The sequence below is a fragment of the Pseudomonas monsensis genome, from assembly GCF_014268495.2.
Lineage (GTDB): Bacteria > Pseudomonadota > Gammaproteobacteria > Pseudomonadales > Pseudomonadaceae > Aquipseudomonas > Aquipseudomonas monsensis.
The window spans coordinates 4,494,252-4,542,500 of sequence record NZ_CP077087.1 but is presented as its reverse complement, the minus strand read 5'-3'; the positions used below and the strand labels follow the sequence as shown (position 1 = coordinate 4,542,500).

33 protein-coding genes and 2 rRNA genes (1 of these 35 cut by a window edge) are annotated in these 48,249 nt (G+C 59.3%); 21 read left to right on the top strand and 14 right to left on the bottom strand.

From position 1 onward, the window contains the following. The 3 genes from HV782_RS19925 to mrdA all read left to right on the top strand — a co-directional run. Positions 1-2,535: ribosomal RNA gene (locus tag HV782_RS19925) — 23S ribosomal RNA — on the top strand (it extends 359 nt beyond the left edge of the window). 150 nt (positions 2,536-2,685) lie between these two features. Further along, positions 2,686-2,801: ribosomal RNA gene (gene rrf, locus HV782_RS19920) — 5S ribosomal RNA — on the top strand. Positions 2,802-3,014: 213 nt separating this feature from the next. Further along, a complete protein-coding gene (gene mrdA, locus HV782_RS19915; RefSeq protein ID WP_186748441.1) occupies positions 3,015-4,907 on the top strand; it encodes a penicillin-binding protein 2 in 1,893 nt (630 codons plus the stop codon). Positions 4,908-4,930: 23 nt separating this feature from the next. On the opposite strand, the gene HV782_RS19910 is transcribed toward mrdA, so the two are convergent. The 3 genes from HV782_RS19910 to HV782_RS19900 all read right to left on the bottom strand — a co-directional run bounded on the left by HV782_RS19910 (position 4,931) and on the right by HV782_RS19900 (position 6,609). After that, positions 4,931-5,671: a hypothetical protein gene (locus HV782_RS19910; RefSeq protein WP_186748440.1), complete on the bottom strand. Its 741-nt coding sequence runs from the start codon at positions 5,669-5,671 to the stop codon at positions 4,931-4,933. 187 nt (positions 5,672-5,858) lie between these two features. Next, a complete protein-coding gene (locus HV782_RS19905) occupies positions 5,859-6,263 on the bottom strand; it encodes a lysozyme inhibitor LprI family protein (RefSeq protein WP_128614676.1) in 405 nt (134 codons plus the stop codon). A gap of 52 nt (positions 6,264-6,315) precedes the next feature. Then, positions 6,316-6,609, bottom strand: coding sequence for a hypothetical protein (locus tag HV782_RS19900; RefSeq protein WP_128614675.1), 294 nt, complete (start codon positions 6,607-6,609; stop codon positions 6,316-6,318). Positions 6,610-6,751: 142 nt separating this feature from the next. On the opposite strand from HV782_RS19900, the gene HV782_RS19895 reads away from it, so the two are divergent. Next, positions 6,752-7,240 (top strand): SRPBCC family protein, encoded by a 489-nt coding sequence (locus tag HV782_RS19895; RefSeq protein ID WP_123461903.1) that lies wholly within the window; start codon positions 6,752-6,754, stop codon positions 7,238-7,240. Between the two features lie 456 nt (positions 7,241-7,696). Here the strand turns inward: HV782_RS19895 and acnA are convergent, their stop codons facing one another. Beyond that, positions 7,697-10,438, bottom strand: a complete 2,742-nt coding sequence (gene acnA / locus HV782_RS19890; protein ID WP_123461905.1) for an aconitate hydratase AcnA — start codon at positions 10,436-10,438, stop codon at positions 7,697-7,699. Between the two features lie 222 nt (positions 10,439-10,660). Between acnA and rlmM the strand changes: the two genes are divergently transcribed. Both rlmM and tusA read left to right on the top strand, forming a co-directional pair. Then, positions 10,661-11,734 (top strand): 23S rRNA (cytidine(2498)-2'-O)-methyltransferase RlmM, encoded by a 1,074-nt coding sequence (rlmM, locus tag HV782_RS19885; protein ID WP_123461907.1) that lies wholly within the window; start codon positions 10,661-10,663, stop codon positions 11,732-11,734. A 194-nt stretch (positions 11,735-11,928) separates the two neighbouring features. After that, complete coding sequence (tusA, locus tag HV782_RS19880) at positions 11,929-12,180, top strand: sulfurtransferase TusA (RefSeq protein WP_123461909.1); 252 nt, start codon at positions 11,929-11,931, stop codon at positions 12,178-12,180. Positions 12,181-12,258: 78 nt separating this feature from the next. On the opposite strand, the gene HV782_RS19875 is transcribed toward tusA, so the two are convergent. Next, on the bottom strand, positions 12,259-13,668 hold the full coding sequence (locus HV782_RS19875) for an MATE family efflux transporter (protein ID WP_123461911.1): 1,410 nt from the start codon (positions 13,666-13,668) through the stop codon (positions 12,259-12,261). A 308-nt stretch (positions 13,669-13,976) separates the two neighbouring features. On the opposite strand from HV782_RS19875, the gene pdxB reads away from it, so the two are divergent. Continuing rightward, a complete protein-coding gene (gene pdxB, locus HV782_RS19870) occupies positions 13,977-15,119 on the top strand; it encodes a 4-phosphoerythronate dehydrogenase PdxB (RefSeq protein WP_186748439.1) in 1,143 nt (380 codons plus the stop codon). A gap of 182 nt (positions 15,120-15,301) precedes the next feature. Here the strand turns inward: pdxB and HV782_RS19865 are convergent, their stop codons facing one another. Next, positions 15,302-15,481: a PA1571 family protein gene (locus tag HV782_RS19865; protein ID WP_123461915.1), complete on the bottom strand. Its 180-nt coding sequence runs from the start codon at positions 15,479-15,481 to the stop codon at positions 15,302-15,304. 257 nt (positions 15,482-15,738) lie between these two features. Between HV782_RS19865 and HV782_RS19860 the strand changes: the two genes are divergently transcribed. Next, entirely contained in the window at positions 15,739-17,517 is a 1,779-nt protein-coding gene (locus HV782_RS19860; RefSeq protein ID WP_186748438.1) for an ABC transporter transmembrane domain-containing protein, read from the top strand. A gap of 108 nt (positions 17,518-17,625) precedes the next feature. On the opposite strand, the gene HV782_RS19855 is transcribed toward HV782_RS19860, so the two are convergent. Then, complete coding sequence (locus HV782_RS19855) at positions 17,626-19,554, bottom strand: transglycosylase SLT domain-containing protein (RefSeq protein WP_186748436.1); 1,929 nt, start codon at positions 19,552-19,554, stop codon at positions 17,626-17,628. A 214-nt stretch (positions 19,555-19,768) separates the two neighbouring features. On the opposite strand from HV782_RS19855, the gene HV782_RS19850 reads away from it, so the two are divergent. Further along, complete coding sequence (locus HV782_RS19850; protein ID WP_123461920.1) at positions 19,769-21,691, top strand: ATP-binding cassette domain-containing protein; 1,923 nt, start codon at positions 19,769-19,771, stop codon at positions 21,689-21,691. A 91-nt stretch (positions 21,692-21,782) separates the two neighbouring features. Here the strand turns inward: HV782_RS19850 and HV782_RS19845 are convergent, their stop codons facing one another. Then, entirely contained in the window at positions 21,783-22,220 is a 438-nt protein-coding gene (locus HV782_RS19845; RefSeq protein ID WP_123461922.1) for a universal stress protein, read from the bottom strand. 103 nt (positions 22,221-22,323) lie between these two features. On the opposite strand from HV782_RS19845, the gene HV782_RS19840 reads away from it, so the two are divergent. The 7 genes from HV782_RS19840 to HV782_RS19810 all read left to right on the top strand — a co-directional run bounded on the left by HV782_RS19840 (position 22,324) and on the right by HV782_RS19810 (position 30,731). Next, positions 22,324-22,761 carry a hypothetical protein gene (locus HV782_RS19840; RefSeq protein WP_123461924.1) on the top strand — a complete coding sequence of 146 codons (438 nt, stop codon included), beginning with the start codon at positions 22,324-22,326 and terminating at the stop codon, positions 22,759-22,761. A 529-nt stretch (positions 22,762-23,290) separates the two neighbouring features. Then, positions 23,291-25,438 (top strand): fatty acid oxidation complex subunit alpha FadB, encoded by a 2,148-nt coding sequence (gene fadB / locus HV782_RS19835; protein ID WP_123451295.1) that lies wholly within the window; start codon positions 23,291-23,293, stop codon positions 25,436-25,438. 29 nt (positions 25,439-25,467) lie between these two features. Next, the gene (gene fadA / locus HV782_RS19830) at positions 25,468-26,643 is read left to right on the top strand and encodes an acetyl-CoA C-acyltransferase FadA (protein WP_007910465.1); all 1,176 of its coding nucleotides are present in this window, start codon (positions 25,468-25,470) and stop codon (positions 26,641-26,643) included. Positions 26,644-26,741: 98 nt separating this feature from the next. Further along, complete coding sequence (locus HV782_RS19825; RefSeq protein WP_123461926.1) at positions 26,742-26,978, top strand: DUF1653 domain-containing protein; 237 nt, start codon at positions 26,742-26,744, stop codon at positions 26,976-26,978. A 114-nt stretch (positions 26,979-27,092) separates the two neighbouring features. Further along, positions 27,093-29,723, top strand: a complete 2,631-nt coding sequence (gene topA / locus HV782_RS19820; RefSeq protein ID WP_123461928.1) for a type I DNA topoisomerase — start codon at positions 27,093-27,095, stop codon at positions 29,721-29,723. A gap of 143 nt (positions 29,724-29,866) precedes the next feature. Then, complete coding sequence (locus tag HV782_RS19815) at positions 29,867-30,391, top strand: DUF6586 family protein (RefSeq protein WP_123461929.1); 525 nt, start codon at positions 29,867-29,869, stop codon at positions 30,389-30,391. Positions 30,392-30,497: 106 nt separating this feature from the next. Further along, positions 30,498-30,731, top strand: coding sequence for a hypothetical protein (locus tag HV782_RS19810; RefSeq protein WP_064392830.1), 234 nt, complete (start codon positions 30,498-30,500; stop codon positions 30,729-30,731). A 90-nt stretch (positions 30,732-30,821) separates the two neighbouring features. On the opposite strand, the gene sulA is transcribed toward HV782_RS19810, so the two are convergent. Then, positions 30,822-31,295: an SOS-induced cell division inhibitor SulA gene (gene sulA, locus HV782_RS19805; RefSeq protein ID WP_123461931.1), complete on the bottom strand. Its 474-nt coding sequence runs from the start codon at positions 31,293-31,295 to the stop codon at positions 30,822-30,824. 10 nt (positions 31,296-31,305) lie between these two features. Then, a complete protein-coding gene (gene lexA, locus HV782_RS19800) occupies positions 31,306-31,914 on the bottom strand; it encodes a transcriptional repressor LexA (RefSeq protein ID WP_003226590.1) in 609 nt (202 codons plus the stop codon). Positions 31,915-32,143: 229 nt separating this feature from the next. Here lexA and HV782_RS19795 point away from each other — a divergent pair, with 229 nt between their 5' ends. The 4 genes from HV782_RS19795 (at position 32,144) to HV782_RS19780 (ending at position 38,079) form a co-directional block, all read left to right on the top strand. Next, positions 32,144-32,851, top strand: coding sequence for a TetR/AcrR family transcriptional regulator (locus HV782_RS19795; RefSeq protein ID WP_186748435.1), 708 nt, complete (start codon positions 32,144-32,146; stop codon positions 32,849-32,851). Between the two features lie 170 nt (positions 32,852-33,021). After that, positions 33,022-34,020 (top strand): beta-N-acetylhexosaminidase, encoded by a 999-nt coding sequence (nagZ, locus tag HV782_RS19790; RefSeq protein ID WP_177490500.1) that lies wholly within the window; start codon positions 33,022-33,024, stop codon positions 34,018-34,020. 12 nt (positions 34,021-34,032) lie between these two features. Continuing rightward, a complete protein-coding gene (locus tag HV782_RS19785; protein WP_186748433.1) occupies positions 34,033-34,770 on the top strand; it encodes an S-methyl-5'-thioinosine phosphorylase in 738 nt (245 codons plus the stop codon). A 15-nt stretch (positions 34,771-34,785) separates the two neighbouring features. After that, a complete protein-coding gene (locus tag HV782_RS19780) occupies positions 34,786-38,079 on the top strand; it encodes a DEAD/DEAH box helicase (RefSeq protein ID WP_186748431.1) in 3,294 nt (1,097 codons plus the stop codon). A 74-nt stretch (positions 38,080-38,153) separates the two neighbouring features. Here HV782_RS19780 and HV782_RS19775 read toward each other — a convergent pair whose 3' ends face one another. The 3 genes from HV782_RS19775 to mfd are packed head-to-tail and all read right to left on the bottom strand — an operon-like array spanning position 38,154 to position 44,882. Continuing rightward, positions 38,154-40,844 (bottom strand): DEAD/DEAH box helicase, encoded by a 2,691-nt coding sequence (locus HV782_RS19775; protein WP_123461939.1) that lies wholly within the window; start codon positions 40,842-40,844, stop codon positions 38,154-38,156. An 11-nt stretch (positions 40,845-40,855) separates the two neighbouring features. Next, on the bottom strand, positions 40,856-41,422 hold the full coding sequence (locus HV782_RS19770; protein ID WP_186748429.1) for a CsiV family protein: 567 nt from the start codon (positions 41,420-41,422) through the stop codon (positions 40,856-40,858). A 10-nt stretch (positions 41,423-41,432) separates the two neighbouring features. Further along, positions 41,433-44,882: a transcription-repair coupling factor gene (gene mfd / locus HV782_RS19765; protein WP_123461943.1), complete on the bottom strand. Its 3,450-nt coding sequence runs from the start codon at positions 44,880-44,882 to the stop codon at positions 41,433-41,435. A gap of 354 nt (positions 44,883-45,236) precedes the next feature. On the opposite strand from mfd, the gene HV782_RS19760 reads away from it, so the two are divergent. Then, the gene (locus HV782_RS19760; RefSeq protein ID WP_123461946.1) at positions 45,237-46,700 is read left to right on the top strand and encodes a glyceraldehyde-3-phosphate dehydrogenase; all 1,464 of its coding nucleotides are present in this window, start codon (positions 45,237-45,239) and stop codon (positions 46,698-46,700) included. A gap of 186 nt (positions 46,701-46,886) precedes the next feature. Here the strand turns inward: HV782_RS19760 and HV782_RS19755 are convergent, their stop codons facing one another. Beyond that, the gene (locus tag HV782_RS19755; RefSeq protein WP_186748427.1) at positions 46,887-48,188 is read right to left on the bottom strand and encodes an MFS transporter; all 1,302 of its coding nucleotides are present in this window, start codon (positions 48,186-48,188) and stop codon (positions 46,887-46,889) included. Positions 48,189-48,249 lie beyond the last annotated feature (61 nt).

Below are 48,249 nucleotides of genomic sequence, written 5' to 3'. Positions count from 1 at the left end.
CGAGTAGGACGGAGCACGAGAAACTTTGTCTGAATATGGGGGGACCATCCTCCAAGGCTAAATACTACTGACTGACCGATAGTGAACTAGTACCGTGAGGGAAAGGCGAAAAGAACCCCGGAGAGGGGAGTGAAATAGATCCTGAAACCGTATGCGTACAAGCAGTGGGAGCAGACTTTGTTCTGTGACTGCGTACCTTTTGTATAATGGGTCAGCGACTTATTTTCAGTGGCGAGCTTAACCGAATAGGGGAGGCGTAGCGAAAGCGAGTCTTAATAGGGCGTCTAGTCGCTGGGAATAGACCCGAAACCGGGCGATCTATCCATGGGCAGGTTGAAGGTTAGGTAACACTGACTGGAGGACCGAACCGACTACCGTTGAAAAGTTAGCGGATGACCTGTGGATCGGAGTGAAAGGCTAATCAAGCTCGGAGATAGCTGGTTCTCCTCGAAAGCTATTTAGGTAGCGCCTCATGTATCACTGTAGGGGGTAGAGCACTGTTTCGGCTAGGGGGTCATCCCGACTTACCAAACCGATGCAAACTCCGAATACCTACAAGTGCCGAGCATGGGAGACACACGGCGGGTGCTAACGTCCGTCGTGAAAAGGGAAACAACCCAGACCGTCAGCTAAGGTCCCAAAGTTATGGTTAAGTGGGAAACGATGTGGGAAGGCTTAGACAGCTAGGAGGTTGGCTTAGAAGCAGCCACCCTTTAAAGAAAGCGTAATAGCTCACTAGTCGAGTCGGCCTGCGCGGAAGATGTAACGGGGCTCAAACCATACACCGAAGCTACGGGTATCATCTTCGGATGATGCGGTAGAGGAGCGTTCTGTAAGCCTGTGAAGGTGAGTTGAGAAGCTTGCTGGAGGTATCAGAAGTGCGAATGCTGACATGAGTAACGACAATGGGTGTGAAAAACACCCACGCCGAAAGACCAAGGTTTCCTGCGCAACGTTAATCGACGCAGGGTTAGTCGGTCCCTAAGGCGAGGCTGAAAAGCGTAGTCGATGGAAAACAGGTTAATATTCCTGTACTTCTGGTTATTGCGATGGAGGGACGGAGAAGGCTAGGCCAGCTTGGCGTTGGTTGTCCAAGTTTAAGGTGGTAGGCTGGAATCTTAGGTAAATCCGGGATTCTAAGGCCGAGAGCTGATGACGAGTTACCTTTCAGGTGACGAAGTGGTTGATGCCATGCTTCCAAGAAAAGCTTCTAAGCTTCAGATAACCAGGAACCGTACCCCAAACCGACACAGGTGGTTGGGTAGAGAATACCAAGGCGCTTGAGAGAACTCGGGTGAAGGAACTAGGCAAAATGGCACCGTAACTTCGGGAGAAGGTGCGCCGGTGAGGGTGAAGGACTTGCTCCGTAAGCTCATGCCGGTCGAAGATACCAGGCCGCTGCGACTGTTTATTAAAAACACAGCACTCTGCAAACACGAAAGTGGACGTATAGGGTGTGACGCCTGCCCGGTGCCGGAAGGTTAATTGATGGGGTTAGCTAACGCGAAGCTCTTGATCGAAGCCCCGGTAAACGGCGGCCGTAACTATAACGGTCCTAAGGTAGCGAAATTCCTTGTCGGGTAAGTTCCGACCTGCACGAATGGCGTAACGATGGCGGCGCTGTCTCCACCCGAGACTCAGTGAAATTGAAATCGCTGTGAAGATGCAGTGTATCCGCGGCTAGACGGAAAGACCCCGTGAACCTTTACTATAGCTTTGCACTGGACTTTGAATTTGCTTGTGTAGGATAGGTGGGAGGCTTTGAAGCGTGGACGCCAGTTCGCGTGGAGCCATCCTTGAAATACCACCCTGGCAACTTTGAGGTTCTAACTCAGGTCCGTTATCCGGATCGAGGACAGTGTATGGTGGGTAGTTTGACTGGGGCGGTCTCCTCCTAAAGAGTAACGGAGGAGTACGAAGGTGCGCTCAGACCGGTCGGAAATCGGTCGTAGAGTATAAAGGCAAAAGCGCGCTTGACTGCGAGACAGACACGTCGAGCAGGTACGAAAGTAGGTCTTAGTGATCCGGTGGTTCTGTATGGAAGGGCCATCGCTCAACGGATAAAAGGTACTCCGGGGATAACAGGCTGATACCGCCCAAGAGTTCATATCGACGGCGGTGTTTGGCACCTCGATGTCGGCTCATCACATCCTGGGGCTGAAGCCGGTCCCAAGGGTATGGCTGTTCGCCATTTAAAGTGGTACGCGAGCTGGGTTTAGAACGTCGTGAGACAGTTCGGTCCCTATCTGCCGTGGACGTTTGAGATTTGAGAGGGGCTGCTCCTAGTACGAGAGGACCGGAGTGGACGAACCTCTGGTGTTCCGGTTGTCACGCCAGTGGCATTGCCGGGTAGCTATGTTCGGGAAAGATAACCGCTGAAAGCATCTAAGCGGGAAACTTGCCTCAAGATGAGATCTCACTGGAACCTTGAGTTCCCTGAAGGGCCGTCGAAGACTACGACGTTGATAGGTTGGGTGTGTAAGCGCTGTGAGGCGTTGAGCTAACCAATACTAATTGCCCGTGAGGCTTGACCATATAACACCCAAGCAATTTGCGTCGAAGAGACCAGATTGCGGTGTGTGAAGACGAAACGAACCGAAAGTTCGCGCAACTCACAAGACACCTGTATCACATACCCGATTTGCTGAAGCGAGGCCAGATGGTCGCGAGTCAGTACCCGAATTTCTTGACGACCATAGAGCGTTGGAACCACCTGATCCCATCCCGAACTCAGAAGTGAAACGATGCATCGCCGATGGTAGTGTGGGGTTTCCCCATGTGAGAGTAGGTCATCGTCAAGATTAAATTCCGAAACCCCAATTGCGAAAGCAGTTGGGGTTTTGTTTTGCCCGCAGGAAAGTTTCAGGTCAGATCCAGCCGTCGCAAGAGCTGCCATTGGGAAAAATCGTTCTGAAGTGACCGGGTAGTTTTTGGTATGGTGCAGCTCGTTTTTTAACGGACTGATGTCATGCCCACGGATCGGCACTCATTTATGTAAAAGAGTCGCTGTAGAAATGCCTGAAGCCATCCCGATCAAGGACCACGAAAAAGAGACGCGTCTGGTCAACAAGCGGTTGATCGCCTGCGCCTTGTTCGTCTTCGCCATTAGCTGCGCCCTGGTGGTACGCCTTTACATCCTGCAAGTGGTGGAGTTCGACTACCACTCCACCATCTCAGAAAACAATCGTGTCCACGTCTTGCCCATCCCGCCGACACGCGGCCTGATCTACGACCGCAATGGTGTGCTGCTGGCCGACAACCGCCCCAGCTACAACCTGACGATCACCCGTGAACGCGCCACTGACGTCAATCGGGAGCTGGACGAGGTCATCAATCTGCTGCACCTGCCTGCCGAAGATCGCACGGTGTTCGACAAGGCCATGAAGCAGTCCCGCCATCCCTTCACGCCAGTAACACTGTTCTATGAGCTGACGGAAGAGCAGATCGCTGTGCTGGCGGTCAACGAATTCCGCCTGCCAGGACTCGACGTTGAACCGCAGTTCGTCCGCCATTATCCGCTCGGCGCCCATTTCGCCCATTCGATCGGTTACGTCGGCCGGATCAACGAAAAAGAATCCAAGGCCCTCGATTCGGTTGAATACCGCGGCACCCAGTCCATCGGTAAAACCGGTATTGAACGCTTCTATGAAGCTCAGCTGCACGGTCACGTTGGCTACGAAGAAGTGGAAACCAACGCCCAGGGGCGTGTGCTGCGGGTGCTCAAACACACTGATCCTGTGCCCGGCAAAAACATCGTTCTGAGCCTCGACGTCAAACTGCAGGAAGCCGCCGAAGCTGCTCTGGGCGATCGTCGTGGCTCCGTCGTCGCGCTCGACCCGTCCACGGGCGAAGTGCTCGCGATGGTCAGCAACCCGAGTTTCGACCCTAATCTGTTTGTCACGGGCATCAGTTCCAAGGAGTACTCGGCGCTGCGTGATTCCATCGACCGGCCGCTGTTCAACCGCGTATTGCGCGGCTTGTACGCGCCGGGCTCAACAATCAAGCCAGAGGTGGCAATCGCCGGTCTCGATGCGGGTGTGGTGACCCCACAGACCCGCGTCTTCGACCCGGGTTACTATCAGCTCCCGGATTTCGATCACAAGTACCGTAACTGGAACCACAGCGGCGATGGCTGGGTAGACATGGACGCCGCGATCATGCGCTCCAACGACACCTACTTCTACGATCTGGCGCACAAGCTCGGCATTGATCGCCTGCACGATTACATGGCCATGTTCGGCCTCGGTGAGAAAGTCTCGCTGGACATGTTCGAAGAGTCGCCAGGCCTGATGCCATCCCAAGCCTGGAAGCGCGCCACTCGACGCCAGGCCTGGTTCCCGGGTGAAACCGTGATCCTTGGCATCGGCCAGGGCTATATGCAGGTCACGCCGCTGCAACTGGCCCAGGCCACTGCGCTGATCGCCAACAAGGGCGTATGGAACCGGCCGCACCTGGCCAAGACCGTCGATGGTGTCGCACCGGTCGACGAGCATCCCATGCCGAACATCCTGCTCAAGGATCCGCGCGACTGGGAACAGGTCAACCACGGTATGCAAATGGTGATGCACGACGCCCGCGGCATCGCCCGTGCGGCCGCTGCAGGGGCGCAATACCGCATTGCCGGCAAGAGTGGTACTGCGCAGGTGGTGGCGATCAAACAGGGCGAGCGCTACAACCGCGAGAAGACCCTCGAACGCCATCGCGACAACGCCTTGTTCGTCGGCTTCGCCCCGGCCGAGCATCCGAAGATCGCGATCTCGGTCATGATCGAAAACGGTGAGGCCGGTGGTCGGGTTGCCGGCCCTGTCGTGCGGCAGATCATGGACGCCTGGCTACTTGATCAGGACGGCCATCTCAAGCCGCAGTACGCGGCGCCAACCAAGGCGCCGGGTGATCCGCATGTTTGACCGATAACGGCTGCGCGGGGCAATCAGACTTTTTCGTCGATTCTTTTGGCATTGATAGCGGCCTCGCGTGCGGCGACGATGGCGGCATCCGACGCCGGTGTCCCCAGTTCGCCTTTACGCCACAACTGATGAGAGAACAGGCCGTCGATGGCTTCAGCGCTCGGCGCTTTGCCCTTGGGTATAAACAGGGCCGCCAGATCAATGGTGTTGGCGAAGTTTTCTTTGGTCAGGTTGTACTTGCCCAAGAGGCTGCCTCCCCACCCGGCATCGGCCGCGACCAGTTCGATGGAAGTGCCGCGGTAGCTGTTCGCCGCGGTTTTGAGTGCGCCAGAGGCATTGAGCAGGGCGTTCAATTGCTCCATGTCTGAGGCGCTCAGCTCGCTATTGGAATTCAACGTCTTGAGGCTGCCATCGGTATCAACGGTAAAGCCGAATTTCTTGTTGGCCAGATCCGGAAAAGTGTTACTCAACGCCGACTTGAAGTCCTCGAACGCCAGCTTCAGCGATTCGTGGGCATTTCTATGCTGTTCGGCGATTTTCGGGAAGTCTGCAGCCTGGGGGCGGCCAAGCCAGACGTCGATCGCTTCGAGGGGCGGGCTGACAGTCTGGGCGTCATCACTGGGATGATAAACCGCCGCCGGATTGAGGTTGACTGCCGTCTTCTGCAGGTCTTCGCTGAGCGACTTTATGTTCAGCGGTTGTGCGGATTTGGTCAGTTCAGCGGCTGAAGGCTGAATAAAAGCAGAGTTTAAAGAGATCGCCATGTCGTCATTCCCTGATCGTTGGTTGTAAATCATTTATCGGCGATCTGAGGCTGTGCTTAAGTCATGTGGTGGCAGTAGGCGTTTCAGGATGTGTCATGGATCTATGCTGGTCGCTGTCGTCGCTGCAACGTGGTGGTCTTCACTCAATACTGGATTGAAAACCGCCACCAGCGAATCCACTACAACCTCAGGCCCCTGGTACCGGGCAACTCATATCCCCTTCCTCACACTTCAAATACTGCTTCAGCGCCTCGACCCGGACCTTGGTCACCGCCGTCAGGCAATTGCTGTAAACCCAGGGATAAACACTTCCGCCCGTTACACCCGACGATGAAAACTTGCACTCGGCATCGCGAAATCCGATCCACGCCCGCTGCGCGCTGACCAACAACTTCTTGCCCTCCGGGTTGTCCTTCAAGCGCCCGGTGATCTGCTGATACAGCGCATTCAATTCTTTGTCCGCTGCCTTGAAGTCCTGTCCGGCACACTGATTCATCGTCGCCTGATCGCTGGCATTGGCGCAGTCGACGGCGGCGTGGGCTAGGGGGGTGAACACCAGGGGCGACAGGGCCAGGAAAAAACGTGGGGACATAGGCGGGGCTCACTGTAGATGACGGGAATAACCGGCATTGTAGCGATCAGACTCAACTCCCGCTGTAACCGCGCAGGCGCATGCAGTCATTGGTCAGGTCGATCTGTTTCTCCGCCACCACAATTCCGTCACCCACTCCGGCGCCGACCGCCGCTTCCATGCTCTTGTCCGACGGCGTGCTGTTGTAACTGGCAGTCGCCGACTTGGCCTGATACTGGCACTCGGCTTTGTCGTGCTCCACTGTCGCCTGGGACGCGCCAGGCTTGCTCCAGTGGTCTACGGAACTGACGCAGGCTGACAGCGTCAGCAGTGATGCCCAGAGGGCGGCATAGTGCGGAGACTGCATGGTCTGCTCCAATGTCTGCCGGAATAACAGCTGAGTTTAGACGCAACGGTCAAAGGTCGAGCCCGGGCCGTTGACCGTTTGATACAACTTCAGGTTGGACATGTGGTCATACGAGCCTAGTGTTCAGAACAGGAGGTGACGTATGAAACCAGTACCCAATAGTTTCGAACGCAAAATCACTCTCAAGGCGCCACGGTCCCATGTCTGGCGTGCATTGGTCGATGCCGAGGCGTTTGGCCAGTGGTTTGGAGTGGCGCTGGAGGGCAGGCGGTTCATTGCCGGCGAATGGACGCAAGGGCAAGTCACGTATCCGGGTTATGAACATGTGTTGTGGAATGTGCTGATCGAGCGGGTCGAACCGCAGCAGTTGTTCTCGTTCCGCTGGCATCCGTATGCCGTGAATCCGAAGATCGACTATTCCCAGGAGCCGACCACACTGGTCAGGTTCGAACTGGAAGACTTCGAGAACGGCACGCTGCTCAAGGTGTCAGAGTCCGGCTTCGCGCACATTCCCGATGTCCGCCAGAAAGAGGCCTATTACATGGACAGCCGTGGCTGGGAGGAGCAGTTGAGCCGGCTCGAACAGTTTCTTGCCGAGAGCGCCCGGGCACGTGAGCGTGACGGCGGCTGAGGTTTTCCAGCCCTGGTTGAAACGCTGGGTTCTGGTGGTTTTTCGAAAATGACCAGCAGGCCCAAACGTCGCGGCCGCTGAAAGTCGCGCAGATAACCGCTGTCATGCTCGACGGCTGACAGGGCTAAGGGTTTTCGGAAGGGGGTCTATAGCGAATGTCTTACACGCACTGGTAGCTTTTACGACTATTGCCGATTGGATCCAGAGCGTAATCTACACCCATCAACTGAGACACAGGGAGTGTTTCAGGATCATGGATGATCGACCATTTGCAAGGATCGCTGCCGACAGGGAGTCGATAATGGTCTTGGGAAAAACCCGCTTCGGCGGGTTTTTTTTCGTCCATGGAAAAGTAAACCCCCTGTAAGAGTTGCCGAAGGCTGCAATCTTTTGATCTTGATCTCAAAACCAAATCTAAAGATCGCAGCCTTTGGCCGTTTCTACAGGGCGCGCGCGTTATGAGGCGATCAGTTGGCGCAGGACGTAATGCAGGATCCCGCCCGATTTAAAGTATTCAACCTCGTTCAAGGTATCGATCCGGCACAACACCTCGATCTTCTCCTGACGCCCGTCTTCACGGGTGATCACCAGCGGCAAATTCATCCGCGGTGTCAGCTCGACGCCGGTCAGGCCCTGAATCTCGAAGGTTTCCTTGCCAGTGAGATTGAGGCTCTTGCGGTTCTGATCGAGCTTGAACTGCAGCGGTAACACGCCCATGCCCACCAGGTTGGAACGATGGATGCGCTCGAAGCTTTCGGCGATTACCGCTTTGACGCCCAGCAGATTAGTGCCTTTGGCCGCCCAGTCGCGGCTGGAGCCGGTGCCGTATTCCTGACCGGCAATCACTACCAGTGGCGTGCCGTCGGCCTGATAACGCATGGCGGCGTCATAGATCGCCATCTTCTCGCCACTCGGGATGTACAGGGTGTTGCCACCTTCTTCGCCGCCGAGCATTTCGTTGCGGATGCGGATGTTGGCGAAGGTGCCGCGCATCATCACTTCATGGTTGCCACGGCGTGAACCGTAGGAGTTGAAGTCCCGTGGTTCCACACCTTTTTCGCGCAGATAACGCCCGGCCGGACTGTCAGCCTTGATGTTACCGGCAGGGGAGATGTGGTCGGTGGTCACTGAATCGCCGAGCAATGCCAGCACCTTCGCCGCTTTGACATCGCTGATCTCCGGCAACGGCCCGCCAATATCGTCGAAAAATGGCGGATGCTGGATGTACGTCGAATCGTCCTGCCAGACATAGGTCGCCGCTTGCGGCACTTCGATTGCTTGCCACTGTTCATCACCGGCAAACACTTCGGCGTATTCCTTGTGGAACATTGCGGTGTTGACCTGATTTACCGCAGCGGCGATTTCCTGGCTGCTCGGCCAGATGTCACGCAGGTACACCGGATTGCCTTGCTGATCGTTGCCCAGTGGCTCGCTGCTGATGTCGGTGCGTACGCTGCCGGCCAGGGCGTAAGCGACCACCAGCGGCGGCGACGCCAGCCAGTTGGTCTTGACCAGCGGATGCACCCGGCCTTCGAAGTTGCGGTTGCCGGACAGCACCGACGCCACGGTGAGATCGGCTTTCTGGATAGCTTTCTCGATCGGCTCCGGCAGCGGTCCGGAGTTGCCGATGCACGTGGTGCAGCCGTAGCCGACCAGCGAGAACCCGAGTTGATCGAGGTATTGCGTCAGCCCGGCGGCCTTGTAGTAGTCGGTGACCACTTTCGAGCCGGGCGCCAGCGAACTCTTCACCCACGGCTTGCGCGTCAGGCCCTTCTCTACGGCTTTTTTCGCCAGCAGACCGGCCGCCATCATCACGCTCGGGTTGGAGGTGTTGGTGCAGGAGGTGATCGCGGCGATCACTACCGCGCCGTTCTTCAGGCGATAGGTGTGGCCTTCGTATTCGTACTCGGTTTCGCCGACCAGATCGGCGTTGCCCACGGCCACGCCACCACCACCTTCGCTTTCCAGGCGACCTTCTTCCTTGCTGGTGGGTTTGAATTGCAGGTCCATGAAATCACTGAAGGCTTGTGCGACATTCGGCAACGAGACCCGGTCCTGCGGGCGTTTCGGCCCGGCCAGGCTGGCTTCGACGCTGCCCATGTCCAGCGCCAGGCTGTCGGTGAACACCGGTTCCTGACCGGGCAGGCGCCACAGGCCCTGGGCCTTGGTGTAGGCCTCGACCAGTTTCACCACTTCAGGCGGACGACCCGACAGGCGCAGGTATTCCAGGGTCACATCATCGACCGGGAAGAAGCCACAGGTGGCGCCGTATTCCGGGGCCATGTTAGCGATGGTCGCGCGGTCGGCCAGCGGCAGGTCGGCGAGGCCGTCACCGTAGAACTCGACGAATTTGCCGACCACGCCTTTTTTGCGCAGCATCTGCGTGACGGTCAGCACCAGGTCGGTGGCGGTGATGCCTTCCTTGAGCTTGCCGGTGAGTTTGAAGCCGATGACTTCCGGAATCAGCATCGACACCGGCTGCCCGAGCATCGCCGCTTCCGCCTCGATGCCGCCGACGCCCCAGCCGAGCACGCCGAGGCCATTGATCATGGTGGTGTGGGAGTCGGTGCCGACCAGGGTGTCGGGGAATGCGTAGGTGCGCCCGTCCTCATCCTTGGTCCACACCGTGCGCCCGAGGTATTCGAGGTTGACCTGGTGACAGATCCCGGTACCCGGCGGCACCACGCTGAAGTTGTCGAAGGCGCTTTGACCCCAGCGCAGGAACGCATAACGTTCGCCGTTACGCTGCATTTCAATGTCGACGTTCTGTTCAAACGCGCTGGCGCTGCCGAATTTGTCGACCATCACCGAGTGGTCGATCACCAGGTCCACCGGCGACAGCGGGTTGATCCGCTGCGGATCGCCGCCGGCCTTGGCCATCGCCGCACGCATCGCGGCGAGGTCGACTACGGCGGGTACGCCGGTAAAGTCTTGCATCAATACGCGGGCCGGGCGGTACTGGATCTCGCGGTCGGAGCGGCGCTCCTTGAGCCAGGCGGCAATCGCCTTGAGGTCGGCGCCGGTGACGGTTTTTTCATCTTCCCAGCGCAGCAGGTTTTCCAGCAGGACTTTCAGCGACATCGGCAACTGGTCGATATTGCCCAGGCTTTTCGCGGCATCCGGCAGACTGAAATAGTGGTAGGTCTTTTGGTCGATCTGCAGGGTTTTGAGGGTCTTCAGACTATCGAGGGACGGCATTACGATCACTCCTTTGAGTCCGCACGGCTACGGACGGAGGGGACGGGCAGAGCTATCAACGTAGCCCTGTTTTCAGTAGCTGGCTAATAACTGGACTCTATCAATAAGTCCAAGGTTCCGAACTCGGCTATCATGCGCCGGTTTTCGTGACAGGCTTTGCTTCATCGCAAGGCTTGAGCAGCGCGCAGGGGCCGAATGTCCGCCCTCTGCCCAGGAGTAAGAATGAACACCCTATTCATGCATTGCCGGCCAGGCTTCGAAGGCGAAGTCTGTTCGGAAATTTCCGACCTCGCCGCCCAGCTCAACGTGGCCGGTTACGCCAAGGCTAAAGCGGCCACTGCGTACGCCGAGTTCGTCTGCACCGAAGAAGACGGCGCCGAGCGCCTGATGCGCGGTCAGCGTTTTGCCGAGTTGATTTTCCCACGCCAGTGGGCGCGCGGACTTTTCATTGATCTGCCGGAAAACGACCGCATCAGCGTGATCCTCGCGCATATGGCCGATTTTCCGGTATTCGGCAGCCTGTGGCTGGAAGTCGTCGACACCAACGATGGCAAGGAGCTGTCGAACTTCTGCAAGAAATTCGAAGGTCCGCTGCGCAAGGCATTGACTGCTGCCGGCAAACTGGTGGAGGACGCCAGCAAGCCGCGTCTGTTGCTGACCTTCAAGAGTGGCCGCGAAGTGTTCCTCGGCATGGCTGATGCGGGTAACTCGGCGATGTGGCCAATGGGTATTCCACGCCTGAAGTTTCCCCGAGAAGCGCCCAGCCGTTCGACGTTGAAACTGGAAGAGGCCTGGCACCACTTCATTCCGCGGGATCAGTGGGAAGATCGCTTGCACAGTGACATGACCGGTGTGGATCTCGGCGCCGCGCCGGGCGGCTGGACCTGGCAACTGGTCAACCGCGGCATGCTGGTGACCGCCATTGATAACGGTCCGATGGCTGAAAGCCTGATGGACACTGGCCTGGTTCAGCACCTGATGGCCGATGGTTTCACCTTCAAGCCCAAGCAACCGGTGGACTGGATGGTCTGCGACATTGTCGAGAAGCCGGCACGTAACGCGGCGATGCTCGAAGAATGGATTGGCGAGGGCCATTGCCGCGAGGCGGTGGTCAACCTGAAGCTGCCGATGAAGCAGCGTTATGCCGAAGTGAAACGTTTGCTCGAGCGCATCGCCGATGGTTTCAAGGCCCGTGGGATCAAGGTCGATATCGGCTGCAAGCAGCTGTATCACGACCGCGAAGAAGTGACGTGCCACCTGCGCCGTCACGACATCAAGAAAGCCAAATCCCGCTGAAATATGTAACTGGCCGTTATGGCGAGTGACTTGCTCCCGCAGGGCTGCGAGGCGGCCCTGAATTCAGCATCCATGTTAGTTCCGGCGCACCGGGCAAAAAGGTTTTACGACGGCTACGCCGCCGAGCGGGAGCAAGCTCCCTCGCCACACGCTCGGCAATGCGCGACAATGCCGGCCAGTTTCAGGAGTGAATCATGAGTGAAATGATCGATACCCCGGTCGACGGCACCCTCGACGCCACCGGCCTCAATTGCCCGGAGCCGGTGATGATGCTGCACCAGCACATTCGCGATCTGGTGCCCGGCGGCCTGCTCAAGGTGATCGCCACCGATCCCTCGACCAAGCGCGACATTCCCAAGTTCTGCGTGTTTCTCGACCACGAGCTGGTCGAGCAGCACGAAGAGTCCGGTACCTATCTGTACTGGATCCGCAAGAAACACGCCTGAAACCCAGGCAGCGCACAAACAACTGTGGGAGCCAGCAGGCTGGCTCCCACATTTTTTGTTCCGGTGTAAAGAGAAGGCTCAGCCCAGCGAACGACTGATCCGGATACGCTTGCGCGCACTGCGGGTCAGACGGATCGACAACATCAGTGCCGCACAGCTCAAACCGACGATCAAACCTTGCCACAAACCACTCGGGCCCCGTGGCGCGCCGAGCCAGTCGGTCAAACCGAGGGCGTAACCCACCGGCAAACCGATACCCCAGTAGGCGAACAAGGTCAGGATCATCGTCACCCGCGTGTCCTGATAACCGCGCAGGGCGCCGGCGGCAGTGACCTGAATCGCGTCGGAAAACTGGAACAGCGCCGAGTACACGATCAGCATCGCCGCGATATGAATCACGGTCGGATCCGCGGTGTAGATCGCCGCAATCGGCTCGCGCAACAACAGCATCATGCTCGCCGACAGACAGGCGTACGCCAGCGCGGTGCCCATGCCGACGCCGGCGGCGAAACGTGCTTCCCGGGGCTCTTCACGACCGAGTGCCTGGCCGACGCGGACGGTCACCGCCATGCCGAGGGAATACGGAATCATGAACACCAGCGAGCTGACGTTCAGCGCAATCTGATGCCCGGCCACCACAGTGGCGCCGAGGCTTCCGATCAACAGCGCGATCACTGCGAAGATGCTCGACTCGGCAAACACCGCGATGCCGATCGGCAGACCGACCGCCAGCAGACGCTTGATCACTGCCCATTGTGGCCAGTCGAAGCGGCTGAAGATCTCGCTCGAACGATAGGCTGGGGCCCAGCGCTCGTAACCGGCCAGACCCAGCGCCATGACCCACATCACGATTGCCGTGGCCCAACCGCAGCCGACGCCGCCCATGGCCGGCACGCCGAAGTGGCCATAGATGAAGATGTAGTTCAGCGGAATGTTCAGTGCCAGACCGCATAGGCCCAGCACCATCGCCGGACGGGTGCGGCCGATGCCGTCACTGGTGCAGCGCAGCACGTGATAGATCGCAACCGCTGGCAGACCGCTGGCGATACCGTGCAGGTACTGCATGCACGGGCCGATCAATTCCGGATCGACCTTCATCAGGTGCAACACCGGCTCGGCGGCGACCAGCATCGACGTCGCGATCAGGCCGACCACCAGCGCCAGCCACAATGCCTGACGGACGATCGGGCCGATTTCGCTGTGGGTGCCGGCGCCGAACCGTTGGGCAACCTTGGGGGTGGTGGCCAGCAGGGTGCCAGTCATCAGCAGAAACACCGGGACCCAGATCGAGTTGCCCAGTGCCACCGCCGCCAGATCCCGTGGTCCGACGCGGCCGGCCATGACTGCATCGACGAAGCCCATGGCCGTGGTCGCCAGCTGCGCGATGATGATCGGCAGCGCCAGGGCGAGCAGGGTCTTGAACTCCAGGCGGATACGCGCGGGGCGGGTGAGGGAGACAGCGACAGGTTGGTCAGTTACGGAATTCACAGGCGAAGCGTCCAAAGGTGTTGATGCGCAAGGCGCCGCATTCTACGCCGCTGACACCTTGGTCAGGAAAAATCCTCTGTTGCGGATTTGTAATCAACAGACCCGTCAACTATGGCGAGGGCGCTTGCTCCCGCTGGGGACGAAGCGTCCCCGGGACTATCCAGTGCGGTAGCTCAGGGAAAACCCGAGGGCAGACTTTCCGTCCGCTGCACAGTCTGGCGCGAGCAAGCGCCCTCGCCACGATGCAGTCTGCACTGGCCCAACGGTGGATCTGCACCTAAACTGCCGATCCGCCAAAGGAGCCCGCCATGCTGATTGTTGCCGACGAAAATATCCCGCTGCTCGATGCCTTTTTTGCCGGTTTCGGCGAGATCCGCCGGGTGCCAGGCCGTTCCATCGACCGTGCGACGGTCGAGCAGGCCGACGTGCTGCTGGTGCGCTCGGTGACCCAGGTCAACCGGGCGTTGCTGGAAGGCAGCCGGGTGCGCTTTGTGGGCACGTGCACCATCGGCACCGATCACCTGGACCTCGATTATTTCGCCGAAGCGGGGATCACCTGGTCCAGTGCGCCGGGTTGCAACGCTCGGGGGGTGGTCGATTACGTGCTCGGCACTCTGATGACGCTCGCCGAAATCGAAGGCGTCGATCTGACGCAACGCACCTATGGCGTGGTCGGTGCCGGCGAGGTCGGTGGTCGGCTGATCAAAGTGCTCAAAGGCCTGGGCTGGAACGTGAAAGTCTGCGATCCACCACGGCAGGCGGCCGAGGGTGGCGATTACGTCAGTCTGGAGCAGATCCTTGAGCAGTGCGACGTGATCAGTCTGCATACCCCGTTGACCCGCAGCGGTGACGGCGCGACCTGGCACCTGCTCGATCAGGCGCGATTGCATCAGCTTAAACCCGGAGCCTGGCTGATCAATGCTGCGCGCGGTCCGGTGGTCGATAACGCTGCGTTGCGTAAAGTGCTGCTGGAGCGTGAAGACCTGCAAGCGGCGCTCGATGTCTGGGAGGCCGAACCCGAGGTCGATGTCGCGCTGGCCGAACTCTGCGTACTGGCCACGCCGCACATTGCCGGTTACAGCCTTGATGGCAAACAGCGCGGGACGGCGCAGATCTATCAGGCCTACTGCAATTTCATTGGCCAACCGGCGAGCATCCAGCTCAGTGACTTGCTGCCGGCGCCGTGGCTGTCGCAAGTCACCCTGCACGCCGACAGCGATCCGGCCTGGGCGCTGGCGATGTTGTGCCGTGGCGTGTACGACCCGCGCCGGGATGATGCGGATTTCCGCCGCAGCCTTGTAGGCAATGGCGCTGAGCAGCGTGCGGCCTTTGATGTGTTGCGCAAGCAGTATCCGGTGCGACGCGAGATTGAGGGGCTGAAGGTGCGGATCGAGGGGGATTCGCCAGTGTTGCAGCAGATTGTGGCAGCGCTTGGGGCGGTGGCTGTCTAGCGATCAAATCGGCTCTATCGCTGGCAAGCCAGCTCCCCCAGGTTCTCTGTGTTACTCAAGACTTGAACTAGCCACTGGACTTGTGGGCGCGGCCCTGCCCGCGATGGTCGCACCACACTTGGCAATTTGCGGGCAGAAAAAACCCGGCCAGAAAGGGGCCGGGTCGGAAGACGCTGGCTATATCACTTTTGTTCGGCAGGCTTGACCAATCGCTTCTCCAGTTCGCGGCAGGCGTCCTGGATCATGTCTTCAGTGATCGGTACTTCACGCCCCTCCTTGTCAATGATGGAGCAACCAAGAGGTTGGCCGGGCTTGGTGCGGATCACTTGAATCTTGTCATCGCTGCTGTGTTGCAAGGACATGGCCTGTCTCCTCATCAGGTTGTGCGCGTAGATTAAAACCGCCACGTGACCAGGCTGTGACAACTCCCTGGGGACTGTCAAAAGCGGCATCTCCACTCAAACAGAAATGACCGCTCGTCTCAACCGGCACTTTAGACCGATAGCAACTATGGCCTAGTCTTTGGGGGCATATTTAACCTGACTCATTGTGATTTACAGAGTTCCACCCCATAGAAGGTTTAGGCTAGCCCCTTTCATCAACACGGATGTGTACCTGAATGACCCCGAAGCTTTCTTCCCGGCACCGTCGCGCCCTGCGCCTGACCAGCCGATTCCTGGCCCCCTACCGTTGGCAGGTCATCGGTGCGCTGCTGGCGTTGATCGTCACCGCCGCTGTCACGTTGTCGATGGGGCAGGGGATCAAATTGCTGGTCGATCGGGGCTTCATGACCCAGTCGCCGCACCAGTTGAACCAGAGCATCGGCATTTTCATGTTGATGGTACTGGGCCTGGCAGTCGGCACGTTCGCGCGGTTTTACTGGGTGTCGTGGATTGGCGAGCGCTGTGTGGCGGATATCCGGCGTGAAGTGTTCAACCACCTGGTCTATCTGCACCCCGGCTTTTATGAGAACAACCGCAGTTCGGAGATCCAGTCACGCCTGACTGCCGACACCACACTGCTGCAGTCGGTGATCGGCTCCTCGCTGTCGATGTTCCTGCGTAACCTGCTGATGGTTATCGGCGGCGTCGTGTTGCTGTTCGTGACCAATGCAAAGCTCACCAGCATCGTGGTGATTGCCTTGCCGTTCGTGGTCGCACCGATCCTGATTTTCGGCCGGCGTGTACGCAATCTCTCGCGGCTGAGCCAGGACCGCGTCGCCGATATCGGCAGCTACGTTTCCGAAACCCTCGGCCAGATCAAGACCGTACAGGCCTACAACCATCAGGTGCAGGATGAGCAGCGTTTCGCGACAACCGTCGAGGACGCGTTCGACACCGCGCGTAAACGCATCTTTCAGCGTTCATGGATGATCACCGTGGTGATCGTGCTGGTGCTGGGCGCGGTGGCGGTGATGTTGTGGGTGGGCGGCATGGACGTAATTGCCGGGCGTATCACCGGTGGCGAACTGGCGGCGTTCGTCTTCTACAGCCTGATCGTCGGCAGTGCGATCGGCACCTTGAGCGAAGTCATCGGTGAACTGCAACGTGCGGCGGGTGCTGCCGAGCGCATCGCCGAACTGTTGAGTTCGCAGAACATCATCCGGCCCCCGACCACTGGACTGGTGACCTTGCCGGAACGAGTCAAGGGCGAACTGCAATTGCAGGATGTGCGTTTTTCCTACCCGTCGCGTCCGGAAAGCTACGCCGTCAATGGCTTGAATCTGACTATTCGCGCTGGCGAGACCTTGGCGCTAGTCGGGCCGTCCGGCGCCGGCAAGTCCACGGTTTACGATTTGCTGTTGCGCTTCTACGACCCGATTGAAGGGCGGATCCTGATCGACGGCGTGCCGCTGACCAGCCTTGACCCATTGGACCTGCGCCGCAATTTCGCCCTGGTCTCGCAATCGCCTGCGCTGTTTTTCGGCAGCGTCGAAGACAACATCCGTTACGGTTGCCCGGGCGCGACGCTGGAACAGGTCAAGGAAGCGGCGAAAATCGCCCACGCCCATGATTTCATCGAAAAGATGCCGCAGGGTTATCAGACGCATCTGGGCGACGCTGGCCTCGGCCTCTCTGGCGGCCAGCGTCAGCGTCTGGCGATCGCTCGGGCGTTGCTGGTCGATGCGCCGATCCTGCTGCTGGACGAAGCTACCAGCGCCCTCGATGCGCAAAGCGAACACCTGATTCAGGAAGCGCTGCCAAGCCTGATGCACAACCGCACCACGCTGGTGATCGCGCATCGTCTGGCTACCGTGAAAAACGCTGACCGGATCGCGGTGATGGACCAGGGAAAACTGGTGGCAATCGGCACCCATCAGGAGCTGATCGTCAGTAATCCGCTGTACGCGCGGTTGGCCGCGTTGCAGTTCAACGACGGCCACGCGATCGCCGTGTAGACGTTGTCGCAGGCGGCGATCTTTGATCTTGCTGCAAAAAAATGCCCGCATCCAAGTGCGGGCATTTTTTTGCAGCAAAAGATCACCGCCTGCGGCAGCGTCTACAGATCATTGGTCATCGAAATACCGCTCATGCCAATCCACCAGCGGCTGCGGCGAGTTGAGCTTCTGGCCGTAGATCACCGAATAAGACAGCACGTTCTGCACATACTGGCGGGTTTCGTCGAACGGGATGCTTTCCACCCAGACGTCGAAGCTCAGGTGGTCGGCGCCGCGCAGCCATTGGCGAACGCGGCCCGGGCCTGCGTTGTAGGCGGCGGAGGCGAGGACGCGGTTGCCGTTGAACTGGCTGTGCACCTGGCTCAGGTAAGCGGCGCCGAGCTGGATGTTCTTGTCCGGGTCGAGCACTTGCTGGGGCGAGGCCAGTGGGATGCTGAACTTGCGCGCGGTTTCCTTGGCGGTGCCGGGCATCAGTTGCATCAGGCCGCTGGCGCCGACGCCGGAGCGGGCGTCGTCCATGAACGCGCTTTCCTGACGGGTGATGGCGAACACCCAACTGGAATGCAGGCCGCGCACCTTGGCTTCGCGCACGAGGGTGTCACGGTGCGCCATCGGGAAACGGATATCGAGATCATCCCAGTATTGCGCCTGACTGATGGTGCGGATTGCCGGGAAGTACCATTTCAGGTCGTAGGCCAGTTTGGCCTGGGCGACCATTTCGTCGCGGTTGAAATGGCGGCTGACGTGGTACCACTCGCGGCGACCGTCGACGATCTGCCCGCGGGCATGGAATTCCAGGGCGCGTCGCACGCCGGGGGTGTTACGCACTTTGTTGATGGTCGCCTGGCTCAGTACCAGCGGCTTGTTCATCACCGAGTACGGCAGTTGCGAGCGGTCGGCGGCGAGGAAGCCGTAGAAGTCGCGTTCCTTGGCCAGATTCTTGTACAGCGTCTGCGCTTCCGGGTTCCGTGGCTGCGCCAATTCCAGACTGCGGGCCTGCCAATAGCGCCAGCGGTTGGTGGTGGCCAGATCCTGCGGCAGCCGGCGGGTCAACTGATAGGCGTCGTCCCAGCGGGCCAGACGCAGCAGCAGGCGCAGGCGCCATTCGGAAACGGTGTTGTCGCGCAGTTCCGGGTCGTACTTGGTCATCACGTCCAGCGCCCGGCTGTCGAAACGCCGAGCCAGCGTCAGGCCGATTTCCCGGGCGATCGCGACTTTCTCGTCACGGGAGAAGTGCATGCTGCTGGCGTAACCATCGAGCAGGGCCATGGCCTTGTCCGGATCCTGACGGGCGAGGCGACGCAGGCCGAGGCTGACCACGTCGGACATCGGCTCGTCGGCCGGGGTGAAGCGCGACGGCTGGTTGAGCAGTTCGGGCTTCTGTGCGACATCCACCAACACGCGACCGCGTGGGGCGAGGGTGGTCAGGCCGTTGACCAGACTGTTGGCCAACGGATAGTTACGCGCCTGGGCGGCCAGTTTGGTGCGCTCCCAGCGTTTCTGTTCGGTCAGTTGGCCATCGGCGGCCCAGATCCCGAACAGCCCGTCACAGGCCGCCGGTTGCGATTTGCCGGTCAGCCACAGTTTGTCGGCGTTGGCGTAACCTTCGGCCTTGTGGCCGCTGCTGATCTGGTTCTGCGCGTTGAGGCAGTCCAGTTCGGTAAAGTTCAGTTTAGGGTCGTAATACCTGGTGAAGGTCGCCCAGTCGCCGCGGTCGGCCAGCCAGCGCAACCAGCGCAGTTTCATCCAGTTGGCCTGCGGCAGGTCGCCGTGCTCGGCGAGGAATTTCTCGATCTCGGCGTTGCTCGCGGTCTTCAGACGTGCGGTCAACTCGTCGTAAGCCAGATACGGTTCCAGCGGATAATCGGCCAGGGCCTGGCTGTAACGGAAGTACGGGCCGGTGTCGCCCTTGGCCAGGGCGCGCTTGGCTTCATCGTAATACTGGCGTTGGGTGGACAGGTCCACCGCCTGGGCGGATTGAGCGGCAGCGGCGGTAAGTAGCAAACAGGACAAGACACTGAAAAGGCGACTGCGCATGAGACATCCGGGCAGAGAAATCATGACAAGCACCGGCCGCGGCCAGCACTGAATTGTCTGTAGCTTAGCCTTTTGCCAGCAACGGGCGAAAGCTTTGCGACCCATGCAGCACAAGTTCGCAACAAATGTTGTGCAGAGTGCTTCGACAGACAAATTGCCGGCCTGTTGAAGCCCTAAGTCAGGTAGAATGCGCGCCCGGTTTTTGGAGAAGCTCATGACCCTGCTCAAATTCAGCGATGTGTCCCTTGCATTCGGCGCGATGCCGTTGTTGGACAAGGTGTCCTGGCAGATCGCCCGTGGTGAGCGGGTGTGCATCATCGGCCGCAACGGCACTGGCAAGTCCAGCATGATGAAACTGGTCAAGGGCGACCAGAAGCCCGATGACGGCTCGGTGTGGCGTGCCCCCGGTCTGAAAATCGGCGAATTGCCGCAAGAATTGCCGGTGGCCGACGAGCGGACCGTGTTCGACGTGGTTGCCGAAGGCCTCGATGGCGTTGGCGCCTTGCTCGCCGAATACCATCACCTGAGCCAGAACATCGTCACCGATGCCGATCTGGACAAGCTGATGCACGTCCAGCACGACCTCGAAGCTCGTGACGGCTGGCGCTTGCAGACCCTGGTCGACAGCACCCTGAGCCGCCTGCAACTGCCGGCCGACAAGACCCTCGCCGAACTGTCCGGCGGCTGGCGTCGTCGCGTTCTGCTGGCGCAGGCGCTGGTGTCCGAGCCGGATCTGCTGTTGCTCGACGAACCCACCAACCACCTGGACATCGGTGCAATTGCCTGGCTCGAAGAAGCTCTGAAGGATTTCCAGGGTGCCGTGCTGTTCATCACGCACGACCGTTCTTTCCTGCAAAACCTCGCCACACGCATCCTCGAGCTGGACCGCGGCGGCCTGATCGACTGGAACGGCGACTACGCCAGCTTCCTGGTACATAAAGAAGCCGCGCTGGCTGCTGAAGAAACCGCCAACGCGCTGTTCGACAAGCGTCTGGCCCAGGAAGAAGTGTGGATCCGTCAAGGCATCAAGGCCCGTCGTACCCGTAACGAAGGCCGTGTCCGCGCCCTGAAAGCCCTGCGTGTTGAGCGCAGCGAGCGTCGCGAGCGCACCGGCAAGGCGAACATTCAGCTGGAAACCGCCGACAAGTCCGGCAAGCAAGTGATGGTGTTGGAAAATGTCAGCTTCCATCACCCGGACGGCCCGTTCCTGATCAAGGACTTCTCGATGGTCCTGCAGCGCGGCGACCGTATCGGTCTGCTCGGCGCCAACGGTACCGGCAAGACCACCTTGCTCAAGCTGATGCTAAACGGCCTGCAACCGACCAGCGGCACAGTGGAAGAGGGCACCCGGATCGACGTGGCCTACTTCGACCAGTTGCGCCATCAGCTGGATCTGGAAAAGACCGTGATCGACAACGTCGCCGAAGGTCGCGATTTTATCGACATCGACGGTCAGAGCCGCCACGTGCTGAGCTACCTCGGCGACTTCCTGTTCAGCCCGCAGCGTGCGCGCACACCGGTGAAGGCGCTGTCCGGTGGCGAGCGTGCGCGTTTGCTGTTGGCGAAGCTGTTCAGCAAGCCGGCGAACCTGCTGGTCCTCGACGAACCGACCAACGACCTCGATGTGGAAACCCTCGAGCTGCTCGAAGAAGTGCTGTTGACCTTCAACGGCACCGTGCTGATGGTCAGTCACGACCGGGCATTCCTCGACAACGTGGTCACCAGTACCCTGGTTTTCGAAGGTGAAGGCAAGGTACGTGAATACGTCGGTGGTTATCAGGACTGGATCCGTCAGGGCGGCTCGCCGCGCCTGCTGGGCGTGACCGAGAGCAAGTCGGGCAAGGCTGACCTGAATTCGGCGGTGGTTACCGCTGAGCCTGCTGTGGTTGCTGAGCCTGCCGCTGTCGCGCCGGCGGCCAAGAAGAAACTGAGCTACAAGCTGCAGCGCGAGCTGGAAGCGTTGCCGGGTGACATCGACGCCAAGGAACAGCAGATCGCTGCGGTCGAGGCTGAAATGGCCGAAGCTGGTTTCTATCAGCGTCCGCCGACCGAGACGGCCAAGGTAATTGCTTCGCTGGAGCAGTTGCAGGCTGAGCTGGATGCACTGGTGGAGCGTTGGGCCGAGCTGGATGCCTGACTGATCCGGTGACAAAAAAGCCCGGCCTCATTTGCGTGAGGCCGGGCTTTTCACATGCGGGTCGAGATTCAATAGGAGCGGGCCTGGTGTTTCAGCGTTTGACCAGGTGCACCGCCAGTACATCGCAAGGCGCGCCGTGCAGTACGTCATTGGCCGTGGAGCCAAGCAACAGCGCCAGGCCGTGACGGCCATGGCTGCCGACGACGATCAGGTCGCAATGGTTTTCCTTGGCGAAATGATGGATTTCCTGGCGTGGCTGACCATAGGTCAGGTGGCAATTGGCGCCCTCAAGCTCTGCGTATTTGGTTTTCAGGCGCTCGAGACGCTCCTTGGCCTGATCGAACTGCTGTTGTTGCAGTTGTGACAGATCCATCGGCACGTCGCCGCCGAACGCCATCGCCATTGGTTCGACGATATGTACCAGCGACAGCTTGGCGCCGTTGCTCGCCGACAGCTCTCGGGCGCGGTGAATCACAGGGTCGCACTCTTCGGTCAGATCTACGGCGACCAGGATATGGGAGTAGGGCATGAGGTGCTCCTCGTGAGGTTTCAATATTGTTAAGTATGGCTGGTTTCAAGCGCATTGGTTCCAAAGTGACACAATGCGCTCACCAAGAATTGGGAATAGAGATATGACGGTCTGGTTAGTGGTGTCAATCCTGCTGGTGGTATTAAGTCCGCTGGCCTGGTTGCGCCCTTCGCGTGTTCAAAGCGGTCGCATGGCCCTGCGCATGGAGGCGCGCCGCATTGGTCTGGCCATGCAACTGGCGCCTCAGGAATGGCCGCACTGGCTGGGGCAGGAGCCGCCCAATCCGTGCGCGCAATACCATCGGCCGCGCCGTGGCAATCAACCGGCATGCTGGGCTTACTGGCAGAAAGCGCCGGGGGTGTGGGTCAATCAGTGGCAGGAAGTCTGCGAAGACCGGGCGCTGCTTAATCATTTCGAAAAGTTGCCGGGCAACGTTTTCAAAGTCGAGGCCGACAAGCAGATGATCGCCTTGTATTGGGGCGAGAAGGGCGAAGCCACGGTCTTGCAGGATATCGACGCGACTCTGAAAGCGCTGGCGTGATGCGCGGAATTTTCGCACTGCAACGGTGTGAAGCGTCCGGCAGACGAGCAATAAAAAGCCCGACATGATTCGTCGGGCGGGTTTGGCCAGGCAGGCCGGAAATTCTTTTCGAGGCTGTATCGGGCAATCTCTGATCAGCACATCTCACTGTAGTCCAGCCAGCGTAGCCTTTTAAACAGGGTTCGTTGTGAATTAGGGCGAATTTTCTAACTATTGATTCTATGAATGGCTTCACATGCAGGCGTGTGTTGCACGTCTGCGTGGTACGGAAATGACCGCAAAGTCGCATTTGAACCCGTATTTTGGGCGATTGACAATTGTCGGAAATTCCGTGAAGGTGACGTACCCAAATCAAACGGGCGTATGAATTGAGCGTTTGTCTTACAGACTGCTCCTACAGAATCCCGACTATCGCGTTGGCGGGTGTGCCGGGTGGATTGGCGTTAGCATCGACGAAAAAGCGTCCTGCCGAGCCATTCGCCTGCGTCCGACGTGTACTGTTCAGCTTCCATATCGTGGAGATCAGTTGATGATTTACGAAGGTAAAGCCATCACGGTTAAAGCTCTTGAAAGTGGCATCGTCGAATTGAAATTCGACCTCAAGGGTGAGTCCGTCAACAAGTTCAACCGTCTAACCCTGAACGAACTGCGTCAGGCCGTAGACACCATCAAGGCAGATGCTTCGATCAAGGGCGTGATCGTCAGCAGTGGCAAGGACGTGTTCATCGTCGGCGCCGACATCACCGAATTTGTCGACAACTTCAAGCTGCCGGATGCCGAGCTGGTTGCTGGCAATCTCGAAGCCAACAAGATCTTCAGCGATTTCGAAGACCTCAACGTTCCTACCGTAGCGGCCATCAACGGCATCGCGCTGGGCGGCGGTCTGGAAATGTGCCTGGCGGCTGACTATCGCGTCATGTCGACCAAAGCCAAGATTGGTCTGCCGGAAGTCAAACTGGGCATCTACCCAGGCTTCGGTGGCACTGTGCGTCTGCCGCGTCTGATCGGTGTCGACAATGCCATCGAGTGGATTGCCGCCGGCAAGGAAAACCGCCCTGAAGACGCCCTGAAAGTCAGCGCCGTTGACGCCGTGGTTGCTCCAGAGAAGCTGCAGGAAGCTGCCCTTGAACTGATCAAGCGCGCCATCTCCGGCGAGTTCGACTTCAAGGCCAAGCGTCAGCCGAAACTTGAAAAACTCAAGTTGAACGCCATCGAACAAATGATGGCTTTCGAAACCGCCAAAGGTTTCGTCGCCGGTCAAGCAGGCCCGAACTACCCGGCGCCGGTCGAAGCAATCAAGACCATCCAGAAAGCCGCGAACTTCGGTCGTGACAAGGCGCTGGAAGTCGAAGCCGCCGGTTTCGTCAAACTGGCCAAGACCTCTGCCGCGCAGAGCTTGATCGGTCTGTTCCTGAACGATCAGGAACTGAAGAAAAAGGCCAAGGCCTACGACGAAATCGCCAAAGACGTGAAGCAGGCTGCCGTACTCGGCGCCGGCATCATGGGTGGCGGTATCGCCTATCAGTCGGCCTCCAAAGGCACGCCGATCCTGATGAAGGACATCAACGAGCACGGTATCGAGCAGGGTCTGGCCGAAGCCGCGAAACTGCTGGTTGGCCGCGTTGATAAAGGTCGCATGACCGCTGCGAAAATGGCTGAAGTGCTCAACGGCATTCGTCCGACCCTGTCCTACGGCGACTTCGGTCACGTCGATCTGGTGGTTGAAGCGGTCGTCGAGAACCCGAAGGTCAAGCAAGCTGTACTGGCCGAAGTTGAAGCTCAGGTCAAAGAGGACACCATCCTCGCGTCCAACACCTCGACCATTTCCATCAGCCTGCTGGCCAAGGCCCTCAAGCGTCCGGAAAACTTCGTCGGCATGCACTTCTTCAACCCGGTGCACATGATGCCGCTGGTGGAAGTGATCCGTGGCGAGAAGTCCAGCGAACTGGCCGTTGCCACCACCGTTGCCTACGCCAAGAAAATGGGCAAGAACCCGATCGTGGTCAATGACTGCCCGGGCTTCCTGGTCAACCGCGTACTGTTCCCGTACTTCGGCGGCTTCGCCAAGCTGGTCAGCGCCGGTGTCGACTTCGTCCGCATCGACAAGGTCATGGAAAAATTCGGCTGGCCAATGGGCCCGGCATACCTGATGGACGTGGTCGGCATCGACACCGGTCACCACGGTCGTGACGTGATGGCTGAAGGTTTCCCGGACCGCATGAAGGATGACCGTCGTTCGGCCATCGACGTGCTGTACGAAGCCAAGCGCCTGGGTCAGAAAAACGGCAAGGGCTTCTACGCCTACGAAGCCGACAAGAAAGGCAAGCAGAAGAAGGTTGCCGATCCATCGGTGCTGGAAGTGCTCAAGCCGATCGTTTACGAGCAGCGCGAAGTCACTGACGAAGACATCATCAACTGGATGATGATCCCGCTGTGCCTGGAAACCGTGCGTTGCCTGGAAGACGGCATCGTTGAAACCGCCGCCGAAGCCGACATGGGTCTGGTCTACGGTATCGGTTTCCCTCCATTCCGTGGCGGTGCGCTGCGCTACATCGATTCGATCGGTGTTGCCGAGTTCGTTGCCCTGGCTGACCAGTACGCTGATTTGGGCGCGCTGTACCACCCGACCGCGAAGCTGCGCGAAATGGCCAAAAACGGCCAGAGCTTCTTCGGTTAAGCGCCCCCAACTAGAGTGAGAGTGAACTTATGAGCTTGAATCCTAGAGACGTCGTGATTGTCGACTTCGGTCGTACTCCGATGGGCCGCTCCAAGGGCGGCATGCACCGCAACACCCGCGCCGAAGACATGTCGGCGCACCTGATCAGCAAGCTGCTGGAACGCAACGCCAAGGTCGATCCTGCTGAAGTCGAGGACGTGATCTGGGGCTGTGTGAACCAGACTCTGGAGCAGGGCTGGAACATCGCGCGCATGGCGTCGCTGATGACCCAGATCCCGCACACCTCGGCCGGCCAGACCGTCAGCCGTCTGTGCGGTTCGTCGATGAGTGCCCTGCACACTGCCGCGCAAGCGATCATGACCGGCAACGGTGACGTGTTCGTGGTTGGCGGCGTCGAGCATATGGGCCACGTCAGCATGATGCACGGTGTCGATCCGAACCCGCACATGTCCCTGTACGCGGCGAAAGCCTCGGGCATGATGGGCCTGACCGCTGAAATGCTCGGCAAAATGCACGGCATCACTCGCGAACAGCAAGACGCTTTCGGCGTGCGTTCCCACCAGTTGGCCCACAAGGCAACTGTGGAAGGCAAGTTCAAAGACGAAATCATCCCGATGCAGGGCTATGACGAGAACGGTTTCCTGAAACTGTTCGACTACGACGAAACCATTCGTCCGGAAACCACCCTGGAAAGTCTGGCGGCCCTCAAGCCGGCCTTCAATCCAAAGGGCGGCACCGTGACTGCGGGTACTTCGTCGCAGATCACCGATGGTGCTTCGTGCATGATCGTGATGTCGGCGCAGCGTGCGCAGGACCTGGGCATTCAGCCGATGGCGGTGATCCGTTCGATGGCAGTGGCGGGTGTGGATCCGGCGATCATGGGCTATGGTCCAGTTCCGGCCACACAAAAAGCCCTGAAGCGTGCGGGCCTTGGCATCAACGATATCGACTTCTTCGAGCTCAACGAAGCTTTCGCTGCACAGGCCCTGCCAGTGCTGAAAGATCTGAAAGTACTCGACAAGATGAACGAGAAGGTTAACCTGCACGGCGGCGCGATCGCCCTGGGTCACCCGTTCGGTTGCTCCGGTGCGCGTATTTCCGGCACCTTGCTGAACGTGATGAAGCAGAATAGCGGCACCTTCGGGGTGGCCACTATGTGCATTGGTCTCGGCCAAGGCATCTCCACCGTCTTCGAACGCGTTTAAGCGTCTCGTCGATGGAAGCCGGGGCCAAGTGCCCCGGTTTTTGTTTTTGCGGATTTATTTTGTTTTTATTTTGAAAAAATTTGAGTGAGGGCCGAAGCATGCCGATACAACCTGGGCTCTACCAACATTACAAAGGTCCGCAGTACCGCGTATTCAGTGTTGCGCGGCATTCCGAGACCGAGGAAGAAGTGGTCTTTTACCAAGCCCTGTATGGCGATTACGGCTTTTGGGTGCGCCCTTTGAGCATGTTCGTCGAGTCGGTCGAGGTTGACGGCGAGCAGGTGCCACGCTTTGCTTTGGTGCAAGCCGAACCGAGCCTTTTTACCAAGGCATGAGGCGAGTGTGCACAGAACCCTGTGCTTGACCTCACCTTGTATCAACTATATATAGCGGTGCCGCGTCAGGCGCCAACCGCCTTTCACTTCTAGAATTCAGGAATTTTCTGATCCATGGGCAAATCGCTGGTCATTGTGGAATCCCCGGCTAAGGCCAAGACCATCAACAAGTATCTGGGTAACCAATACGTGGTGAAGTCGAGTATCGGCCATATCCGAGACCTGCCCACCAGCGGTTCGGCTAGCGCCAGCAAAGAGCCAGCCGCCAAGCGTGGCAAGGCCGCTGCAGGCGAAGGTCCGGTGCTCACGCCGAAAGAGAAGGCGCGCAAGCAGTTGGTCTCACGTATGGGTGTCGATCCCGATCATGGCTGGAAGGCCAAGTACGAGATCCTCCCGGGCAAGGAAAAGGTCATCGAAGAGCTGCGCCGGCTCGCCAAGGATGCTGACACCATCTATCTCGCAACCGACTTGGATCGCGAGGGGGAAGCCATTGCCTGGCACCTGCGCGAAGCCATCGGTGGTGACGACAGCCGCTACAAGCGCGTGGTGTTCAACGAAATCACCAAGAAGGCGATTCAGGAGGCCTTCTCCGAGCCCGGCGAGCTGGACATCGACCGTGTGAATGCCCAGCAGGCGCGTCGTTTCCTCGACCGCGTCGTGGGCTACATGGTCTCGCCGCTGCTGTGGGCCAAGATTGCCCGTGGCCTGTCCGCCGGTCGCGTGCAATCGGTTGCCGTGAAGCTGGTGGTCGAGCGCGAGCGCGAAATCCGTGCGTTCAACCCGGAAGAATACTGGGAAGTGCACGCCGACCTTGGCACTGCCAAGGGCTCGACCGTGCGTTTCGAAGTGGCGCGTGAAAAGGGTGAAGCCTTCAAGCCGCTGAATGAAGCACAGGCCACGGCTGCACTGGAGAAACTCAAGTCCTCCAGCTACAGCATCGTCAAGCGCGAAGACAAACCGACCAGCAGCAAGCCGTCGGCACCGTTCATCACGTCCACCCTGCAACAGGCCGCAAGCAACCGCCTGGGCTTTGGCGTGAAGAAAACCATGATGATGGCCCAGCGTCTGTACGAAGCTGGCTACATCACTTATATGCGTACCGACTCGACCAACCTGTCGGCCGATGCCGTGGCGATGGCGCGCACTTACATCGAAGATGAGTTCGGCAAGAAGTACCTGCCGGAAACGCCGAACGTCTACAGCAGCAAGGAAGGCGCACAAGAGGCTCACGAAGCGATTCGTCCGTCCGACGCCAACACCACGCCGAGCAAGCTGGCTGGTATGGAGCGTGATGCTGAGCGTCTGTATGAGCTGATCTGGCGCCAGTTCCTCGCTTGCCAGATGCTGCCGGCGCAATACCTGTCGACCACCGTCAGTGTGGCGGCGGGTGACTTCGAGCTGCGTGCCAAGGGCCGCATCCTCAAGTTCGACGGTTACACCCGCGTTCTGCCGCAGATCGCCAAGCCTGGCGATGACGATGTTCTGCCGGACATGGCGCAAGGCGACGTGATGAAGCTGATCAAGCTCGATCCGTCCCAGCACTTCACCAAGCCGCCGGCGCGTTACTCCGAAGCCAGTCTGGTCAAGGAAATGGAAAAACGCGGCATCGGTCGTCCTTCGACCTACGCAGCGATCATTTCGACCATTCAGGACCGCGGCTATGTGACCCTGCACAACCGTCGTTTCTATTCGGAAAAGATGGGCGACATCGTCACTGAGCGTCTGTCCGAGAGCTTTTCCAACCTCATGGACTACGGCTTCACTGCCGGCATGGAAGAGAACCTCGATGACGTGGCCCAGGGCGAGCGTGACTGGAAAAACGTGTTGGACGAGTTCTATGGCGATTTCAAGAAGAAGCTCGAGGTAGCCGAGAATCCGGACAATGGCATGCGTGCCAATCAGCCGGTCATGACCGACATTCCGTGCACCACGTGCGGCCGTCCGATGCAGATCCGTACCGCCTCGACCGGTGTGTTCCTCGGTTGCTCAGGCTACAGCCTGCCGCCGAAGGAGCGCTGCAAGGCCACCGTCAACCTGGTGCCGGGCGACGAAATTGCTGCGGACGACGAAGGTGAGTCGGAATCGCTGGTGCTGCGTGGCAAGCATCGCTGCCCGATCTGCAGCACGGCGATGGATGCCTATCTGCTCGACGAGAAACGCAAACTGCACATCTGCGGTAACAACCCGGATTGCGCGGGCTACGAGATCGAAGAGGGTAACTACCGCATCAAGGGCTACGAAGGTCCAAGCCTGGAATGCGACAAGTGTGGCAGCGAGATGCAACTCAAGACCGGCCGTTTCGGCAAGTTCTTCGGTTGCACCAACCCGACCTGCAAGAACACCCGCAAACTGCTCAAGAGCGGTGATGCGGCGCCGCCGAAGATGGATCCGGTGAAGATGCCTGAGCTGAAATGCGAAAAGGTCAACGACACCTACATCCTGCGCGACGGTGCTTCCGGTCTGTTCCTCGCGGCCAGTCAGTTCCCGAAAAACCGTGAGACCCGTGCTCCGCTGGTGATTGAAATTCTGCCGCACAAGGACGAAATCGATCCGAAGTACCACTTCCTGTGTGAAGCGCCACAGAAGGACCCTGACGGCCTGCCGGCGGTGATCCGCTACAGCCGCAAGACCAAGGAGCAATACGTGCAGACCGAAGTCGACGGCAAGCCTACCGGCTGGAAAGCGTTCTACGACGGTGGCAAGTGGACCGTTGAAGACAAGCGCACGAAAGCCAAGGCTGAGTAAGCGCCGGTCCGATACACAAAAGGCCGCATGATGACCCTCGGGTTTCATGCGGCCTTTTTGTTTTATGCTTGCGGTCGGCTCCGCTGATCCATGACACTGTCAGGTCTGTGTGACGTAATTATTTCGCTGTGGAGACTGCCGGCATGGCGCACGAACTCTATACCCGCACCAATCAGAAGATCTATTTTGCCGGCTTGTCGCTGGAAGCGCTGGCGCGCGCCGAAGAGGGGCGAGCGATGAACGCGTTGGCGTTGATTCAGGCGGGACGTGAATCCGCGTTATTCCACCTCTATGGCGCGCTGTTGGGTTTATGCCATGAGATTGCCGGGTTCTATCGTTTGCCCCAGGCCAGCGCGCCTCGAGCCGAGGTTTTGCTGACCCGCGAAGTGCTGGAAACGATTGCGATCCCCGAATTGGCCGAGATGATTGAGCTGGCAGGTAATCCGGAAACCTGGCTGGCGAAACTATTGGCGGCGCATTCGGCGCTGTTCCAGCCTCCACGGGTGCCGCACAAGCCCAAGGGCGATGTGACGCAGCCGTTGATTCAGGCCGTTAATCTGGATGAAGAGGAGGCGCCGCAGGAACTGACTCGCGAAGAGCTGGAGAGCTGGCGGCAGAATCTCAAAGGCTTGGCCATTCGTTTTCGCGAAGGATTGAACGAGTGTTGAGGTCGATTGACACGGTGGCAATATGAAACATGCTGCTGGTCAAGATCCCGAGCGAAGCCTGAATGATGTCTATATAATCCCTGCCTTTCGTGGAGAACAGACCTATATGCCAACGTCCTTTCTAGAAATTGTCGAGTTACCAGACGGCCGAATCGAACTGCGCAGGGCTGAGGACGAGGGTTCTCTGGTGACGCTGGATTTCTCCGAGGATGCCAAGACGTTCCTGCAGGGGCAGCATGTCGAGATCGCCAAGGCGATGTTGAGTGTTGGCGTGCAGATGGCGGGTCGGATGATCGAAGGTGAGTTTGATAAAGATGAGGGGCCACGGGTTCTTCATTGATCCCTGCCTGTTTTTGTCGGTACCGCTTCAGATCGGCTTCTCTGTCCCTGGAGAAGCCCTGCGCTCCAAACAGCGCGCGTTGTCAGTGAGTCAACCCAATCGGATGTTCAGGCTTTGAGCGTCGCCCGTGCGTGCAGCGCTGATCAGTTGTTGCCGCGATTGGGCATTCAGCGGGTTGAGCCAGGTCACCACCGTATGACTGCGCGCCAGGCGCAGTGCTTCGCAGGCCAGTTGCTGGGCGCTCTGAGTGCCGCGCGGTTGCAGCAGTAGAATCCGTTCACGATTCAGGCCCGCATCCCGAAGCCATGCCTGGGTCAGGCTGGCCGGTGGCGCAATCAGCGTCAGCCAGCGTGCGTCCTGGTCCTCGCTGAGTTCGCGCAGGATCGGGGCGAGCAGGTTCAGGCAGTTCCCGGCCGCACCGCGCAGTGACAGCTCACTGAATACTTCGGGTTCGGCATTCCAGGGACGCTCGACCACTTCTTTCAGGATCGGCGCCATCGGTTGCGCCAGAAACGCTTCGAATAAAGGCAGTTGTGTTTGCTGAGGTGTGTGTGGGAACTGCATAAAGCCTCCTTTAGCGGCGGATTACGCCGACACTCAAGCCTTCGATCACCAGTTCCTGATCTTTCAGGTCAACTTCGATAGGAGCGAACTCAGGGTTTTCGGCGATCAGCCAGACCTTGCTGCCTTCACGCTTGAAGCGTTTGACGGTCACTTCATCACCGATTCGCGCCACGACAACCTGGCCGTTACGGGCTTCGCGGGTGGTATGAACCGCCAGCAGGTCACCGTCGAAAATACCGATGTCCTTCATGCTCATGCCGTGAACGCGCAGCAGGTAGTCGGCGCGTGGATGGAAGAAGGCAGGGTTGATGTTGCAGGATTCTTCGATGTGCTGCTGGGCGAGAATCGGTGCGCCGGCAGCGACCCGGCCAATGATCGGCAGGGTGGAGTCGTCGGCCTTGGCTTCGAAGCCCGGGATGCGAATGCCGCGGGAAGCGCCAGGCGTCATCTCGATGGCGCCCTTGCGGGCCAGTGCCTTCAGGTGTTCTTCTGCCGCGTTGGGCGACTTGAAGCCCAGCTCCTGAGCGATTTCCGCACGGGTTGGCGGGTAGCCGTTGTCTTCGAGGCAGCGTTTGATAAAGGCCAGAATCTCGGCTTGGCGTGGCGTCAGCTTTAGCATATTGATCGCTCTGTCTTTTTATACAGTGACTGGGATTATATACAGTGAAGCGGTCTTGGCAATGCCCGTTTTTTTACCGGCCGCCAGACGGTCGGCAGGGGTGTTTATTAATGCGATGGGCTTGTGTGGTTAAATAGCTGACCGACCATTCCCAAAACGAACCGGCAGGCTTGACAAGGCACAGGCTGAAACGTATGTTTCAAACAAGTGTTTGTCAGGCGGAGTAGCCATGGCCCAGTCGGAAACCGTTGAACGCATTCTTGATGCTGCCGAGCAGTTGTTCGCGGAGAAAGGTTTCGCTGAAACCTCATTGCGTTTGATCACCAGCAAGGCAGGCGTCAACCTGGCAGCGGTGAACTATCACTTCGGTTCGAAAAAAGCGTTGATCCAGGCGGTGTTCTCGCGTTTTCTCGGGCCGTTCTGCATCAGCCTCGATAAAGAACTGGAGCGGCGTCAGGCCAAGCCTGAAAACAAGCCGACCCTCGAAGAGCTGCTGGAAATCCTTGTCGAACAGGCTCTGGTGGTTCAGCCGCGCAGCGGCAACGACCTGTCGATCTTCATGCGTTTGCTGGGTCTTGCGTTCAGCCAGAGCCAGGGTCACCTGCGGCGTTACCTTGAAGACATGTACGGCAAGGTGTTCCGTCGTTACATGCTGCTGGTCAATGAGTCCGCACCACGGATTCCACCGATCGAGCTGTTCTGGCGCGTGCACTTCATGCTCGGCGCCGCAGCGTTCAGCATGTCCGGTATCAAGGCGCTGCGTGCAATTGCCGAGACCGATTTCGGCGTCAACACCTCCATCGAACAGGTCATGCGCCTGATGGTGCCGTTCCTGGCGGCCGGCATGCGCGCCGAAACCGGTGTCACCGATGCGGCGATGGCCACCGCACAACTGCGTCCGCGCAGCAAATCGACGCCGGTCGCCGCCAAGGTTTGACCGCGCACGGGTGGGCGCAGCAGCTTGTATCCGCTAAGCTAGCCGCCCATGCCGACTCTCGTTCTGAACCCGATTCTGATGAAAACCGCTGACCTGCCGGGCACTGCCCACGGCAGCGATTACATGCGGATCGGGTTTTTCGTTTTCAAGGAATCTCTATGACTGCTGGCCTGCAAGGCTCGTTGATGGTGGACGTCGCCGGTACCTGGCTGACGGCCGAAGATCGCCAATTGTTGCGCCAGCCCGAAGTGGGTGGCCTGATCATTTTTGCCCGCAACATCGAGCATCCACGGCAGGTGCGTGAGCTGAGCGCGGCCATTCGCGCCATTCGCCCGGATCTGTTGCTGGCGGTGGACCAGGAGGGCGGTCGCGTGCAGCGCCTGCGTCAGGGCTTTGTGCGTCTGCCGGCCATGCGCGCCATCGCTGACAATCCGAATGCCGAATACCTCGCCGAGCAATGCGGCTGGATCATGGCCACCGAAGTGCTGGCGGTCGGCCTCGACCTGAGCTTCGCCCCGGTGCTGGATCTGGATTATCAGCGCAGTGCGGTGGTGGGTACCCGTTCGTTCGAAGGTGATCCGGAGCGCGCAGCACTGCTCGCCGGGGCGTTCATTCGCGGTATGAACAGTGCCGGCATGGCCGCCACTGGCAAGCACTTCCCCGGTCATGGTTGGGCCGAAGCCGACTCACACGTTGCGATCCCGAACGACGAGCGCAGCCTCGACGAGATCCGCGCCCATGACCTCGTACCGTTCGCCCGACTCAGCCAACAACTGGCCGCTGTCATGCCGGCCCACGTCATTTATCCGCAAGTGGATTCGCAGCCTGCCGGTTTCTCCCGGCGCTGGTTGCAGGACATCCTGCGTGGCGAGTTGCAGTTTGACGGTGTGATCTTCAGCGACGATCTGTCGATGGCCGGTGCCCATGTCGTGGGCGATGCTGCCAGCCGTATCGAAGCGGCCCTGAGCGCCGGCTGCGACATGGGCCTGGTGTGCAACGACCGTGCGGCGGCCGAACTGGCCCTGAGTGCCGCGCAACGGTTGAAGGTCAAACCTTCTGCCCGCATTGCGCGCATGCGTGGCCAGGCGTTCGCCAGCACCGATTACCGCCAGGATCCGCGCTGGCTCACCGCCATCGGCGCGCTCAAAGACGCTCAACTGATTGATTAAGGACGTTTCCCTATGACGGTATACGCGATCATCGGTGGCACCGGCCTGACCCGGCTCGAAGGCTTGAGCATTCGTCAGTCGCTGGCCGTGGACACGCCTTATGGCGCGCCTTCGGCCGAGGTGCAGGTCGGTGAGTATGCCGGCAAGGAGGTGCTGTTCCTCGCCCGTCACGGCCACCCGCATCGCTTCCCGCCGCACAAGGTCAACTACCGCGCCAACCTGTGGGCGTTGAAGCAGGCCGGGGCTGAAGCGATCATCGCGGTGAATGCCGTAGGCGGGATTCACCCGGCGATGCGCACCGGGCATTTCTGCGTGCCGCATCAGATCGTTGACTACACCAGCGGCCGTGAACACACGTTTTTCGCCGACGATCTCGAACATGTCACCCACATTGACTTCAGCTTCCCCTACAGCGAACCGCTGCGTCAGCAGTTGATTGCCGCAGTGGCCGCCGAGGGTTGCGAATACAGCGATCAAGGTGTGTATGCCTGCACCCAGGGCCCGCGTCTGGAGACTGTGGCCGAAATCGTGCGTCTGGAGCGTGATGGCTGCGACATCGTTGGCATGACCGGCATGCCGGAAGCGGCGCTGGCGCGTGAACTCGAACTGGATTACGCATGTCTGGCGCTGGTGGTCAATCCGGCGGCGGGCAAGTCCACCGCGGTGATCACCATGGCCGAGATCGAACAGGCGTTGCAGGGCGGCATGGGCAAGGTGAAATCAGTGCTGGCACGGGTATTGGCTGGGTGAAAGGCTGACAGCGCCATGACGATAATCATCAGTCAGCTTCACTCGCTGCCATGGACTGAGGCCTTCAACCGTAATGCTTTGGCCAAAGCCCGCGTTTACGCCATCGAGGACCGGATAAAAATCCATTTGGTCGATGACGAGATGATTGAGGCGGCCTGCGCGGGTTCTGAAAGTTACGTTTATCAACAGGTCATCTATCTGGTTAAAGATGAGCAGGAGCGATTCGGCCTGCGATGCTTTTGCTCCTGCCCGGTGGAAATCAACTGTAAGCACAGCGCAGCGGTGCTCTTTCACTTGCAGGATCGCGGGGCTGAAGAGACTGACCGTGATGCCCCGGTTCAGTTGAATAGAGCACTGGAGCACTGGCTTTCCACTATTCCTGTGGCGACCCAGTCTTTTGAAGAGACCTCGCAAGCGGCCAGTACGCGACTGTTTTACAAACTCAAGGCCACGCCGGTTTCGGGTAAATGGCTGGTCGAAATATTCAAGGTCTACCAGCTCAAGAGTGGCGAGCTGCGCGACGTCAAACCGTTGTTTTCGCTATCAGACATGCTGATGCGCCAGCCCGGTTATCTGAACGAACTGGACCTGCGGATTGCCAGGCTGTTGGTGGCCACGCACTCCCATCATGCCTATTACAGCGGCTATCCGCTGGATGGTCGCAGTGGCGCCGAATTGCTCGAAATGTTGTTGAACACGCGGCGCCTGTATCTGGATTTTGAAACATTGCAGCCGCTGACTTCGGGCGCGAGCAGAAGCGCGCAGTTTGCCTGGGCCGAACAAGCCAATGGCAGTTTTCGCCCGCAATGGAGCAGTGATGAAGCGTCAGTGGAAACAGTGCTCGCGCTGGAACCTCTTTATTACCTGGATCGAGAGCGGCAACAAATCGGCCCGCTATGCAGCGAGTTCGATGAAAAGCTCGCCTGTCATCTAGCATTGGCGCCGGAGATTCCGGCACGTCAGGCCATGCAGTTCAGCCATCGAATGAGTGTGGCTACTCAGGTCGCCCCACCGCACAAGTTGACGGAGCGGATCATCGACGATGTTTTGCCCAAGGCTCATCTGACCCTCGCCAGCGGCAAGCGATACACTCGCTGGCAGTACGAGCCGGAGCACCGAGCCGCTTTGCTGTTCACCTACGGCGGTCTTCCCGTACAGGATCGCAACCCGGAGGTGGTGGTTCTTTCGGGCGTTGAAACCCAGCGGATTCAGCGTCAGCCCGCCGCCGAAAAAGCCCTGCGTCAGCAATTGCAGAAACACGGCTTCAAAAAGGCCACGCGCAAAAGCAGCGTTGATCATCCGGGTGAGCGGTTTGATCTGCCCGATGATTCAGCCTGGCTCACATTTGCTCAGAATGGCATTCCCGCGCTGCGTGAAGCAGGCTGGCAGATTGACGTCAGCCATAACTTTCATTTCAACGTGGAGAAAGTCGAGCACTGGTACGCCGAGGTTGAGGAAGAGTCGGGGCGGCAGTGGTTTGATCTGCAGTTAGGGATTGTCGTCAACGGTGAGCGCCACAGCCTGCTGCCGATTTTTCTGCACCTGTTACGCGCCCAGCCGATGCTTCTCGATCCAGCCAACCTCGCTCAGCGCGGTGATGATGAGTTGCTGTTGGTCGAGTTGGGTGCCGGGCGCTTCAGCGCCAACATCAGTGGCAAAGTCGCCCTGCCTTTTGGTCGGGTCAAACCGTTGCTGGCCACACTCAGCGAGTTGTATCTGGGCAATCATCATGGCGATAAGTTGCGCTTGAGTGCTCCCGATGCAGCACGCCTGAGTTTGCTGGAAGGTGTATCGCTGGAATGGCAGGGCGGCGAACGGTTGCGCAATTTTGCCCGGCGCCTGCGTGAATCCACTTACACGCAAGTCGTAGCACCGCTCGGTCTCAATGCGCAGATGCGACCCTATCAGCTCGAAGGCTTGAGCTGGATGCAAACCCTGCGTGAGCTGGAGGTTGGCGGTATCCTCGGCGATGACATGGGGCTGGGTAAAACGCTGCAAACCCTGGCGCACCTGTTGACGGAAAAGCAGGCGGGGCGGCTTGATTGTCCTGCGCTGGCGGTAATGCCCACCAGTCTGATCCCTAACTGGCTGGACGAGGCGTTGCGTTTTACGCCGCAGTTGAGGGTGCTGGCGCTACATGGCGCGGGGCGGAAAAAAGACTTCGCCAGTTTTGCCGAATACGATCTGGTGTTGACCACTTACGCTTTGTTGCCGAGGGACCTTGAGGTTCTGCAGCCGCAGTTCTGGAGCGTGCTGATTCTCGATGAGGCGCAGAACATCAAGAATCCGGTCAGTAAGGCTGCTCAAGCCGCACGTGATTTGCAAGCCCGGCAGCGCTTGTGTTTGAGCGGCACCCCAATGGAAAACCACTTGGGCGAGTTGTGGTCGCAGTTCCACTTCTTGATGCCCGGTTGGCTGGGTGACAGTAAAGCGTTCAATCGTGATTACCGTACACCGATTGAAAAACACGGCAACGCCGAGCGCATGCGGCATCTGACGGCGCGAATAAAGCCGTTCTTGCTGCGACGCAAAAAGGACCAGGTGGCGACCGAGTTGCCACCGAAAACCGAAATTGTGCATTGGGTCGATCTCAGCGACGGTCAACGCGACGTGTATGAAACGGTTCGCGTGGCGATGGACAAAAAAGTCCGCGACGAAATTGCCCGCAGTGGTGTGGCACGCAGTCAGATCATCATTCTTGATGCCTTGCTCAAGCTGCGTCAGGTCTGTTGCGACTTGCGCTTGATCAATATGCCGCTGACTGCGAAGGCGCTGCGTTCGGGGAGTGGAAAGCTGCTCAGTTTGATGGAGATGCTTGAAGAGCTGATTGGCGAGGGTCGCAGGATCCTGCTGTTCTCCCAGTTCACGTCGATGCTGGCTTTGATCGAGCAAGAGTTGCAGCAACGTGAAGTCAGCTATTCGCTGCTGACCGGTGAAACCGCAGATCGGCGCACGCCAGTGAAAGACTTCCAGAGCGGCAAGGTGTCGCTGTTTCTGATCAGTCTGAAGGCCGGGGGCACAGGTTTGAACCTGACTGCGGCAGACACGGTGATCCACTTCGACCCTTGGTGGAACCCGGCAGTGGAGAATCAGGCCACCGATCGCGCGTATCGAATCGGGCAAAACAACCCGGTATTCGTTTACAAGCTGATTGCCCGCGGCACGGTAGAGGAAAAAATCCAGGCACTGCAGCAGGAAAAGGCTGCGCTGGCCGGGGCGGTGCTGGAAGGTGGCACGACAGGTGGGTTCAAGCTGGAGCAGACTGACATTGAGGCGCTGTTTGCGCCGCTGCCGGTTTCCACGGGTTGATGGTTTAAGCCTGGGCTCGATATCTGAGGGCCCCATCGCTGGCAATTTGTCTGAAAAGCGCATCTCAGCGCATCTCAGCGCTTGTCGAGCTTATCCGGCAACGGCGCAAACAGCGCTTCAATATCATCACTCTGCAGTTTCCAGTCCCCGGCCTTGCGTCCATCCAGCACGCCCGCTGCCAAGTCGGATTTTTCCTTCTGCAGGTGCTGAATTTTCTCTTCCACCGTGCCCCGGGCAATCATCTTGTAGACGAACACCGGTTTCTCCTGGCCGATCCGATACGCACGGTCAGTGGCCTGATTCTCGGTCGCCGGGTTCCACCATGGGTCGTAGTGAATCACTGTATCCGCTTCGGTCAGGTTCAATCCCACGCCGCCGGCCTTCAGGCTGATCAGAAAGATCTGACGATTGCCGCTCTGGAACTCCTTCACCGGTGTGCGTCGGTCCCGGGTCTGACCGGTCAGCAGCGCATAGGCGATCTTGCGTTTTTTCAGTTCCTCTTCGATCAATGACAGCATCGAGGTGAACTGCGAAAACAGCAGTATCCGCCGACCTTCCTCAAACAGCTCCTCGAGCATTTCCATCAGGCTGTCGAGCTTGCCCGACGTGCTGCCGCGAGCGGGCAGGGTGGCGTCGTTGACCAGGCGCAGGTCGCAGCAGACCTGACGCAATTTCAGCAGTGCTTCCAGAATGATGATCTGACTGCGCGCCACGCCTTTGCGCGTGATTTCATCGCGGACCTTCTTGTCCATCGCCAGGCGCATGGTTTCGTACACATCGCGCTGCGCTTCGTTGAGGTCGACCCAATGGATGATCTCGGTTTTCGGTGGCAACTCGGTGGCCACCTGTTCTTTGGTGCGGCGCAGCAGAAACGGTTTTATCCGGCCGTTGAGGTGCTGAAGCCTGACTTCGCTGCCGCGTTTTTCAATCGGCACGCGGTAGTCGGCGTTGAAGCTTTTGACGTCGCCAAGCCAGCCGGGCAGCAGGAAGTGGAACAGCGACCATAGCTCACCCAGATGGTTTTCCAGCGGCGTACCGCTGAGGCACAGACGCTGCCGCGCATTCAGCTCTCGCGCCGCTTGGGCGGCTTTGCTGTTCGGGTTCTTGATGTACTGCGCTTCATCCAGCACCAACACATGCAGGGGTTGCCTGGCCAGGCGCTCGACATCCTTGGGCAGCAATGCGTAGGTGGTGAGGATCAGGTCGAAGTCAGCGAGGTGGTCAAAGTGCTTTTTGCGGCCGGCACCGTACAGCGCCACCACTTTCAGTTGCGGGGTGAAGTGCGCCGCTTCATCGAGCCAGTTGGGAATCAGGCTGGTGGGCATGACCACCATGCACGGCCGGTCAAGGCGTCCGGCGTTTTTTTCGCTGAGAATGTGCGCCAGCGTTTGCAGGGTTTTGCCCAGTCCCATGTCGTCCGCCAGAATCCCGCCAACTTGCAGCTGTCGCAGCGATTGCATCCAGCTCAAGCCTTCGAGCTGGTACGGCCGCAACGTCGCGTTCAGCCCCTGCGGCGCATCGGCGCTGAAATCGCGAATGTCGCGCAGGCGCTGAGCAAACGTACGGATCTGCTCACCGCCCTCCCACAGCAGCGGAATGCCTTCCAGCGAATTGAGACGCGTGGCATCGGCCTTGCTCAGGCGCAGGGTGGTTTCCCCCGGCTCCTGGAGATAAAACTCGCCGAGGGTCGTCAGCACCGGTTTCAGTCGGCCCAGCGGTAGCGCCACCTGCAATGGCCCGTGCTCGCTGTTGCGCTGCGGAATATTCACCAGAATCAGTTCGTCATCGCGCCGGCGCGCCAGGCGTTCCGGGTTGAGGATTTCCGTGTGCGAGCGCATCAGGTTGAGCAGGATCGGCAGCAGGCTCAAGCGTTCACCGTTGACGATGATGCCCAGTTCCAGATCGAACCAGTCGCGTTCCGGTGCCTGTTCGACGGTGGCGTACCAGTCATCCACGGCCGTCAGGTCGAAGCCGAACTCTTCGTCGATCTGCAATTCCCAGCCCTGCGTGCGCAGCTTCGGCAGATCATTGAGGGTGAAGGTCAGCCAGGCACTGTCGTTGACCATCTCATACAGCTCGCCGGCGCTTTCCGGCAGGGCTTTGCTCTGGCGGGTGGCAATACGAAAGCCGAGGATTCGTAACTGTTCGCGGTAGGACTGTTCGACGTCCGGGTGGCGTTTTATCCGTAATGTCTGGCTTTCCTGACGTATCAGGATGTCGCTGTTTTTCTGTCCGCTGACGTATTCGTCGAGATAGCTGAACGACAGCGCCGCGCGGTGCTGAATGTAGCGCTGCATCTTGCCGTTGCGCGGTTCGAAAGCGCTGAATTCGACACTGGCCAGCCACAGGCGCGGGACCGGCTGAACGTTATCCACCAGCACTTGCGGCGGGGCTTTCGGGCTGCGGTTTTCCAGCACGGCCTGGAGTTTTTCCAATAGTTCGGCGTCTTTGGCGGCAGCCGGGTATTCGAGGGTTTCCTGCACTTGCAGCAGCACCGCTGCGCAATGCTTGCAGTTGCTGCGAACCGGGCAGGTGCACGCGGCCTCCACCAGCAGCAAGGTGCCTTTGGCCGACTCGCGCAGCGTAATGGTCTGACGGTAGACATTGCCGCCAGAGCCTTCGCAACTGGCGGTGATGGTCGCATCGCCGACCTGGGCGATACGGACCCGGTTCTCCAGGGCGTAGCGACGGCCACGCTCCAGGCTCTGTTCCTTGAATCGGCTGACCCAGGAGGGTGCCAACGGTTTACTCAGGGGCGGGGGCATAAGGACTTCGATCAGTCCGGAATGGCTTCAGGCGCTTCCCGCGGCGCCGGCGCCGTCAGGGAAGTGATCTTGATCAGCAGGGCCAAGTGGCCGTTGTCGAGATAGTTGAGTTGGCCGTTCTTGGTGTGGCTGTCCTGCTTCAGGCGTTCGCTGGCGGTGACCATGCCGTTGGCGTCGATCTGGTTGACCCAGAAGTCGGCATTCACATCGGTGAAGCGTCCCAGCTTCATTTCCAGCGTGCCCTCGATCGGGAACTGGCCGAACCGTTCCTTGCCGTCGCTGACGGCCACCTTGGTCGGCGTCTCGCCGAGGGTCTGTTGCCAGGCCTTGTGCAGCAGCACACTGTAATCGCCGCTGGCAGTGAGTTTGTTGGCCACTTCATTCAGCGCGGGTGTGCGCTGGCTGTCGTCGCCCAGACGCTGGGCGCCGGCGGCCCAGTCTTCCGGGGCGGCGCGGCTGACGATCGCCGGCACCGCGTTCTGGCGGACCAGAATCATCTCGACCATATAGGTGTCATCGGCAAACGCCGTGGGTGCGACCAGAGTCAGCAGCAAGGTCAGCGAACGAAACAGGCGCATTGGGCGTCCTTCAAGCAGTTTTCGGGATGAGGCGCTCGAACAGCGCCTCTACAGTATTAAAGCGCTCTTCCGCGCGCTCCATCGGCACCTGGAACTTGAACATCGTGGCGCCTTCGAATTTGTAGCGTTTTGGCTGGCTCTGGATCAGTTTGATCAACGTCATCGGGTCGACCGGCGTCTGCGCGGCGAACTCGATACGTCCGCCCTGCGGCCCGCCATCGACCTTTTTGATGCCCAACTGTTCGGCCTGCAATTTCAAGGCAGTGATGCGCACCAGGTTCTTGGTCGGCTCCGGCAGCAGGCCGAAGCGGTCGATCATCTCGACCTGCAGATCCTTCAGGCCCTCTTCGTCGGTGGCCGAGGCAATGCGCTTGTACAGAATCAGGCGCGCATGCACATCCGGCAGGTAGTCTTCCGGAATCAGTGCCGGCACCCGCAGGTTGACCTCCGGGCCACCGCCGAGCGGTTGATCGAGGTTCGGCTGCTCGCCCTTGCGGATCGACTTCACCGCACGCTCCAGCATCTCCATATACAGCGTGAAGCCCACGGCCTGGATCTGGCCGCTCTGGCCATCGCCGAGCAATTCACCGGCGCCACGGATTTCCAGGTCGTTAGTGGCCAGCACGAAACCGGCGCCAAGGTCCTGGGTATTGGCAATCGCCTCCAGACGCTTTTCCGCATCCGCGGTGATTTGCTGGCGCGGCGGGGTCAGCAGGTAAGCGTACGCCTGGTGGTGACTGCGACCGACGCGACCGCGCAACTGGTGCAGTTGCGCCAGGCCGAATTTGTCGGCGCGCTCGATGATGATGGTGTTGGCGCTCGGCACGTCGATGCCGGTCTCGATGATGGTCGAGGCGATCAGCACGTTGAAGCGCTTGTGATAGAAGTCGCTCATCACCTGTTCGAGTTCGCGTTCGCGCATCTGCCCGTGACCGATGCCGATCCGTGCTTCTGGCACCAGTTCGGCGAGATCTGCCGCGCACTTTTCAATGGTCTTCACGTCGTTGTGCAGGTAGTAAACCTGTCCGCCGCGCAGCAGTTCACGCAGCAGGGCTTCTTTGACCGTGCTCTTGTTCTGCTCCATGACGAAGGTGCGCACCGATAGGCGTCGTGCCGGCGGCGTGGCGATGATCGACAGGTCGCGCATGCCCGACACCGCCATGTTCAGCGTGCGCGGAATCGGCGTGGCGGTCAGGGTGAGGATGTCGACTTCGCTGCGCAGGGCCTTGAGCTGTTCTTTCTGGCGCACGCCGAAACGGTGCTCTTCGTCGATGATCACCAGCCCGAGGTTTTTGATCTTGACGTCGTCCTGCAGCAATTTGTGCGTGCCGATGACGATGTCGATCTTGCCTTCGGCCAGATCGGCGACGGCGGCGTTCACTTCCTTGGCCGATTTGAAGCGGCTCATCACTTCCACGGTCACCGGCCAGTCGGCGAAGCGGTCGCGGAAGCTGTTGTAGTGTTGCTGGGCGAGCAGGGTGGTCGGCACCAGAATCGCCACCTGCCGACCACCATGCACGGCGATGAACGCGGCACGCATGGCCACTTCGGTCTTGCCGAAACCGACGTCGCCGCAGACCAGTCGATCCATCGGTTTTGGTGCGAGCATGTCTTCGCGCACGGCCTCGATGGTGGATTGCTGATCCGGGGTTTCTTCGAACGGGAAGCCGGCGCTGAACGTCGCGTAATCGGCTTTCGGGTCGGCGAACGCATAACCTTCGCGAGCGGCACGGCGGGCGTAGATGTCGAGCAGTTCGGCGGCGACGTCGCGCACCTGCTCAGCCGCCTTGCGCTTGGCTTTCTGCCAGGTTTCGGAGCCGAGGCGATGCAGCGGCGCCAGGGAGTCGTCACTGCCGGTGTAACGCGCGATCAGGTGCAGGTTGGCCACCGGCACGTAGAGCTTGGCGTTCTCGGCGTATTCGAGGGTGAGGAATTCCGCGGCCTGATTGTCGATTTCCAGAATCGTCAGGCCCAGATAGCGCCCGACACCGTGATCGATGTGCACCACCGGCGCGCCTTCGCGCAGTTCGGTGAGGTTTTTGATCACTGCATCGTTGGCGACATCGCTGCGCTTCTCGCGGCGGCGCCGCTGCATGACCCGCTGACCGAACAGCGGGCTTTCCGCGACCAGCGCCAGCGCCGGGTCGTCGAGCATCAGACCCTCGTCAAGCGGGGCAATGGTGATCGCCAGGCGGTCTTTGCCCGCGACGAAGTCCGGCCAGCTGTCGACGGTTTTCGGCCGCAGCTTGAGGCGTTCCAGCAGCTCCAGCAGCACTTCGCGCCGGCCCGCGGATTCGGCGGTGAACAGCACGCGCCCAGGGAATTCGTCGAGGAATGCCGAAAGCGCGGCCAGCGGTTGCGTGGCCTTGGCTTCGATCGCCAGATTTGGCAGGGATTGCGCCGGGAAGCGCTCACGGCCGACGCCGGTGTCCACATCCTGTTGACTGGCCACCACGCGCGGCCAGTTCTTCAGGCGGGCGAAGCAGTCTTCCACCGGCAGGAACAGCTCTGCCGGTGGCAATAAAGGACGCGATGGATCGACGCGGCGCTCTTCATAGCGATTGCGCACGTCGTTCCAGAAATTTTCCGCCGCTTGCTCGATGCCCGGCAGCGAGAACACCTGAGTGTCCTGGGGCAGGTAATCGAACAGGGTCGAGGTTTCGTCAAAGAACAGCGGCAGGTAGTACTCGATACCGGCCGGAGTAATCCCGCTGCTCAGGTCCTGGAAGATCGGGCAGCGACGGAAGTCGACATCGAAGCGTTCGCGGAAACGCGCCTTGAAGCGGGTGACCGCATCTTTCTGCAGCGGAAACTCACGGGCCGGCAGCAGCTTGACTGAATCGACCTTGTCGATGGAACGCTGGTTTTCCGGATCGAAGGTCCGCAGGGTTTCGATTTCGTCGTCGAACAGGTCGATGCGGTAGGGCAGCTTGCTGCCCATCGGGAACAGGTCGATCAGCGCGCCGCGCACGGTGAACTCGCCGTGCTCGTAGACCGTGTCGACGTAGCGATAGCCGCTGGCTTCGAGCCGCGCGCGCATCTGCTCGACATCGAGTTTCTGCCCGACATCCAGCACCAGGCTGCTGCCGAGCAGGAATTTGGTCGGCGCCAGTCGATGCAGGGCGGTGGTGATCGGTACCACCAGCACGCCATGCGCCAGTTCCGGCAGTCTATAAAGGCTGGCGATACGCTGGGAAATGATGTCCTGGTGCGGCGAGAACAGGTCGTAGGGCAGGGTTTCCCAGTCGGGAAAATGCAGAACGGGCAAATCCGGGGCGAAGAAACTCAGCTCCTGTTCCAGCCGTTCGGCACTCTGGCTGTCGGCGGTCAGTAGCAGGGTGAAGCGCTTGGCAGCGCTGGCAGCCTCGGCAATCGCGAGACTCAGGGCAGCACCGGGCAGATTGCCCCAGTGCTGTTTACCTGCCGCAGCAGGGAGAAGCGGTAGACGCAGAACAGGCACGGAAGGTTGAGCTCCAGGCGTTGCGACAAAGTCGGTAATTGTAGCGGCGTCGGGTGCCGCCTGTCAGTTGCAGACTACGTCTATCTTCGTTGTTTGCGCGAAATGTAGTGGTAACCATAAAAACGAGCACTTTTTTCAGGGTTATGTAGTGCCGAAATCGGATGGTGTTACGGAGGGTTACAGACATCGTCTAACAGTAGTCGAAAAATTGACTGCGCTGGAGGCCCCGGTTTTACTGGGCTCGCGGAGGGTGTGATTTTTTTGGAGGAAATTTTGTTACCGATTGCGCGACAAGCGCGCATTGCTGAAAGAGGTTGTCGGCGGCATAATGTAGCCCCTTTTTTCTGCCCCTACATGTGGAAGGTTACCGTGACTCAGAAGCCCGACCAGTGTCTTGGTGAATGGATCGACCGTGAAGCACTCGCAGAAGCGATGATTCCGCTTATCGGTCAGCTCTACCGCAATAACAACGTGGTGAGCTCGATCTATGGCCGCAGCCTGATCAACCAGTCTGTCATCGCGATTCTCAAAGCTCACCGCTTTGCGCGCCACCGCTCTTCCGACGACAGCGAACTCTCCGTCCACGAAACATTCCCACTGCTCAAAGCCATGAGCGAGCTCAAGCTCGGCGCGGCTTCGGTAGACCTGGGCAAGTTGGCGTTCAAATTCCGCAGCGAAGGCAATGGCCGCAGCGCCGAGCAGTTCGTGCGTGAAGAACTGGCTGACGTGGTTGGCCAGCAAAACGCTTCGGCCCGCAAAGGCACTGACGTTGTGCTGTACGGCTTCGGTCGTATCGGCCGTCTGCTGGCTCGCATCCTGATCGAGAAAACCGGTGGTGGCGACGGTCTGCGTCTGCGTGCCATCGTCGTGCGCAAAGGCGCCGACAACGACCTGACCAAACGCGCCAGCCTGCTGCGTCGCGATTCGGTGCACGGTCCGTTCAACGGCACCATCGTCATCGACGAAGAAAACAACACCATCACCGCCAACGGTAACCTGATCCAGGTGATCTACGCGAAGAACCCGACCGAGGTGGATTACACCCAGTACGGGATCAAAGACGCGCTGCTGGTGGACAACACCGGTGTATGGCGTGACGCCGATGGCCTGGGTCAGCACCTGCAATGCCCGGGTGTCGCTCGCGTTGTTCTGACCGCGCCTGGCAAAGGCAAGCTGAAGAACATCGTTCACGGTATCAACCACAACGAAATCACTGCTGACGACAAGATCGTGTCCGCCGCTTCCTGCACCACCAACGCCATCGTGCCGGTGCTGAAGGCGGTGAATGACAAGTTCGGCATCATCAACGGTCACGTCGAAACCGTTCACTCGTACACCAACGACCAGAACCTGATCGACAACTTCCACAAGGGCGATCGTCGTGGCCGTAGCGCCGCGCTGAACATGGTAATCACCGAGACCGGTGCTGCCACCGCTGCTGCCAAGGCCCTGCCTGAGCTGGCCGGCAAGCTGACCGGTAACGCGATCCGCGTTCCGACGCCAAACGTGTCGATGGCCATTCTCAACCTGAACCTTGAGAAAGCCGCCACCCGTGAAGAGATGAACGAGTACCTGCGCTACATGGCGCTGCACTCCGATCTGCACAAGCAAATCGACTTCGTCAACTCGCAGGAAGTGGTGTCCACCGACTTCGTGGGTTCGCGTCACGCCGGTGTGGTCGACGCTGAAGCGACCATCGTTCAGGACAACCGCGTTGTACTGTACGTCTGGTACGACAACGAGTTCGGCTACAGCTGCCAGGTGGTTCGCGTGATGGAAGACATGGCCGGTGTAAACCCGCCAGCGTTCCCGCGCTAAGCACTCGTTGCAAATGAAAACGCCCCGACTTAGGTCGGGGCGTTTTTGTTTGTGTGGCTGGATCAATCTCTATTGCCTGTGCCGGCCTCATCGCTGGCAAGCCAGCTCCCACAGGTTCTTGGGAGGTTGCACAATTGTGTTCACGCCCGAAGTCCCTGTGGGAGCTGGCTTGCCAGCGATAGCGTCTTATCTGGCGCCGCCGACGATCGAGGCCTGCGCAGTACGCAGCTCATGCCGGTTACCGCGGAACAACACCAGCGTCGCAATCAATCCCAACACCGCCGCACCACTCAGCCAGATCCCCGGTGCTGCCTTGTTGTCCAGCACATGAATCAGGTAAGTACAAGCCGCCGGGGTAAAGCCGCCGAACGTCGCGGTTGCCAGGCTGTAAGCCAGTGAGAAGCCGGTCGTACGCACTTCAACCGGCATGATCTCGGTCAGCGCCACCACCATCGCCCCGTTGTACGAACCGTAGAGGAACGACAGCCACAACTCGACAATCAGCAAATGGCTGAAGCTCGGGTTCGCCACCAGCCACGACAGTGCCGGATAAGCCGTCAGGATCGCCAGAATGGTCGCAGCCAGCAGTAAGGGTTTACGGCCGATCTTGTCAGACACCGAGCCCATCACCGGCAACCAGAAGAAGTTCGACAGACCAATACACACCGTCACCAGTAACGCATCGAAATCCGACAAATGCAGTTCAGCCTTGCCGAAGGTCGGGGTGTAGGCGGTGATCAGGTAGAACGACACCGTAGTCATCACCACCAGTGCCATGCCGGCGATGACGATGCCAAAGTTCTGACCGATCGAGCGGACAATTTCCCGCAGGGTCGGGCGATGTTTCCTGGCTTGGAACTCTGGCGTTTCCTCCAGCGAGCGGCGAATGACAAAGATCACCGGCACAATCATGCAGCCGATCAGGAACGGCACGCGCCAGCCCCAGTCACCCATTTGTTCCGGGCTCAGCCAGTGGTTGAGGCCGACGCCGAGCAGGCCGGCGAAAACCACCGCCGCTTGCTGACTCGCAGACTGCCAGCTGACGAAGAAGCCCTTGCGGCCTGGTGTGGCGATCTCTGCCAGATAGACAGATACGCCGCCCAGTTCTACGCCAGCGGAAAAGCCTTGCAGCAACCGACCAAACAGCACGATCAACGGCGCAGCGACGCCGAGGGTGGCGTAGCCTGGAACACAGGCGATGAGGATCGTACCGGCAGCCATCAACGCCAGCGTGATGATCAGCCCTTGGCGACGGCCATGACGGTCAATGTAGGCGCCGAGGAAAATCGCCCCGAGCGGACGCATCAAGAAGCCGGCCCCAAAAGTGGCCAGTGAAAGCATCAGCGAAGCGAAGGCGCTGTCGGTGGGGAAGAAGGTCTTGGCAATGGCTGTGGCGTAAAAGCCATAGACCATGAAGTCGAACATTTCGAGGAAGTTGCCGCTGACAACGCGAAAAATCGCTTTGCCTTTGCCCGTGGTGGAGGACATGTTCAGGTACTCGCTATTGGATTTTGTATAAAGATGTTGCAGATCCTTTAATTCATAATGG

Excerpts from the sequence above, each read along its gene's own strand:
- mrdA (WP_186748441.1), top strand. The coding sequence starts at position 3,015 with ATGCCTGAAGCCATCCCGATCAAGGACCACGAAAAAGAGACGCGTCTG.
- HV782_RS19910 (WP_186748440.1), bottom strand. The coding sequence starts at position 5,671 with ATGGCGATCTCTTTAAACTCTGCTTTTATTCAGCCTTCAGCCGCTGAA.
- HV782_RS19905 (WP_128614676.1), bottom strand. The coding sequence starts at position 6,263 with ATGTCCCCACGTTTTTTCCTGGCCCTGTCGCCCCTGGTGTTCACCCCC.
- HV782_RS19900 (WP_128614675.1), bottom strand. The coding sequence starts at position 6,609 with ATGCAGTCTCCGCACTATGCCGCCCTCTGGGCATCACTGCTGACGCTG.
- HV782_RS19895 (WP_123461903.1), top strand. The coding sequence starts at position 6,752 with ATGAAACCAGTACCCAATAGTTTCGAACGCAAAATCACTCTCAAGGCG.
- acnA (WP_123461905.1), bottom strand. The coding sequence starts at position 10,438 with ATGCCGTCCCTCGATAGTCTGAAGACCCTCAAAACCCTGCAGATCGAC.
- rlmM (WP_123461907.1), top strand. The coding sequence starts at position 10,661 with ATGAACACCCTATTCATGCATTGCCGGCCAGGCTTCGAAGGCGAAGTC.
- tusA (WP_123461909.1), top strand. The coding sequence starts at position 11,929 with ATGAGTGAAATGATCGATACCCCGGTCGACGGCACCCTCGACGCCACC.
- pdxB (WP_186748439.1), top strand. The coding sequence starts at position 13,977 with ATGCTGATTGTTGCCGACGAAAATATCCCGCTGCTCGATGCCTTTTTT.
- HV782_RS19865 (WP_123461915.1), bottom strand. The coding sequence starts at position 15,481 with ATGTCCTTGCAACACAGCAGCGATGACAAGATTCAAGTGATCCGCACC.
- HV782_RS19860 (WP_186748438.1), top strand. The coding sequence starts at position 15,739 with ATGACCCCGAAGCTTTCTTCCCGGCACCGTCGCGCCCTGCGCCTGACC.
- HV782_RS19855 (WP_186748436.1), bottom strand. The coding sequence starts at position 19,554 with ATGCGCAGTCGCCTTTTCAGTGTCTTGTCCTGTTTGCTACTTACCGCC.
- HV782_RS19850 (WP_123461920.1), top strand. The coding sequence starts at position 19,769 with ATGACCCTGCTCAAATTCAGCGATGTGTCCCTTGCATTCGGCGCGATG.
- HV782_RS19845 (WP_123461922.1), bottom strand. The coding sequence starts at position 22,220 with ATGCCCTACTCCCATATCCTGGTCGCCGTAGATCTGACCGAAGAGTGC.
- HV782_RS19840 (WP_123461924.1), top strand. The coding sequence starts at position 22,324 with ATGACGGTCTGGTTAGTGGTGTCAATCCTGCTGGTGGTATTAAGTCCG.
- fadB (WP_123451295.1), top strand. The coding sequence starts at position 23,291 with ATGATTTACGAAGGTAAAGCCATCACGGTTAAAGCTCTTGAAAGTGGC.
- fadA (WP_007910465.1), top strand. The coding sequence starts at position 25,468 with ATGAGCTTGAATCCTAGAGACGTCGTGATTGTCGACTTCGGTCGTACT.
- HV782_RS19825 (WP_123461926.1), top strand. The coding sequence starts at position 26,742 with ATGCCGATACAACCTGGGCTCTACCAACATTACAAAGGTCCGCAGTAC.
- topA (WP_123461928.1), top strand. The coding sequence starts at position 27,093 with ATGGGCAAATCGCTGGTCATTGTGGAATCCCCGGCTAAGGCCAAGACC.
- HV782_RS19815 (WP_123461929.1), top strand. The coding sequence starts at position 29,867 with ATGGCGCACGAACTCTATACCCGCACCAATCAGAAGATCTATTTTGCC.
- HV782_RS19810 (WP_064392830.1), top strand. The coding sequence starts at position 30,498 with ATGCCAACGTCCTTTCTAGAAATTGTCGAGTTACCAGACGGCCGAATC.
- sulA (WP_123461931.1), bottom strand. The coding sequence starts at position 31,295 with ATGCAGTTCCCACACACACCTCAGCAAACACAACTGCCTTTATTCGAA.
- lexA (WP_003226590.1), bottom strand. The coding sequence starts at position 31,914 with ATGCTAAAGCTGACGCCACGCCAAGCCGAGATTCTGGCCTTTATCAAA.
- HV782_RS19795 (WP_186748435.1), top strand. The coding sequence starts at position 32,144 with ATGGCCCAGTCGGAAACCGTTGAACGCATTCTTGATGCTGCCGAGCAG.
- HV782_RS19785 (WP_186748433.1), top strand. The coding sequence starts at position 34,033 with ATGACGGTATACGCGATCATCGGTGGCACCGGCCTGACCCGGCTCGAA.
- HV782_RS19780 (WP_186748431.1), top strand. The coding sequence starts at position 34,786 with ATGACGATAATCATCAGTCAGCTTCACTCGCTGCCATGGACTGAGGCC.
- HV782_RS19775 (WP_123461939.1), bottom strand. The coding sequence starts at position 40,844 with ATGCCCCCGCCCCTGAGTAAACCGTTGGCACCCTCCTGGGTCAGCCGA.
- HV782_RS19770 (WP_186748429.1), bottom strand. The coding sequence starts at position 41,422 with ATGCGCCTGTTTCGTTCGCTGACCTTGCTGCTGACTCTGGTCGCACCC.
- HV782_RS19760 (WP_123461946.1), top strand. The coding sequence starts at position 45,237 with ATGTGGAAGGTTACCGTGACTCAGAAGCCCGACCAGTGTCTTGGTGAA.
- HV782_RS19755 (WP_186748427.1), bottom strand. The coding sequence starts at position 48,188 with ATGTCCTCCACCACGGGCAAAGGCAAAGCGATTTTTCGCGTTGTCAGC.